Below are 55,556 nucleotides of genomic sequence, written 5' to 3'. Positions count from 1 at the left end.
GCCCTGGCCCTGGGTCGAACGGATTGCGGTGCACAGATTGGTCTTGCGGCTGAGACACGACGGGCATTCGCGGCATTCGGGGGTATAGAGCGGAATGACGTGATCGCCCTTCCTGACCGAGGTCACACCCGGTCCGACCTCGACGACAATGCCGGCGCCCTCATGGCCGAGGATGGCCGGGAACAGGCCTTCCGGATCGGCACCGGACAAGGTGAAATCATCGGTGTGGCAGATGCCGGTCGCCTTGACCTCGATCAGCACTTCGCCGGCTCTTGGCCCCTCCAGCTGAACCGTCATCACCTCAAGCGGCTTGCCTGCCGCAACCGCGACCGCTGCTCTTACGTCCATGGAAAATCCTCCAAAATCAATAGTCTATTGCCGATACTTTTCTTAACTCATTAGCCGATGGTTCTTGCCCATAAATCACGTATTTCCTGCTTCATAAGCAGGGATTCTTCCCAGCGGTCGGTGGTGTCTTCACCGTCCCTTCCGGTGATGGCATAGGGCTTCGGCCCTAGTTCGCAGGTGAAGGCAAGTGTGGCGTCTTTGTCGGCGCGCTTCCGCCAGCTTTTGAAGCCATATTCCCACCAGCCCAGGAACAGATCGACCCAGGGTCTGTGATGCGGGAAGGAAATTTCGATCTGAACCTGTTCGCGGGAGGCAATGCGGCCGTGGAAGGCCCAGGAGCTGTCCAATATCCGATGAATAAGGGCGTGATTTTCCTCGGATACCGGCCAGGCGAATTCCCGCCCGACAAGGAAATGAGAGATATCGCCGAGCAGACGCAGGTTTGGCAGGCGATCGAGCAGATCGAGCGTGAAGAAGAGATCCGTCGTCATGCGGTCGCGATGGGTCTCGATCCAGACATCAATGCCGGCCTCTTCCGCCAGGCGTTGCCATCCCTCCAGCAGAGGAATGCAATCCTCAAGCCGCCGCAGGCGCACGTCCGGCTGCAGACAGATATGATGGACATCATATTCGGCGGCGATCTCGAGCACTGGTTTCAGATCGTCGACGGTCTTCGGGAAGCATTGCCCCTCCGCCCGCAAGCCGTGCTGCTTGAGCAGGCCCGCGACACGGGAGACAAAATTGCGATCGGACCAGTGGGCGCTGACGCCATCGAAGCAGGCAGCTGCTATCTTATCGATGCTTTCCTCCAGGGAAAGCTCCGGATATCTCGCACTACGCCGCTCCATGGACCAGAGCGACTGGAATATAAGCAAGCTCTGCATAGGTCCTCCCGTATGGGTGGCTTGCTCAGATCACGAATCCCGGGGCTTGGCCAGTGAGCGCGATGATGGATTTTGATCATCGGCGTTTTTCACCGCAAAGCGGATATATTCGCCTGGTCGAGAGCCCTTGGCGTGATGGTTTTTCATCAAAATACTCCCGGACGCCGATCTGCCCCATCGGTAACTCTTTCCAGGCGGTCAAGGTGGGCCGCCGTTTCCTGGGAGGAGAACATGTTGAAATTTCTGAGTGCAAGCGCGCTCGCGCTGGTGCTGTCGTCGCAAGCCTACGCCGCCGATAGGATCGGCGTTTCGATGGGCTACCTGACGACCAATTTCCAGACCCTGATCGCCAATGGCATGCAGGATTATGCCAGGACCAAGGGCCTTGATCTGCAGGTGGTGGATGCCGCCAACGACGTCAACAAGCAGCTCGATCAGGTGCGCAATTTCGCAGCCGGCGGTGTCTCGGCCATCATCGTCGATCCGGTGGATTCGGACGGCACGCCGGCGATCAGCAAGATTGCCGAAGATGCCGGCATTCCCCTGATCTACGTCAATATCCAGCCGACAGATCTCTCCACGCTCGGCAAGAAGCAGGCATTCGTCGGCTCGAATGAAACCGAATCCGGCACGCTTCAGACGAAGGAAGTCTGTCGCATGCTCGGCGGCAAGGGTGAGGTCGTCATCATGGTCGGCGATCTCAGCAGCCAGGCGGCCCGCCAGCGGACGCAGGATGTGCATGACGTGCTCAAGACCGGTGATTGCGGCGGCATCAAGGTGGTGCGCGAGCAGGTCGGCAATTGGAGCCGCGTCGATGGCGCCGATCTCGTTTCGAACTGGCTGACCTCTGGCCTCGCGTTCGATGCCGTCATTGCCAACAACGACGAAATGGCGCTTGGCGCGATCTCAGCGATCAAGAACGCCGGCGGTTCGACCGATAAGACGATCGTTGCGGGCATCGATGCGACGCCGGATGCGCTGCAGGCGATGAAGTCGGGCGACCTCAAGGTCACCGTCTTCCAGGACGCCAAGGCGCAGGGCCGCGGCGCCGTCGATACGGCGATCAAGGCCATCAAGGGTGAGCAGATCGACCGCGAAGTCTGGATTCCTTTCAAGCTGGTGACGAAGGAGAACATGGTTCAATTCGAGAGCCTCAACTGAGTGGAAAAGCGCCGGCAACGTAGAGCATGACTGCCGGTGTACGGGAAGGCGGGGCCGTGGCCTCCCCTTCCCCGATTGCGGCCCGGCGAATTTCCCGCCGCCATGAGCAAATTTCATCAAATCAATGCTGTCGTTTCCAGCCGATGCCGCTGACACTGACCGCATCGTTTCATTCATCGGGAGGCACATCGTGGACGACACGTTCTATGGCACGCGCGACAAGCGCGGCGACTGGAAGCCCAATAAGCTCTTGCAATATCCGCCTGTTTTCATCTGGCCGGCAAAACCGGTCGCGTTCCTGAAATGGTTCTTCGGATATCCCGGCTACCTGATGCCCTGGAATGTCGTCTATGCCGTCGTCGCAACGTTGCTCTGGCTTTACGCGACGCCCTCCATGGAGACCATGAAGACGCTGGCGCCAGGCTGGATCGCCTATCTCTTCCTGCGCAATGCCGCGCTGGTCTTCCTGTTCTTCGGCGCCTTTCACTTGCGTCTCTACATGCAGAAGAAGCAGGGCACGAGCTTCAAATACAACAGCAAATGGCCGTCGAAGGATAATTCGGCCTTCCTCTTCAGCAACCAGACCGTCGACAATGTGATCTGGACCTTTGCAAGCGCCGTACCCCTCTGGACGGCCTTCGAAGTGCTGACGCTATGGGCCTTTGCGAACGGCATCATTCCCTATGTCGACTTCGCCGAACATCCGATCTATTGCGCCATCATCATGCTGTTGATCCCGGCGTTCCGCGATCTGCATTTCTATCTCGTGCATCGCCTGATCCACTGGCCGCCACTCTATCATGCGGTTCACAAGCTGCATCACAACAACGTCAATCCCGGCCCCTGGTCTGGCCTTGCCATGCATCCGGTCGAGCATTTCCTGTATTTCTCCGGCGTTCTCATTCATTGGATCGTACCGTCCAATCCGATCCACGCGCTGTTCCATCTGACGCATGCGGCACTTGCGCCGGCTCCGGGCCATGCCGGCTTCGACAAGATCGTGATCGGTGAGGAAGCCGGGATCGATACCCACGCCTATGACCATTACCTCCACCACAAGTTCTTCGAGTGCAATTATGCCGATGGTGTGATCCCGCTCGACCAGTGGTTCGGCACCTTCCACGACGGCTCAAAAGAGGCCGAGGACCGCATGAACAAGCGCTTCATGGAGCGCGCCAAGAAATACGCGGAGAAGCAAGCGCGTCGCTCCGGCACGCCGAGCTAGCAAAGAGCCGAAGCCCGCCCGGGTTTCTCCGGCCGGGGCAATGATCTCAAGGGCTTGCCAAAGGCGCTATATGCTCCATATGCGCGTATTGAGCTCCCCCCCCCCCCCGCCACCGGTTCAATCGGCCGTTGATGGCGGAAAATGCCGGAGCCTGCGGCCCTCCTTCCGCAGGCTCCGGCCTTGTCACTTACTGGTGACTGGATGCCGGGCTAATATTCTCCGTCGTATAGGTCAGGAACGGAACCGGCTCTTGGCTAACGGGCACGTCGATAATCCCCATTCGCGATAATATCGTATCCAGTGCGCGCCTCGCCTGGGTTTCGGGTGCCTGATCGAGAACGAGTGTCATCAACCCAGAGGTGATGAAGCGGCGTGTTTCGTCATTGAGTTCGTGCCCTATCCAGATGCAATCCCTTCCCTGTCGTTCCTGAAAGCGCTGAAGCACCGAGCCGACCCCGAGATTGGCACCGCCGGCATTGTAGATACCAACAATATCCGGACAACGACGCAGCGCCTGCGTCATCACTTCCGCGGATTTCACATCGTCATCCCAGCCGAATACAACCTCCGAAAACGGTAGCGCAGAATCACGCTGAGAACCGAGATAATCGGAGAAGCCACGAATGCGCTCCCGGTGAATCTGATAGGCCCAGCTATGACAGATGGCGACAATGCTTCCCGCCGTGTGCCGAAGCATCCGCGACATGTAGAAGCCGGCGGTTCGGCCCGCGGCATAGTTGTCGATCCCCACGAACACGTCGTCCCTTCCCGTGAGATATGAAACGATCTGGACGACTTCGATGCCGGCGGCACGCGCCTTTCGCAAGCTCTCGCGGATTGCCGGATGATCGACTGCCGCAACGATCAGGCCATGCCGGCGAATGCTGCTATTGGCCACATGCGCGGCAAACTTCTCCGGCTCGCTTTCTTCGACAAAGGTCCGGTGGACCGTGATCGAGCTATCCAGTGAGGCAGCGATCCGCTCGAAGGCATGGTTGAGCCTGCTGAAGAACGGCGACTCCGGCCTGACCAGGATGACTTCGATGCGGATCGTGCCACGATAGAGACTTGGGATGATCCCCTTGTAGCCTAACCGCTTTGCGGCCAGCACCACCTTCTCCGCCGTCTGTGGCCTGACGCTGCCGCGTTCGTTGAGAACGCGTTCAACGGTCGCAAGGCCGACACCAGCGACGGCCGCGATGTCCACGAGACGTGCCTTCTTCATTTCGCTCCTCCTGATGAAAAATGATCATAATCGGCGTGGAATGTGAAGGGTCATTTCGCGCATGCTTGAAACCAGCCGGGAGGAAAAACGATGCGCGATCAAAGCGCAACGGCAGCCTGCTCCCAGGATTGGGCGATGCCTTTCACGCCTGGCGGCGATTGCAATGAGGAGGAAGAAATGACGAACTGGGTTGATGCCTGCGCTGCTGATGAAATCGATCAGGAGGATGTTGTCCGCTTCGATCACGCCGGGCGAACCTTTGCGATCTATCGCAGCCCTGACGATGAGTATTTCGCCACGGATGGACTTTGCACCCATGAAAAAATCCATCTGGCAGACGGGCTCGTCATGGACGATACGATTGAGTGTCCGAAGCATAATGGCCGCTTCAGCTACAAGACGGGGGAAGCGCGCGGTGCTCCGGTCTGCATCAATCTGAAGACCTATCCGGTTAAAGTGGAAGGCGATCGCGTCATGATCGGGCTCAACGCATGAGTGGCGATGCGGGCATCATCATCGTCGGTGCCGGCGAATGCGGCGCGCGCGCCGCCTTGAGCCTCAGGGAAAACGGCTACCGGCACGCAATCACCCTTATCGGCGACGAGGTCCATCTCCCCTATGAGCGGCCTCCCCTTTCTAAACAGATTTTGCTCGATGCGACAGAGCCAAAGCTGCCCGCTGTCCTCAGCGATCTTGTGCTGGCGGAGCAGGCAATCCGTCATATCGGCGGCACCTCGGCCGATGCCATCGACACGTCCGCAAAGCAATTGTTCCTCTCCGATGGCCGGGCGCTGCGCTACGACAAACTGTTGCTGGCGACCGGTGCGGTACCAAGGCGACTGCCGAACGCGCCCCTCAGCCGCCGGATAGTCTATCTGCGGACAATCGACGATGCGCTTGCGCTCCGTTCCCTTGTCCGAGCCGATATGCATATTGCAGTGCTTGGAGGCGGTTTCATCGGCCTGGAGGTCGCCGCTTCGGCGCGCGGCCGCGGAGCGAAGGTTACGGTCATCGAGTCGCAGGAGCGTATTCTCAAGCGCGGTGTCCCCGAACGGATCGCCGAAACGATCACTGCCCTGCACCAAGGCAATGGTGTCGTCGTGAAATGTGGCGTGGCGGTTCTCGGGCTCGAAGCGGATGAGCAGCGTGTCGATATTTCTCTTTCTGATGGAGATACGATTTCAGCCGATGTGCTCGTCGTCGGGATCGGTGCGCAGCCACGCACCGAGCTTGCTGCTCGGGCCGGCATCGCGATTGATAACGGCATTGCGGTCAATGAGCGTCTGGAAACATCGGAGCGCGATATCTATGCCGCCGGCGACTGCTGCTCGTTTCCGCATCTCCTTTACGGCGGGTGCCGCCTGCGTCTCGAAGCCTGGCGCAATGCACAGGATCAGGGCATTCTCGCCGCCGCAAATTTGATGGGAGCGGCGCGCGGCTATCAGGCTGTTCCCTATTTTTGGTCCGACCAGTTCGATCACACATTGCAGATTGCCGGCCTTGTCGATGAGGGGCGCATGGTCGTGCGCAGAGACCTCGGGGACGGTGCCTTCATCCTGTTTCATCTCGACGACCAGCAGCGGCTGGTCGCCGCAAGTGGCGTCGGCCCCGGCAATAAGGTCGCCAAGGATATCAAGCTCAGCGAGATGCTGATTGCCGGACGCGTCACGCCCTCGACCGAAGCCCTGGCTGGCAACGCGAACCTGAAATCGATGCTGCCTCGAGCGGCCTGACAGGCTATCAAGATACGTTCGCCTTGCGTCTTCGATCACGACAGCCTGCCGGCATTACCGGCAGGCTGCAGCAATGCATTCATGAGCAGGCGCCATAAGTGCTTTCAGCATTCAGGTGCTAATCCGGCATCCGGATCGTCCTACATTCCTTTTGCAGTTCCCTAAGGTGTAGCAGCGACCGCCATTCGTCCGGATCGCTGCGAGATCCGATGCGGATATCTGCCTTGCTCCGCAAAGGCGTCGAGACGAGCCGAAAGCCCCATGAGCGACGTCGGAGGCAACGCCAGACCCAAGAAAGGATAGCCATGGAATTGCACCCTTCCGCAGCAAGCTTCATCCTCTCTTTGCTTTTCCTATGCGGACAAGCAAAGAGCATGGAGCCTGGTCCGGCGGAGACTTTTACGGCCCGACAATCTCCGACAAACACAGGAATGACCCGATGCCCCATATTATTTTGAAAATGGCAGCAGGAAGAACCGACGCAATGAAGCATGCCGTGGCTGAAAATCTGGCCAAGGCGGTCATCGAAGCACTCGGCGTTGACGAGAGTTCGGTTTCCGTCGCGATCGAAGATGTGGCGACGTCCGATTGGGCCGGGAAGGTCTATGTTCCCGATATCCAGGGCAAGTCAGACACGATCTATAAAAAGCCGGGCTACGATCCGTTTCGGTGAGGGGCCGGTCAATCGGGTCTGGCACAGAGACGCAGACGAGCATTTGCATCGATGCTCGCACTGACGCGATCATAGTCCTCAATAGTCGGATGCCGTGTGAATAACGGCTTCCGATGGGTTGCGCTGATCACGAGCACGGAAGCACCCGAGGCTTCCGCTGCCTCTATCCCCGCTGGTGCATCCTCAAAAATAAGACATTCTTCAATAGGTTGCGCCAACATCCTTGCAGCCAAGATGAAGCAATCCGGCGCCGGCTTGCCATGTTGCACATCCTCGCCCGCGATCAGAATCTCCGGCCAGGGAATACCGGCTGCCGCAATGCGGACCTTGGCGAGTTCGCGTGGGGCGGAGGTGACGATCGCCCAGCGATCGGACGGCAGGCTTTTCAGAAAGCCGATAGCGCCCGCGATCGGTTCGACGCCGGCAACATCATCGATTTCGGCCTGTGTGAGTACCCTCACCTCTTCGGCGGGATCGATCCCTGACAGGCCGAGGCTGGTGATCGTCTCGATCGCCTTGCGACCATGAACGGTCGCCAGCAGGGCGATAGCATCGACGCCGCGTTTTTCCGCCCACGCGGTCCAGACCCGTTCGGCGACCGCAATCGAATTCAGGACGGTTCCATCCATGTCGAACAGGAACGCGCCGAAGGAGCGGTTGTCAAAGGGCATCAGGATCGATCCTCGGCTTTCTGATGGGACGACATACGATCGAGGATAGCCTGCGCTGTATTGGCATCGGTGACCAAAGCGTTGATCATTCCCGATCGCGCCGCGCCGATAATGCCGCTTGCCTTGCCGGGGGTAGCGGCAACCGCGATGCAGAGCGGCACCTTGCGCAATTGCGCGGGAGAGGCTGCAATCATCCCCTCCTCTCCATCCCAGTGCAGGATCTCGCCTTCCTCGGTGACGTAGTGGCGCAGCACGTCGCCGGCTGCTTGGCTCAGCGCCTTTTCACCCGGCAACGCTGTTTCCGAAGGGTTGGCAGCATGCGTCAGTCCGACCCCGACGATTGCCGCGTCCAGCCTGTCCCAGAGAGACGTCACCTGCTGGACCGTGGGATCTCCGAGAAATGCATCCCGGAGTTCGGTCGAAGAAATATAAGGCGCATGCAGGAAATGCGGCACGCCACCCATCTGGACTGCCGCCTGGCGTACGAATTCGTTGATCTGAAAGTGAGGCGCCGCATGCTGCATGCCACCATTCAGCGCGACCGTGACGATGCCAGGCAATTGCGGCAGGCCTGCCATTGTCACCTCGCGCACCGCCCGCCCCCAACCAATGCCGAGCGTCGAACCCGAACGCAGGCCCGCCTGTTGCAGAAGCGAGCCGACAGGCGCGGCAAGCGCGCTCAAGACATTTGATGACGGCGTATCGATCACCGCAGCGGTGCGCAGCTTCAGGCCGTCGATCAGTGCGGCACTCAGGTCCTCGGCAGGTGAAAGATCGATCACTTCAATCCGGACGATCCCGACTGCCCGGGCTCGCTGCAGCAACCGCGAAACCGTCGCCGTCGACAGGCCGAGCTTCCTGGCAATATCCACCTGCGCCATATCGGATTGGTAGTGCAGTTTGGCGACCGTGTGCAGCAACGCGCGATTTGCCGCAGCCTCCTGCGATTGAGATGAATTCAGCTTGAAATTCCTTTCTGCAATGTGTTACACATACGCCACTTGAGGAGTTATCGCTTAAAAAGCCCGGTTTCGCAACGTTTATACCGCGCATGAGAGTCCTCAATTTCAGGAGCACTGCCCTCTTCGAGGAGTGGGGAAGGCGTGCCCGTATGGGTGCCGTTTCGCAACGGCTGGAGGAAGGACCACATGACGAAATTGACGACAGCGGAGATGCGCGGCTACCAGCAGATTTGCGGCAGCAACGGCGCCATGATGGTGATTGCCTGTGACCAGCGCGGCGGCATGCGCAGCCTTCTGGCGAGGGATCCGGCCGAGCAGGCAGCGATCTCCGACAAGGTGCTGGGGGACACGAAGGCCGATATCGCCCGGTTCCTGGCAAGCAAGGCGTCCTGCGTGTTGGTCGATCCCATCTGCGCCGTGCCGGCGCTGGTCGATGATCGTGTCCTTCAGCGCGATACCGCACTGCTGATCGGCCTCGATGCTTCCGGCTGGGATACGTCGCCGGAGGGCTATCGTCTGTCGAAGCTGGTTCCCGGCATCTCCGCGCGCCGCGTGCGTCAGTTGGGGGCAACGGGCGGCAAGATCATGGTCTATCTGCGCTCGGATCGGGATGCGGCGAATGCCCACAATATTCAGATCTTGAAGCAATGCATCGAAGATTTCGCGCATGAGGATCTTCTGCTGGTCGTTGAATTCCTGACCTACAAGTTCGAAGACGAGGATGAGGCCGAGTACAAGGCGAAACTACCCTCTCTGATCGTCGGCGGCAGCAAGATCTGCCTCGATCTCGGCGCGAAGGTCTTGAAAATCCCTTATCCGGGCTCGTCGGAAGCCTGTGCCGAAGTCACGCGCCTTTCGGGCGACGTGCCCTGGGCGGTGCTGTCGGCCGGCGTCGACCATGCAACCTTCCTCACCCAGGTCGAGGATGCCATGCGCAACGGAGCTTCCGGCGTCATCGCCGGTCGCTCGCTCTGGAAAGACTGCATCTCGCTCGACCGTTCGGTAACGAAGGATCGGCTGGAGACGGTCGCGGTGCCAAGGCTTCGCGAAATCCAGGCCGTCATTGCGACGCACTTCAAGGGCAGAGGCTCGCACGGCGCTGATCAAAGGCAGCGCGCCCATGGCTGATATCGCCATCGGCGTCGATATTGGCGGCACGAATATTCGCGCTGCCCTCGTCTCTGCCCAGGGCGAGATCCTTGCCAAGCTGTCGGAAAGAACTCCGACCGATCCCCTGTTGGCATTGGAGCGCGTGATCGCGATGGCGCGCACTCTCGACACTCCTGAAGTTTTAGGGATCGGTGTCGGCATACCAGGGCGGGTCGATGTCGACAGTCGCGAAATTCTGTCTGGCGGCATCCTCAACCTCTCGAGCCTCGACTTCGTAAAGCGGCTTGAGACAGCGCTGCAAAAACCTGTTGTCCTCGAGAATGATTGCAGCATGGCGCTGATCGCAGAAATGCGGATCGGTGGTGCCAAAGGCTATCAGAACGTCGCGATGCTGACGATCGGGACGGGCATTGGCGGTGCCGTCGCCCATGCCGGGCGCATCTATCATGGACACAAGGCGGCCGGACAACTCGGCCATATTTGTGTATCGCAGGATGGCCCGCCCTGCCCTTGCGGCAGACGCGGCTGTGTCGAAACCTTCAGTTCGGGAACCGCTTTGCGCCGACACATCGCTGAAGCGGGATTGTCGGTGACGACAATCCGCGAAATCTTCGACATGGCGGCAGAAGGAAACGATACGGCAGTCCGCGTGCTGCGCCAATGGGCAACACCCTTGCGTGCTGCGCTCGACAATATCGCAGCGACCATGGACCCGGAGATTATCCTGCTCGGTGGCGGGCTCGGCTGTGATGCTGCGCGGGCTCTAGCCGACTTGCCGGCACCCGCCCCCTGGTTTTGCCCCGCCATATTGCCGGCGAAGCTTGCAGACGATGCCGGCGTGATCGGCTCGGGGCTTTTGATTTTCGGCGCTGATGTCCTACCGCAAGGAAAGCGGGTTGTCCTCGTCAACGGCGTGCCGGCTTCCGGCAAAAGCAGGCTGGCCAAGGCTTTGTCGCTGCGGACCGGTTGGCCGGTCCTGTCCCTCGATGGCATCAAGAATCCGTTCCTGCAGCATATCGGACCAGTCGATCGCGACTTCAACCGGACTTTGGGAAAGGCGAGTTACCAGGCGATCTGGTCCGTCATCGCGAACGCACCGGCCGGCTCGACCTTCATCATCGATGCCTGGTTCGGCTTTCAGCCGAAGGCTCAACTGGAGAGTTATCTCAATGCTGCGCAGATAGACCGTGTCGCCGAGCTTTGGTGCAAGGTGCCTGGATCGGTCGCGGGCGAGCGCTATGCCAGCCGGCTCAAGGAGCGGCTGCCGGGACATCCGGGTGCCGAATATGTGCCCGAACTGATAGCGCTTGCCGATCGGGCTGAACCCATGGGCTGTGGTGCCGTGATGACGGTCGACCAGACGGAGGAACCGGATATGGAGGCTGTCATGGCCTGGCTTTCAAAGGTCTTCGAGCGCGAATGACAGGCGCCGCCGTCCGGGCAGACGGCATAAATGCGAAATAATCCTGAACCGTCGTGCGACGCTATGTCCCCTGCGGATGTGGGCATCGTGTGCATGGCAGAATTGTGCAGCTATATCAACAAGATAAAGGAAATTCCTTGCAGAAAAAAATTACTTGACGTGCCGCAGTAACCCACTGATTATCGCGTTGCCGGACAGGGGAGGTTCGGTTTCAAGAGGAGGAAAATTATGGAGCGCCGCTCATTTCTGAAGGCTTCGGCCGTGGCATCGCTCGCTACCGGTGTTGCCGCTATTGCCGGTACCACCAAAGCTGCAGACAAGAAATTTACGATTGCCCTTATACCGGGCCTGACGACCGATGCTTTTTACATCACCATGCGCAAGGGCGCCGAAGCCGCGGCCAAGGCCATCGGCGCGACGCTGGTGTTCCAGGGTGGCCCCGATTTCAACCCGGTGACACAAGTTCCGGTCCTTGATGCAGTGATTGCCAAGAAGCCCGATGCAATTCTCATCGCACCGACCGACAAGGACCAGCTGATCCAGCCGCTGAAAAAAGCCAATGATGCCGGCATCCCGGTCATCACCGTCGATACGTTCATCGGTACCGGTGTCTACCAGACCGGCAAAGGCGATGCCGATTTTCCGCTGGCCTACATCGCGTCCGACAATCTGCTCGGCGGCGCGATTGCCGCACGCGCGCTGGCGAAAGCCGTCGGCGAAAAGGGCAAGGTCTACGTTTCCAACGTCAAGCCCGGCATCTCGACCACGGATCAGCGCGAGCAGGGCTTTAAGGAGGAAATGAAAAAATATCCGAACATCACCGTTCTGGAGACGCAGTATAATGACGACGACGCCAACAAGGCGGCATCGCAGCTGCAGGCGGTCTTTGCCCGCAACTCCGATCTCGATGGTGTCTTCGGGGCCAATCTGTTCTCCGCTCTCGGTGCTGCCAACGGCGTGCAGCAGGCTGGCCAGACGGGCAAGATCCGCGTGGTCGCCTTCGATGCGCCGACGTCGATCGTCGACAACATCAACTCCGGCCTCGTCGATCTGGCGATCGCACAGCATCCGGCTGAAATCGGCTATTTCGGTGTGATGGCAGCCTATGCGCACCTGACCGGCAATTCGATCCCGACGGCGATCGGCACCGGCTTCACGGTCATCGACAAATCGAACGTCGCCGACAAGAATGTCGCGAAGTTCATCTACTCCGATTAATCCGGAGATAGTCTGTGCCTCGTCGAAAGGCGAGGCACATCATCCAACGATGATAGAGCGAACGGCGCCGTGATCTTTGCGCCTTCAACGCTTCAGTTTGGACCAGTCCATGACAATCGACAATGCAGAGGTCCGCAAGGCGGATCAGCACGTGGCGCCGCAGGCGGACCATGGCGACCAGGCAAAAACCATCCTAAACCGCATCGCGCAATTGCGTGCATGGCTCTTTCTTGCCGCACTCATCGTGACTTTCGAGATCTGGGCGCGGATCGATTTCGGCGGCACGTTCATCGGCTCAAGCTTCAACTGGCAGTCCGTTGCCATCTTCGCGGTGGCACCGCTGCTGCTGGCGATCGGACAGACCTTCGTCATCATCTCCGGCGGCATCGATCTATCGACCGGCTTCATCATGGGGCTTGCCGCAGTCGTCGCGGCGCATATCGCCAATATCGCCGGGCTCTACATGCCGCTGCCGGTCGCGATGGTGTTTGGCATTCTCGTTGCCATGCTGGCCGCCGCCGTACCTGGCTTCATCAACGGTCTCCTGATCTCCCGTCTCAAGGTTCCGCCATTCATCGGCACGCTTGGCATGTTCGGCGTCGCCCGCGGCACGGCCTTCCTGATTGCCGGCGGCACCACCGTGCCGGTCAAGAATTCCTATTTTGCCGAACTCGGTAACGGGCGGTTCTATGGTGTTCCCTATCTCGTCATCGTCACGCTCGTCTTCGTGGTCATCATGCACTACCTGCTGAGCCAGACGCGCTTCGGCCAGCACAACTACGCCATCGGTGCCAATGCGCAGGCCGCCCGCCGCGCCGGCATCGACATCAAGTCCCATCTCTTGCGGCTCTATATTCTCTCGGCCGTCTGCGCCGGCTTGGGCGGCGCACTTTATGCGGCCCGTTTCACAGCAGGCGCGGCCCAAGCCGGCGAGCCGCTGTTGCTTGATAGCGTGGCTGCCGTCGTCATCGGCGGCGCCAGCCTGTTCGGCGGCTCCGGCACGATTATCGGCACGGTCGCCGGCGCTCTCGTTATCGCCGTCATCCAATACGGTCTCGTTTTCATGAACGTGGAACCGTTCTGGCAATTCATCGCGGTCGGTATCGTCATCATCATTTCGGTGCTCATCGACCAGGCGCAGCGCCGGTTCAGCGGAGCAAAACAGGATGAATAGTGCAACTCCCCTCCTCGAGGTCCGCAATCTCTCGCGTTATTTCGGCGCGGTGCGTGCCCTCGACAATTGCTCCATGGTCGTCCGGCCCGGTGAAGTCGTAGCACTTGCGGGCGATAACGGTGCCGGCAAGACGACGATGATCAAGGCGATCTCCGGCGTCTATCCGCCGACCGCCGGCGAAATCCTGATCGAAGGCCAGCCTGTCACTTTCTCATCGCCGCAAGATGCGCGCGAGAAAGGCATCGAGACGATCTATCAGGATCTGGCGCTTGCCGACAATCTGACGATCGGCTCCAACATTTTCCTTGGGCGCGAACCGATGAAGAAGCTCTTCGGTTTCCTGCCGGTCCTCGACCGGAAGGCCATGGCGGAGGCTGCGCGCAAGACGATGGCGGAGCTCGATTTCCATGTGAAGCGGCTTGATGCGCCGGTTAGCAACTTCTCCGGTGGTCAGCGCCAGGCGGTTGCGATCGGACGTGCGGTTTACTGGAATGCCCGCATCCTCGTCATGGACGAGCCGACCGCTGCACTCGGTGTGCCCGAACAGCGCAAGGTCGTGGCCCTCATCAAGTCGCTGAAGGCGCAGGGGCGCGGCGTCATCTTCATCTCGCACAATCTGCAGGATATTTTCGCCGTCTCCGACCGCATCGTCGTCCTGCGTCGAGGGATTGTCGCCGGTGAGCGTAACATCGCCGACACCAATCATGAGGAAGTCGTGAGGCTCATGATCGGCGGTTAGCAAGCATCGGCAGCACATGATTTGTGCGAAGAGCGGCAATGGTGTTTCGTCGCCATTGCCGCTTCGGTATCGGCAATCAAAGGAGCTTATTTTGGAGTTACCAAAACAAGTAGCAAAGACTGGGTGCCGGCAGTTCATGCTGGAGCGCGGTAAAATGCGGCCAAATGCGATTCCACTTGCTTTGCTTGATTGCATTCTGATATATTGCTATCAATGCAATCAAATATGAGAATGTGAAGCAATGGCATCAATCACAATCCGTAATGTGCCGGATGAGGTGCATCGCGCGATCCGGGTGCGAGCTGCCATGCACGGTCGCAGCACTGAAGCCGAAATCCGCGACATTCTGGAAAAGGCAGCAAAACCAGAAGGCCGCCTGAAGCTGGGTTCGCTGTTGACATCCATCGCCCGTGAAGCGGGGGGGCTAACCGAAGCCGAAGCCGAGGGTTTCAACCAGCTTCGCGACAAGACCCCGGTCGAGCCGATTAGTTTCGAATGATCGTTCTCGACACCAACGTCATTTCCGAGCTGTGGAAGGTCACGCCCGATCCGAATGTGTTGTCGTGGATCGATGCGCAGATGATCGAAACACTTTACCTCTCGATCATCAGCGTTGCCGAAATTCGCTTCGGCTTGGCTACGATGCCCGAGGGCAAGCGGCGCTCGATTTATCAAGACCGATTGGAGAGAGAGGTTTTGCCGGCTTTTGCCAAGCGGGTTCTGCCTTTTGACTTGGACGCCTCGCAAGCCTATGTCGACTTGATGGCGTTAGCGAGGGCGGCAGGCAAATCCATTGGCACGGCGGACGGCTATATTGCCGCCACGGCTGCCTCACATGGCTTTGTGGTTGCCACGCGCGATACAGGCCCTTTTGAAGCTGCCGGTTTAAGCGGCATCAACCCATGGAACGTGAAATGACGGCGGTTAAGGCAGTCGCGTGACAAGTCCGCCGAACAATCCGAATATTCAAACGGCAACAGCTTGTTCATGCTGAGCATCGCCTGATGATCCGCGTTACCGCACCCGTTGATGTCTCCCTGCTCTCGCGGTCCCGAATGCATTCGATCGTTAATCGGGGAGCTGACAAGGAAATGTTCGTGATCTTCAAGCGAGAGGTGCGACTCCTTAGCCATCCGGCAACAAATGCAATCTGGGGGCTGGATCGAGAAAGAGCCACCGGCGTATAAGTGCTTTTCCTGGAGGCAAGCAGGCGTGACCGAAGCCATACCCATCGTGCGTTTCACCAGTACCGCACCGAAGATAAGCGACATTACTTCCATCGCGCGCCGTAGCGCACGGATCGAGATTTCGCCTGACGTCAAAAACAAAATTAACGCTGCGCGCGCTATCGTTGAACGCCATCTGGCGGCCGACCAGCCGGTTTATGGTTTAACCACAGCCTTGGGCGCCGGGGTCGATACCCGGCTCGCCACGGACGACTTGATTGCCTTTCAATTGCGCGTGCCACAGGCCCGTGCCGTCGGGGTTGGGCCGGCACTGCCACGCGAAATCGTCAGGGCGATGATGGCGGCTCGCATTGCCGGTATGGCGGCTGGCGGCTCCGGCGTATCGCTCCCGGTTTTCGCCGGTCTCGCCGCCGCACTGAATGCAAGCTTTCATCCGGTGGTTCCTTCGCTCGGTTCGATCGGTGCCGCCGATCTTGCGCCCTTGGCACATTTGGGACGCGCTTTGCTGGGGGATGGCGAGGCGGAACTCGATGGCGCGATCATGCCGGCGGGGGATGCCCTATCGAAGGCTGGCCTAGCACCTTTGCCGATTGCGCCGAAGGATGGTCATGTCCTCGTGGTCGCCAATAGCCTGTCGGTTGGCAAGGCCTGTCTCTGCGTCGAAGATATCGAACGGCTGTTCGATTGGTCGCTCGCAGCCGTCGCTCTGAATTTCGAGGCATTCCGCGCCAATGTCTCGGCTTTCGATGATCGGGCACTGGCGGCTAGACCAGCCTTCGGCCAGCGTGAAGCCGCGGCAAGATTTCGCGAGCTGCTTTCCGGGAGTTCTCTTTTTGTCGACGGCGCGGCACGGCGCTTGCAGGATCCGTTGAGCTATCGCTGCGCCCCGCAGGTCTGGGGCGCCCTGCTCCACGCAATCGGCGAAGCGCGCACCGCAACCGAGATCGAGCTTGCAAGCTCCGGGGACAATCCCGTCGTGCTGGCCGACGAGGGACTTATCCTGTCTCACGGCAACTTCGACATGACGGCCTTCGTTCTCGCATGGGAGCGGCTCGGTCAGGCCATCGCTCATTGTGCGGCGGCGACCGCCTATAGAACGATGAAAATCATGTCTCCGGGCATGTCGGAGCTGCCGCGCTTCCTGACCCCGCTCGGGCAGAGCAGAGCGGGTTTTGCCACGGTGCAGAAAACGATCTCAGCACTTGAAGCCGAGATACGACATCTGGCCAATCCGGTATCGCTCACACCGATCCCGGTCGCGGATGGTGTCGAAGATCAGGCGTCGATGGCGCCGAGCGTCCTGAGCAAGATCGAAGCAATGATCGAGCGAATGCGTTATCTCGTGGCGATCGAACTTGTCGCGTCGGCCCAGGCAGTCGAGCTGCGCGGCGTGGCGGGCGAGCTCGGCAGCGGGACGCTGGGCGCCTATCGACAGGTGCGCCAGCTGGTGGCACCGCTCGAGGAAGACCGTGCGCAAGGTCCTGATTTTCAGAGAGTTACGGAATTTATCGCAGAGACCGCCGCGAAGGCTGCTTCCTAATCGAAAAGGCGACAGGGTGGTTCGCCCCGCCGCCTCGCTTTCTCGCAGGCCGTCGGGCGGCCTGCATCATCCGATAGACCGGCACGGCCGGTGACATGCCTGGAGAACGGTAATGCAGGAAATCTGGATCGACTATCTCAACGCCATCGACGCCAAGGCGCTGGCACTTTCCAACGACGAAATACTCGACGCCGTGACCAAGGCGCTCGATGCGCAGGGGCGCGGCGAAACGGTCATCGAGCCTCGCGTTCATCTCGTGCCCGAGAGCTCCGACAAGGGTCATTTCAATGTGCTGCGTGGCTATGTGAAGCCGCTCGATTATGCCGGCGTCAAGGTCGTCGGCGATTTCGTCGACAACTACAAGCAGGGCCTGCCCTCGGAACTGGCGGTTCTCAATCTCTTCGATCCGCGCACCGGCGTACCGAAGGCGATCATCGATGCGACTGCCATCACCGACATGCGAACCGGTGCGGTCACCGCTATCGGCGCGCGCCATCTCGCCCGCAAGAACAGCAAGATCCTCGGCCATATCGGCGCGCGCGGCACTTCCTACTGGAACGTGCGGCTGCTCGATCATCTCTTCGACTTCGATGAAATCCGCGTGCATTCGCGCCGTTCGGAAAGCCGCGATGCCTTTGCCGCACGGTTGGAAAAGGATCTCGGCAAGAAAATCATCGTGACGGACAATTGGGAGGATTGCCTGAAGGGCGCCGATATCATGATCGAGGCGAGCCGGCTGCCGGAGCCGACGCCTCTGTTCAAGACCGCCTGGGTCAAGAAAGGCGCCTTCGTCGTGCCTTACGGCACGATGAGCGCGCTCGAATTCGACCTGACCGACATTATGGACAAGGTGGTTGTCGATGACTGGGGACAATGCGGACCGGGGCGTCCCTTCGGTGCCCTTCGCCGTCATGTCGATGAGGGTAAGGTGACGGCGGAGACGCTGCATGCCGAGATCGGCCAGATCGTGTGCGGCACGAAGCCGGGCCGCGAAAACGATGACTAGACCATCCTCTTCTGGCATCGCGGCCTGAGCACCACCGACGTCGCACTCGGTGCAGCCATGGTCGAAAAGGCAAAGCGCATGAATCTCGGCCAGCGCCTCCGGTTTGCGTGACGCGATGACGACTTCCAGTGCCATCGCCTGCTCGCGAATGTATAATCTCAGCCCCAGAATATCTGCTCTCTGGGATCGACTTTTTCATTGGCTTGCCGACCGATCGGGCGTCGAGCTCGAAGTCATTGCCCATGCGGCTCCGGCACCTCTGTCCGAACTATGGGGACGTCCGGACATGGGTGCCGTCTTCATGTGCGGTTTTCCGTTCTCCCAGCTATCGCCGGCGGAGCGCCCGCAGCCATTGGCAGCCCCAGTTTCTCTGGCGGACTGGGCAAACGGACAGCCAGTCTATGCGAGCTATATCGTCGCTGCTCAAGGCAAGTCGCTCACAGAAGCGGATCTTGCAACCGCACGCTGGGGCTGGACGGTGCGGGACTCTCAGTCCGGCTATAATGCGCCGAGGGAATTCTTTGCCACGCTTGCGGATAGGCCTACAGCGGCGCAAATCGTCGGCCCGCTCCTCAATCCACGCGGCGTGGTCGACGCCATTCGTTCAGGTGCCATAGATGTCGGCGCCATCGACGCCTATGCCTTTCAGCTCATGGCAATGCACGAGCCGGACATGATCGCGCCATTGCGGATTGTTGCTACCACAAAACCGGCACCCTTCCCCTTGCTGGTGGCCGCAAGGCAGCAATCGCCGGATATTGTCGACGCGCTGCGCGCCGTTCTTCTCAAGGCGCACCACGATCCGGAAGGGAGCGATATTCTCGCATCGCTCGGACTGGCGGCCTTTGCCGAGCCGGATGTTGCCGCTTATGACCAGCTTCCCGCAAGAGCACGGGCGATCGATGCCGCTCTCGGAACATGGTGAAGTTCGGACGCGCCAATCAATAGCCGGTACATTATGCGCTGGCAACGTGCTTCAATAATTTCTTTGCTGCAAGGCTCAGGCACTCCTCGAAGGCCGTCAGATCCAGAAAGAGCTGATCCCGAGCGACCTGGCGCGTGACGATGACGCCATCACGTGCCGCTATGCCGCCGTCGAGCATCAGATTGTCGGCCATATCGAAATTCTCCAGCGCCATGCCGTCGGGACCACGGTGGCGTCCGTCCTCGCCGAGCTGAACTTCGCCGCCATAAAGCCTGCTCACACGCTCGAAGTGGTTATCGACGCAATTGGAAAAGGCAAATGCCGGGCAGCCGCGAGCGCACATGAAGCCGAGTTCGAAGGCTGTGCCGATATCGGCCGCTATGCCACGAAACGGCGTCAGATTGGCGATGATGAGATCCGCGCTCGTCATGAGTTTTTCATTGATGGCGCTGATGGCAAGGCCGCGCTGCCGGCGCGTCTCCGTCTCAGGCACGGCAAGATCACCGGGCGAAACCGGCGTAAAGCCATAGCTGCGCGCCAGCGCGATCTTGCGATCGAGGATTTCCCTCGCGTTCGGGAGAAAGACTTCCGGGCCTGCCAGATATGCTCTCAATGCCTCTCTCCTCTTCAATGGAATCTTGCACCGCAGCAGTTGCGGAACCATATGAAGCCTATGGCTGATTCAAGGCGCAGCCGCCATAGCTGGGCGCATAAATTACGAAATCGCGAAATCACGGCGATTGCCGTTCCCGGTCAACGACGAGACGCGTATAGTTCCTTTCGGACCGAATGGCGCTCTCTGTCCATGACAGGTGACGGAATTTGTGGGGTATAGAAAATGCAATCTTCCATTGAGGCCGTTACCGCCTCGAACCAGGACGACCAGGGTAACTGGCCGACGAAACAAAGCAAGATCCTCGATTGGCTTATGAACGATGTCCGCGATCAGCGGTTCATCGACAATATCCTCGTGGAACTCTGCGAGAAAATGCGGGCAATCGGAGTTCCGGTCGCAAGAGCGACGATGCACTTCCGAACGCTGCATCCGCAATGGCTAGGGGCGAGAATTCTTTGGCGCACCGGCATGAAGGAGGCCGATATTGCGACCTTCAGCTACGGGGTCGAGAATACGCCCCAATTTCTGGCAAGCCCTATCAACGAGATCTTCAATGGCGCCACAGAAGTCCGGAAAAATCTCGAGGTCTGTGAAACGTCGGAGCTGAAATATCCGTTATATAAAGAAATGCAGGCGGAAGGACTGACCGACTATATCGCCTGGCCAATTTATCACACGCTCGGCAAGCGCCACATCGTGACCTTTGCCTCGGATGCTCCTGGCGGTTTTGCCGAACCGCACATCACCTTCTTGAAGGACCTGTTGCCGGCCCTGACAATGGTGACGGAGATCCGCTTGAAGAACATCATGGCTCGCACGCTGCTGCGGACCTATGTCGGGCCGCATGCCAGCGAGAAGATCCTGGCTGGCGCCACGACGCGGGGCAGCGGCACCACCGTCGGTGCAGCGATCCTCATTTGCGATTTGCGCGACTTCACCACCATCTCGGACATGTGGCCGCGCGACGATGTCATCGAGCTGCTAAATGGCTATTTCGACGCTATGGTCGACCCGATCGAAAAGCATGGCGGCGAGATCCTCAAATTCATGGGTGACGGCCTGTTGGCCATTTTCCCGTTGAGCGATCCGAATGCCTGTCACAATCTTCTTCTTGCCATCAGCGAGGCGCAGGCGAGCGTTGCCGTGCTCAATGAGGAAAACCGCAAGCATGGCCGTGAAGTGCTGCGCTACGGTGTCGGCGTGCATGTCGGCGATGTGATGTACGGCAATATCGGCTCGCGCACACGCCTTGATTTCACGGTCATCGGTCCAGCCGTCAATATCGCCTCACGGCTGGAGTCCTTGACTAAGGAGGTCAAGCGGCCGGTGCTTCTGTCCAAGGCCTTCGTCGACATGGCCGGCTGCCGGCGGGATATGGAAAGCCTCGGCGCCTTTCCTCTGAAAGGTCTCGGCGAACCCGTCGACGTCTTCGCTTTCGCTGCAAAAGACAAACTCCCGCAGAAAGCGGAGACGCAGGCCGGATGAACATTTGGTCCGAGAGGCCATCAATTCGGTACGGCGCGATTCAGTCGGTAGCAAAACGTGAAATGGCAAAGGGTGTCCCGGTATATAGATCCCCCTATATTATGAGGTGGATCATGACGATAGCCGCCTTAATTTTGGGATCGTTCTGCGCGTACGAACGTTAATTGAGGGTTGATTCTATCGGCTCGACCACGAGGGTGCCAGCCACCCATAATACTCTGACAAGGAGAAAACAGATGAGAAAAATCCTGACCCTGGCGTTTTCAGCGGCGTCGTTGATCGTTGCGGGCACCGCTGCGGTGCGCGCAGCCGACATGCCGGCGACCTATAGCGAGGAGCCGGATGATCGCAACGGCGTGAAGATCGGCTATCTCGAATGCGATATCGGAGGCGGCGTCGGCTATGTCCTTGGTTCCGCCAAGGAAATGGATTGCACCTTCCATTCGACGGTCGGGCATTCGCGTCGTGTCGATCATTACACCGGCGCGATCCGGAAGATGGGCGTCGATCTCGGCTTTACGACCCGCAGCCGGCTCGTTTGGCTCGTCTTCGCGCCGACAGCCGGCTATCATCGTGGTTCTTTGAGCGGCCTCTACCAGGGTGCGACCGTTGAAGCGACGGTAGGTGCCGGCGTGGGCACGAACATCCTTGTCGGTGGCACCGCCGGCTCCATCCACCTGCAGACGGTTAGCGTCACGGGTCAGCTCGGCTTGAACGTCGCAGCTACCGGTACGTCGGTGACCCTGACGTCGGTCGATTGAGTATTTCGCTCAAAGTTTTGACCATATGATATGGCCGCTCTCGCCTGGCGCTGGAGCGGCCTTTTCCGTAGAGGTGCGGCGCAGCCGCTTCGAATTATCAACGCCTTAGCGCGAATTGGTTTATCCATACACTCGCGCTGCGCTATAGCTGTGTAAACCCTGAGATTCTTTGGAGCCAGAGTCATGACCGATACCGTCACCGATCGCTTTCTTCGTTACGTTGTTGTCGATACGCAATCGGATCCGGCTTCGGCCACGCAGCCCTCCACCGCGAAGCAGAAGAATCTTGGCCGCATTCTTGCCGAGGAATTGCTGGCGATCGGCCTTGGCGATGCACACCTGGATGAACATGGCTACGTCTATGCCACCATTCCATCGAATGTCGACAAGCCGGTTCCCGTTATCTGCTTCTGCTCCCATATGGACACAGCGCCCGATTTTACCGGTACGAACGTCAAGCCGCAGATCGTGCGCGACTATTCCGGCGGTGATATCCGCCTCACCGGCGATTCACAGCAGGTCATTCGCGTTGACGAGCACCCTGCCCTAAAAGATCAGATCGGCAACGACATCATCACGTCGGACGGGACGACGCTGCTTGGAGCCGATGACAAGGCTGGCCTCGCCGAAATCGTCGCGGCCGCCAAATATCTCGTCGACCATCCCGATATCCGCCACGGTACCATCAAGCTTCTGTTCACGACGGACGAAGAGATCGGGCGTGGTGTCGACAAGGTGGATTTGAAGAAGCTGGGAGCGCAATTTGCCTATACGGTCGATGGCGAAACGGCGGGGCATATAGAAGACGAGACTTTCTCAGCCGACAGTGTCGAGGTTGTCATCCATGGCGTCGCCATCCATCCAGGCTTCGCCAAAGGAAAAATGGAAAATTCCATCAGGATTGCGGGCGCGATCGTCGACAGGCTGCCGAAGAACATAGCTCCCGAAACGACGGATGGCCGCGACGGCTTCATCCACCCTACCGGCATCAGCGGCTCGATGGAAAAGGCTTCGCTCGGCTTCATCATCCGCGATTTCGACGAGCAAGGCCTTGTCGACAAGGAGACCATGCTGGAGGCGATCGTCAAGGACGTCATGAAAGCTTATCCGGGGTCCTCGCACACTTTCACCGTTCGGCATCAGTATCGCAACATGAAGACGATCCTCGATCGCCATCCGGAAATCGTCGAAAATGCTGTCGAGGCCATCCGGCGTGCCGGCATGACGCCGGTGCGCGGCAGCATTCGCGGCGGCACGGACGGTTCCAGGCTCTCCTTCATGGGTTTGCCTTGCGCCAATCTCTTTGCCGGCGGGCATGCCTTTCATTCGCCGCTGGAATGGGTGAGCCGGCAGGATATGGAACGAGCCGTAAAGACGCTTGTAGAGTTGGCTAAGGTGTGGGCGGAACGCTCCTGAACCCTTTCGAGAAAAAGCCTCGTTCATCCTATAAAAGCCTAGTAACCCTGTCGCGAAATAGGTCATTTTGGTCTGTTCGGAACCAATCTCCTTGTCATTATGCAAGCCATCCGTGAATTTTTATATTGAAGCATTAGTAATTTAGATTATTCTATAATGTAGTCTTGGGAGGAAAGGAGAATAAGTAAGCCCCTTCATTCCAACTCTACGGTGCGCGCGCTCCGGCAATCAGAACCAGACTGTCATAAAGTCTAAGCTGAAACGGAGTTTAGTCATGAGAGTACAATATTCACGGATGGCAATCGCTGCATCCGCTCTTCTTCTATTGGCCTCGACCAGTTATGCGGAGCCCGGCGGCGGTACGGATCACGGCGGCAGCCGGTCCGGAAGCGGCGGATTGGGCGCGGGTGTTGGCGTGTCGGTGGGCGGTATCAACGCTGGTTTGGGCGCCGGGCTCGGCTCCAATGGGCTTAATGCCGGCGTCGGAGCTTCCGTCGGCGGCACGAATGGCGTCAATGCCGGAGCGGGCGCTTCCGTATCCGGAACGAGTGGCGTCAATGCTGGCGTCGGCGCATCGGTTGGTGGCTCCAGCGGAGTGAATGCCGGCGTGGGCGCATCGGCCAACAGCAATGGTGTCAACGCTGGTCTCGGCGCTTCGGTCGGAGGCTCAAGCGGCGTCAATGCCGGCGCTGGCGTCTCCGTCGGCGGATCCGGGGTGGGCGTTGGAGTGGGTGTCGGTGTCGGAGGAAGCGGTTCAGGCGGCGGAAGCGGCGGTGGAACCGGTAGTGGGACTGGTGGCACCGGCTCCACGGGTGGTACCGGTTCCAGCGGAACCGGTATGGTAACCGGAGGGACCGGCGGCGCGAGCGGCTTCGGGCTGGGTTCGGGCAATTCCGGCACGGGATCGAGCACGCGCACGCTTGCCGCCTTCCGCACCATGTCTAGCGCTGAGCAGAAGCGTATGCTGATTGCCTGTCGTCAGGTGACGGCTTCCGGCAATTTCGATGCTGGTCTTGTCAGCCTTTGCCGGCTGCTGCGCAGCACGGCAAGCGCTGGTGGCCTATAGGCGGCTTGCCGCCCCTTCGCTTTAGAGCAAAAGTCTGCGCCCGTTGCCTTGATATCGGCAATGGGCGCGGACATGTGTGCCATTACCAGTCTGCGCGGGCCACATTGTCGATCATCTGCCGGCTGCGGCGCAACATCACGCCTGGGGCATCCACTGCTCTGTTCAAAAGGTTGCGTGCGCCGGCAAGCGGATGAAATCCCACCCTTTCCTCCAGCGCGGGAGGCGGATCGTCGTTTGCAACAGGCGGAGTTGCCTCTGCATATTCCGAGCGACCTGTTATCAGCGGGTCTTGTGTTTCGCATTGCGGCAAGCAGCGGTCGAAATGTTCCACGTCACCGGATGACGCCATCTTGGTCTTCGCGGCATCGGAATGCGATGCAATGCGCTTTACGGGCGGGCTGGTCTTGGCCATGACAGCAAGCGGCGAAGGCTGCGGAATTGGCACTGACATCTGCGGCTTTGCCGGGCTCGCGTCAACCGCTAACTGCAATTGGTTCATGGCAAGCTGCGGTGCGAGTGCCGCGCGATTGATCGCGATGCTGCCGTTGTCGTCGATGAAATGTATGGTGCGGTCGACGGGACCGGTTTGAACAATGACATAGAGAGCACCGACAACGGTGCCGCAAACAGCAAGTCCGGAACCCAGCCTTCGGGTCGTCTCGCTTTGACCATTCCACCATCTCATAGGCTGCGTATCCATCGACCGCTCCTTTTGACAAAAGCCCGGATAGTCATTTTCATGCGAACTGTGGCGCGGCTTTTACCGAAACGTGGCCAATTGCGGACCTTTTGCAAAGAAATGTTGACGAATGCGTTTTGCGCATCCTGACGGTAAGGATGAACTGCCTTCGACGACCGCCATTCCTCTTCATAATACTAGCGGAAGAACTGCGATGAAAAACCCCGCCCGCTCGCCGGCCGACCTGAGTTCGCGGATAGCGAGTATAGGGAAGCTGTCGTGAACATACGGTAAGAATTGATGTTTCCGCCGCAGCCTTATGATCGAAACGCGAATCATTCGTGGCGGATGGCGCCTTCAAAATCGCTGATTCGCGTAAATTGAATCTCATATTCTCGCCGCGCTTATCATGGCGGCAGGTAAATTGTATGGAACATTATTAACCATGTTTTTTAAAACTATTAATTATCTGCCGGTATTCGCTGAGTAAAACAAAACTCTACTTTGAGGGTATTCTTTCGGTACTGTTGCAACTGCCCCGGCGGTTTCCTGCCTGATTGCCAGCGAAGCATATATGTGCTTATTTTATTATATTCTGATATGTTTGAAGCATATGCGAGGGGGAATGTGAATGCTGAGAGTGCTCTGCGGTACCGTCCTGACTGGTATCGCAACGACCATGGCAGCATCGTCCGCGATGGCTGCCACTGCAACCGCCAATATGACGGTCACCATCACCATCCAGGCGCAGTGCCTCGTCCAGAGTGCCAATAATCTCAACTTTGGCACCAACGGTGTCATCACCAGCAATATCGACCAGGCAACCACCATCGGTGTGCAATGCACATCCGGGCAGACCTACAATGTCGGCCTGAGTGCCGGCGCTGGGGCGGGAGCGACAACAGCTGTCCGTGTCATGACGGGCCCGGCAAGTGCGACGATCAATTATGCGATCTATAGCGATGCCAACCGAACGCAGACTTGGGGCACCACCATAGGCACCGATACCGTCTCGGGCACGGGTAATGGCGCAGTCCAGAACATAAATGTCTATGGCCGGGTACCCCCGCAGACCACCCCGGCCGCGGGCGTCTACACCGATACCGTGGCTGTTACCGTCACCTACTAAAAACTCACAGATCCAGGAGACCGTCATGCAACGCATGTTGCCATGCATTGCCGCGACTATGCTTTTGCTGCTCGGTACTTGTGGCCTGAACGCGGCATCTCTGCGAGTGGCACCCACAAGTCTTGAACTCACGGCGCCGGCCGCAGCCACTGTCTTGAACCTCGCCAATGATGGAGATCATCCGATCAACGTCCAGATACGCGTCTTCAAGTGGAGCCAGGCAGGTGGCATAGAAACCCTGGAACCGACTCGGGATGTCGTTGCCAGCCCGCCGGCGACGAGAATGAATCCCAACGCGCAATATGTGGTCAGAGTGGTTCGTACGAGCAAGACGCCTGTCAGGGCCGAAGAGACTTATCGTGTTATCGTCGATGAACTGCCAGACCCTGCCCGCGCGCGCGCCGGCACGGTCACCCTCATCATGCGCCAGTCCATTCCAGTCTTCTTCAAGCGGCCGGACGTAAAGCCCGCCGATATCGTCTGGAGCCTCAAACGACAGGGCAGCAACCTCTCTCTGACCGGCAAGAACAATGGCGGCAGCCGCTTCCGTCTATCGAACGTAACCCTGGCGCAGGGCGCAACGAAGGTCGGCAGCCGCAACGGGCTGGTTGGATACGTACTTGCTGGTGCGACGATGCAATGGCCGATGGGAACAGCAAAATCGCTCACCGGCGGCGTCGTAACACTCCATGGCCAGAGTGATCTTGGGCCGTTCGATGCTGAAGTCACCGTTAATCAACGGTAGTGCCGGCGCCGTTTTCATATGCATGCTTTTCTCGGTGCCGGCGCTGCGTGCTCAGGAAGTGCCCGTTCAGCCGGCAAACACAGCCATGGCAGACCAACCTGCGGCCACGCTCGACGTCTACCTCGAAGTATTCATCAACAATGCATCGATGAAGATGATAGGTAATTTCAAACAACGTCCGAACGGTTCTCTCGCGGCAACCGTAAAAGAGCTGCGCGAAGTCGGCATCAAGCCGCCAGCCGGCGCAGCCGACGACAAGCTGATCGAGCTCAGCACCTTGCCCGGTCTGTCCTATCAGGTCGACGATGAGACGCAGCGCCTCTATGTCCAGACGACGGATAAAGGGCGCGCGCCTCGCGTCATCAATGTCAGGCAGCAGCAGGAGAATGCAATCCCGGCACCCCAGGCCAGCTACGGCGCCGTCCTGAATTATTCCCTCTATGCAAGTTCCAACGGTCTCTTCCAAGGCAATTCGAACATGTTCCAGGGAATATCCGGATCGTTCGACGCACGTATCTTCAGCCCCTACGGCACGCTCAGCCAGTCCTTCCTCGCCGGATATTCAGAAGGCAGCCTTGACGGCATGACCCGACTCAACACGACCTGGAGCTATTCCGATCCGAAGAACCTCGTTACCTATCGCGCGGGTGATCTAACCACCGGCGGCCTGTCATGGACACGGCCAGTCTATTTCGGCGGCATTCAGTTTCAGCGCAATTTTGCACTACGTTCGGATCTGGTGACCGAACCGCTGCCCTCATTTACCGGGACGGCGGCCGTCCCTTCGACACTCGAAATCTATACCCAGAACGTTCGCACCTATTCCAGCGACGTGCCCGCCGGACCATTCGAGGTGACCAATCTCCCGGTCTTTTCCGGAGGTGGGCAAGCGACCGTCGTGCTGCGCGACAGCCTGGGGCGCGAAACCACGCAGACCTTGCCGTTCTATTCCTCCAATTGGCTTCTACGTCAGGGCCTTTTGGACTTTTCCGCCGAAATCGGCACTCCGCGTCTGAATTTCGGAACCGATTCCAACGACTATGACGGTCGTATCATGGGAGCCGCTACCGCAAGGTACGGCCTGACCGATTGGCTGACGCTGGAGGGTCACTTCGAGGGCGGCGCTGATCTTCTGAATGGCGGCGCGGGAGCCGCCTTTCCGGTCAGTTCATTCGGGGTAGCGTCAATAGCGGGCGCGGCAAGCAAAAGCGGGTCGCGTTCCGGCGCACTGATGAATGCCTCATTCGAGCTCAGTTACGACAGATGGGCTCTTTATGCCCGCGTGCAGCGAACCTTTGGCGATTATGACGATATAGCTTCGGTCTCCGCTCGGCCGACAACCAGTGTCGCCGGAGATGTGAGCATTCTCAGCGCCGGTGTGCCGCGCGCCATCGATCAGGTCACGCTGAGCGTGCCAACGCCGCTCGATCTTTCCAGTCTCAATCTCTCTTACACCAACCTCGAAAGTGCCGACGGCGCCAGGAGCAAGATCGCCGGTCTTTCCTACAGTCAGACCTTCAAGCGGGCGACAGTCTATGCGAGCGCCTTCACGGATCTCGACGACAGAAGCAATTTCGGATTCTTTGCCGGCCTCTCAATTCCCTTCGGCGGCAACGTCACGGCCAATACGGGCGTACAAGGCGGACCTAACGGCCTCGGCGTCGTTGCCGACGTTTCCAAGTCGATGCAGCAGGAGGACGGCAGCTTCGGCTGGCGCCTGCGCACCTCCGAAGGCGAAGACACCTATCGCGAGGCGGCAGTCAGCTATCGGGCTCCCTTCGCGCAGGTCGAGGCAGGCCTGCAACAGCAGGATCATCAGACCAATGCTGTGGCTCGCGTCGATGGTGCCATTGCTGTTGCAGGCAGTGGTGTCTTTGCCACAAACCGGATCGACGATGCGTTCGCCGTCGTCGATGTCGGTGCTCCCGATGTCGAGGTCCAGCAGCAGAACAGACCTGCCGGCAAGACCAATTCGAGCGGCCGCATCCTGGTGCCCAATCTGAATTCCTATGAACCGAATACCGTATCCATCGATCCCAAGAACCTACCCGTCGATGCCGATGTGCCGGCGACGAAGGAAATCGTCGTGCCAGCGGACCGCAGCGGCGTCGTCGTCAAGTTCGGCGTGTCGGAAGCACCGCAAGCCGCCCTCATTACGATCAGGGACAAGAACGGGGTGCCGCTGCGTGCCGGGCTCGGCGGTGCCTTGAAAGGATCGAGCGAGGAATTCGTCATCGGCTATGACGGACAGGCCTACATTCGCGGACTGCATGCAAGGAACACGATCGACATATCACTTGAAGATGGAACGAAGTGCCATGCCGAATTCGCCTACAAGCCGCAGCGGGGCGAACAGGTTGTCATCGATGACGTCAAGTGCCTTTGAAAGGGAGTTGAAAAGATGCTGCGTTCGCTCACTCTTTTGCTCGCACTGCTGTTGCCTTCGCTATGCGCGGCGCAAAGCTGCAGCTTCTCAGCAACCAATATGAACTTTGGCGCGGTCGATACCCTATCAGGCACCCCGGTCAATTCGACATCGACCATAAGTGTAACCTGTTCCGGCGGCGTCCTGGACCTAGGCAAGCGGCTCTTGATTTGCCCCGATATCGGTGCAGGCAGTGGCGGAGCTTCGTCGGCCGCGGCGCGCCAGATGTTGAACGGCAGCAGTTCTTTGAACTATCAGCTCTATTCCGACAATGGCCGAAGCGTGGTGTGGGGATCAAGCAGCTGGTCCTATCCGTCACGCGCACCGGTCTATGCGCTGACGATGGCCTTGCTGAATGGTTCGTTGATCGGCGCAACCGGCAGTATGACGGTCTATGGGGCTGCGCTCGGGTCTCCACCGACGGCAGTGCCGGGGGCGTTTACCTCCAGCTTCACATCGACCTACACCTCCTTCTATTACAGCTACAGTAGTGCGACTACCTGTTCTGCTCCTTCTGGAACGATTGGAACCGCATCGTTCAGCGTCAATGCAACCGTCGCCGCCAATTGCCTTGTCAGCGTCCAGAACATTGATTTCGGGACACAGGGCGTATTGAGCACGAATGTCGATGCCACCGGTTCCGTCACGGCAACCTGTACGCCGGGCACGACTTATACGATCTCCTTGGGTGGCGGCGGCGCGAATGCTCTGCCGACGGCGCGAAAGATGGCGAAAGGATCGGAGACGGTGACCTACGGCCTCTACAAGGACACCAGCCGGTCGCAGCCCTGGGGCGATGCCAATACGCCGGGTAGCACCGTCGCCGGAACGGGAACCGGCAGTGCTCAACTGTTGACGGTCTACGGCCGAGTGCCACCGCAGACCACGCCATCCTCAGGCATTTACACCGATACGGTCGTGGTGACGCTCACCTACTGACTGCGAGTTTCCAACAAGCAGGTTGTTCGGATAATCTCGGTCATAGCGAAGCGTGTCAGGCCGCGCTTGCGCCGCTCTGGCCGCGTCTCGAGGCGGAGATTGCCGTTTGTCCAGTCGTCTTCTCGGACGAGCAGACCAAATTGCGCCCGTTGCGTTTGGCATGATAGAGCCGGTTGTCCGCAACGACGACCAGCTTTTCCCAGTTTTCGAACAGGCATTGCGCCTGCCAATCGACGCCGAAGCTGGCGGTCACCTTCAAGCCATGTTCATCGCTGACGACGGCTTGCGCCAATGTTTCCCGCAATCGCTCGGCCGTTGAACGCGCTGACACCTCGGTGACGTCACCCATTACGACGATGAATTCCTCACCGCCGTAGCGGGCGAATAGATCGGCGGGGCGCAGGCACGGGCCTAGAATCTGCGCCATTCTTTGTAGCACCATGTCGCCGACGGCGTGACCGTACCGATCATTGATCGATTTGAAATGGTCGATATCGAACATGATGATTGCGAAGCCTCGGGAGCCAGCTTCCGGAGTCGCGAGCAATTCCTCCACCGCATCCTCTAGCGCGCGCCGATTGAGAAGACCAGTGAGCGCATCCGTCTGGGAGAGACGTCTTAACTCCTCCGTCATCGATTTGCGCTCCATTTCCAGGTGCCGCTTGAAGCGTTGCTGCTCACGCAAAAGGTCAAGACGCAGGAACAGTTCCCGCATCTCACGTCCGGCATGGGGTATCGGCGGTGGCGTCGTAAGATTGCCAACGGCAATCTCGTCGATCTGTCGCATGACAGCCAGCATCGGCCGGAAGAGCGAACGTCTGAGCACGTAGGCTAACCAAATCACAACCGATACCGCCATGACGGCAAGCAGTGCGGAGATCAGCATGGCTCTCAGGGATTTCTGCTGTACTTCGTCGAGAGAGTTCAATGCCGCGGTTTCGATGAGTTCACGCAGGTTCTCGGTCGATTTCATTCCAGGCACGTATTTCGCTGTGAACTCTCCGGGTGTGAGCGCATCGCTCGCATTCGCATCAAAGGCGACGCGCTGAGCGTAAGGCAGCGCTCCGGCAAAGTAACTGACCGTCACCTGATCCAACAGCCTTGCGAGAGCCTGGGATTGCAATGTAACGGGCGCATAGGTTTTCAGCAGCGCATTCACTTCGAAAAGCCTGTTCAATTCGTTGTCGAACGCAGCTCTATAGTGGGAACGGGCCTGCCCCTGTGAGGCCAGCATTATGACGACATAGGAGCCCAGCCTTCCGGCACGCTCTCTGAGCGTTCCGGCCATCGAGGTCAGCATGACTTCGGCGCCTGTCTCGGGCGCCAGTGCAATGACCGATCGGCCGGCGACATCCCGGTAATCCTGGGCGCGATCCGCTGCACGGAACATTGCCTGTATGGCGTCTGCGATCCTTGCGCCGCTGCGCTCGCCGCGTGGCAAGGCGGCCACTGCATCGACCGCCAGGCGGCCGCTCTCCAGCTGAGCCTTAAGCGCCATGAATGCGCTGCGCATTTCCGCGGACTGGTCTATTTCCGTTTTAAAGAGTGCTTCGAGCTCGGCGATATCTTTATCGGTTGCTTCGCGGCTTGCTTTCAGATCGGCAGCAAATTGTGCTTGCTCACGCTCCGAAGCGCCCATGAGACTGTTTGCAGGACCGCGTTCTCTCGATATCGTCGCCGCCGCGTGCAGCGCCTTATGGAAACGGCCGAATTCGATTACGCCGTGCTTGTAGTTGAGATAATCCGACAGGCTGAAGGCAATCGTCGAGCCGGCCATCATCAAGCAAACCATGATAACAGCTACCGCGCCGATCCATTGTAGCTGTTGAATTTTAAGCCGCGACAATAAATGCTCTCCAAAATCACCGTCTATTGCGGATTACATCAGGTTTGATGGAATCTTCACTTAACGAACAGGCTTAAATCTTTCTCATGTTCTTTAAGTCCCATATCCGAAACAGCCGGCCTGGACATAACAGTCTTCAGCCCGCGGGATGACAGTTTTGTCGATCTTGCCTGCTGAATTATATTGCGGCTGGTTGCCGGCGGCATGCTCCGCGCGTGCGATAGGAAGAATAGTGCCGAAAATGAGTTCGCGGCCCGTATCGCAATTGCTTGATAGCGGACCCGCTTCATCACGCGATTCTTGCCGGGAAAATCTAGTTTTGCAAAAAAATCGAAGGCATCAGGTTGGCGCGAGCCGAATAATGTGGCTGGCCGACGACATGGGATATCACCAGCGCATAGACCAGGATAGAGCCGACGACGATGACGATGCCGCTGATGGGAAGTCCAATTTTTGATTTGGGAGCGGTCGACGTATCCGGCGGATTCGCGCGGGTGGCCTTTCGGGTGGGTTGATCCGCCGCAAGGGGAAGCTGCAGCTCCCTTTCCATGCGAGCCTGCGCATCAAGGAGCTTGCCGTATTTCGTTGCGGGCCGAAACTGGATGACTTCGCCCATTTCTCACGCGGTCCCTTTCACCGCTTGCGGTTATTGGCCATTTTCCTGGCTGTTGTCATTGTTGCTATAGTCGACACGAACCACGACCTTTTCCGGCCGTTGCTCGCCATGCGGAATGATCACAGTTACGATACAACGATTCTCGCGTGGCTTTACGGATAGGAGGCGTCCCTTGGTCGTCGACAGAACCTGATCGACCGCACTCGAACAATCCTGAACATTATAGGTACTTTGAGCGACTTGACCTGCCATTGCGGAGCCTGCAATCGAAATTCCCGCAAGTATCGTTAGAACCCTGATCATGCTTCCACTATACCTCAACGAAGGCAAGGAAGCGACAGCAGTTCGCAATAAACCAAGTCTATTTGCGCCATCTTTTCTTCTGTGCGGCAGAAATCACAGAGGTCAATATCGGCCGGGCAGCCGTGGACTTTTATGGCGAATTCATGGATGGAGATGCGGCGCATTCGGTCGATAGTTGTGTGACCTCCCCGCGACGAAGCCAACGCGCAGTTAGCCAATAGAGGTTTCGGCTTCCTGGCCGTTGAGCGGAAAGCTGATGGCGCGCTGATGGGCGGTGCTGGCCTTTCGCGACCCGGGCCGGAAGTTCCAGGCAATTTCCGGCTGAAGATCGGTTGGATTCTGGCGACTTCCTATTGGCGGCAGGGCTACGCAGTGGAATTTAGCCGGCGTTGTCTGGAATTCGCCTGGCAGGAGCTGCAGGCTGATTGCGTGATCGGCTACACCTCGGCGATCAATACCCCTTCCCGCCGCGCGATGGAGAAGATCGGCATGATCCAACTCGAAAGTGGCGATTTCGATGATATCACCATGCCGCCAGGCAATATTCTCCGGCCGCACGTGCTCTATCGCGTCGATCGCCCCAAGCAAGAAATTCATGAATGAACAGGGAGTAAGCCGCGACGAAAGCCTGCGGATCGGCAATCTTGCTTCTTGCCTTAGCCGTGCTTTCACGCGAAAAATTTGCCATGAGCATACCGACATCCCACCCCTTCGACTTCGATCCGACCTATGGCATGCAGCTTGCACAGTTGCAGGCGATAGAGACGCCGGAAGCCCCGACGGGCTTCGACAACTTCTGGCGGCAGCGCTACAGGGCGGCCCTAGCCATCGATCCGCAACCCAAGCTTCGCCACAGCAAGCAACGTCATGACAATTGGCACGTCTTCGATATCAGCTACATGTCGACAGGGTCGTTTCAGATCAATGGCTGGCTGCTCATTCCCCGCAGCGGAGAGGTGCGGCGCGGCCTGGTCGTCGGACACGGATATGGCGGAAGAGACCAGCCGGAATTCGAATGGCCGGTAGAAGAGACGGCTATCCTTTTTCCCTGTTGCCGCGGGCTCTCCCTCAGCGCCAGCCCGAAAATCCCCTCGGATGCTTCTGGTCATGTTCTTTGCGGTATCGAAAACCGCGATACCTATGTCATCGGCGGCTGCGTGGAAGACATCTGGCTCGCCGTCTCGACATTGGAGACCCTCTATCCGTGGCTTGCCGGCCATATCGGCTATAGCGGCATCAGTTTCGGGGGCGGCATCGGCGCCCTGGCAATTCCTTTCGATGCGCGGATCAGGCGCGGCCACCTCATCGTTCCGACTTTCGGCCACCGGCGGTTATGGCTGGCATTGCCAACCGTCGGCAGCGCACAATCGGTTCAGGTCTATCAGGAAAAGCACGGCAGCGTTTTGGAGACGCTGCGCTTCTTCGATGCTGCGATCGCGGCAAGTCGTATCGCTGTGCCGATGCTTGTGGCACCCGCACTTTTCGATCCGGCCGTCGCACCACCCTGCCAGTTCTCTGTCGCAAATGCGCTGCAGAAATTTAATGAAATCTTCATTCTGGATGCCGGTCACTTCGATTATGCTGGCAGCGAGCAGCAGAACGCAATTCTGCGAGACAAGGTCGAGCAATTCTTCAAGGTGCTATGAACCGCGAATATCTATGCTGGTACAGCCCTCGGCTGCATCGCGACATGGAGTTGCTGGTGTTCGGCCATGCCGGCGCCAAGGTATTGGTATTTCCCACCCGCGACGGTCGTTTCTGGGAATATGAGCAGGTAGGCATCGTGGCCTCTCTCGCGGACAAGCTGAATGCCGGACAGCTTCAGCTCTACTGCATCGAAGGGCTGGCGGCAGAAACCTTCTATGGCTTTCATCGCCACCCATCCGAGCGCATTCGCAGACACAACGCTTTTGAGGAATACATCCTCAACGAAGTCCTGCCTCTGATGACGCAGAAGAACGGGCATGAGTGCACTATCGTTCACGGCTGCAGCCTCGGCGCCTTCCAGGCCGCAAGCCTGGTTTTCCGCCACCCTCACCTCTTCCGCAAGCTGGTCGCCTTTTCCGGCCGCTACGATCTGACGATGAAGGTCGAATCCTTCACGGATCTGTTCGACGGCTATTACGACGATGATATCTATTTTCACACTCCGACGCATTTTCTGCCGGGACTTGCCTGCGAGTGGCGTTTGGACAGGTTGCGCCAGATCGATATCGTCATGACGATCGGAGACGCCGATCCCTTCTTCGACAATAATCGTCATCTGAGCCAGCTGCTCGCCGATAAGCGGATCGATCATCGGCTGCATGTATGGGACGGACGCGCGCATCGCGCAGATGCTTGGCGCCGAATGGCGCCACTCTATATCTGACGAAGAAAACGAGTTCCCAGGCCTTCAGGCCAGCCCGGCCGGTATCGGTCGAAGCGCCTTATGTGCGCCGTAATCGCGCTCGTGGGATTTGCGGTGTTGCCGCTCGGAGCTTGCGGAAAACTCGACCAGAATACGCTCCATCATGCCATCCGGATAGGTTCCGGTGTCGTTCGTTTCAACTTCCGACTGGGCGGTAACAATCTTCATATTCATCTCTAGTCCTCCGGCTCTGCACGGAAACCCTTGATTCCAATATCTGTTCCATTAGTATTCCTGAAAATTGTTAAAAAATTAACTACGTCCGTTAATCAAATCGGGCGCCACGGCATCGAACTTGAATGGCTGGCCGGATTGGAACATTCTCGCAATCCTGGCGTTCAATCTCTGATTTGATGGGGGGCTTGATGTATCGATCCAAATCGCCCTGGGCGCAGTTCTTCTCGTTGCCGGCGAAGCAGCTGATATTGATTTAGACTTTAACCTCGAGGTTGAGATCCAAAAGGACCTCGCGGGAGTTCGCATGCCTTCGATCAATCACTGTCCAATCGGCGGATAGACTGGAGCAGATCATGGCCATCGTCATCACATCGATCATCCTCGCACTCATCGGTCTGGCGCTCGGTGGCGGCGGCCTCTGGCTTGTGCTGCTTGGCGGAAGTCCCTTTTATCTTCTGGCCGGCATCGCCTTCCTCCTGACGGCGATCCTGCTTTATATGCGCAAGGCAGCCGCGCTTTGGCTCTATGCGATCTTCGTACTGGCAGCGCTTGGATGGGCGATCTGGGAGGTCGGTTTCGACTGGTGGCAGCTCGGTCCGCGCGGCGGCCTGATCATTCTGATCGGTCTCTGGTTATTGACGCCATGGGTCCGGCGCCCCATGGGCTTTCGCAGCCTGGACGGCGTTCACTACGGGGCCAATCCCTGGCCGCTTGCAATCCCCTTGATCATCGCCATCCTCATTGCAGTCTATTCGATGACGACCGATCCGCACGATCTCTCTGGCGATCTGCCAACGACAACAGCCGCGAATGCCCCGATGGGCGGTGATGTGCCCGATGGTGAATGGCATCAATATGGTCGAACCTCGTTTGGTCAGCGTTACTCGCCTCTCGATCAGATCAATGCGCAGAATGTTGCGAACCTCAAGGAAGTCTGGCGATATCAGACAGGTGATGTAAAGCGCCCCGACGACATCGGCGAAACGACCTATCAGGTTACGCCACTCAAGATCGGCGATACGCTTTATATCTGCACACCCCATAGTCTGGCGATCGCAATCGGCGCGACGAATGGTAAGGAAAAATGGCGCTACGATGCCAATGCCGGCATGAACCCCAATCGGCAGCATCAGACCTGCCGCGGCGTCTCTTATTATCACGACGTAACTGCTGCAGCCGGGGCGCCATGTGCCGATCGCGTCTATCTGCCGACCTCGGATGCCAGGCTGATCGCACTCGATGCCGCCAACGGCAAAGTGTGCCCGAGCTTTGCCGATCAGGGCACCCTGCATCTTGAAACTGGCATGAAATACAATCCGGCCGGTTATTATTATTCGACATCGCCGCCCGTGATAGTCGCCGACAAGATCATCATCGGCGGCGCGGTGAATGACAATTACTCCACCCAGGAACAGTCAGGCGTCATCCGCGCCTTCGATGCCCGGACCGGCGCACTGCTCTGGAACTGGGATTCGGGCAATCCGGATCAGACAGCGCCGTTGCCCGCAGGGCAGACCTACACGACCAATTCGCCGAACAGTTGGTCGGTTTCCAGCGCCGACGAGACGCTCGGCATGGTCTATGTTCCGCTTGGCAATCAGACGCCGGACCAGCTCGGCATGGGCCGCAGCGCCAATGTCGAACGCTTCTCATCCTCTGTGGTCGCGCTCGACATCAATACCGGCCAGCTCAAATGGGTGCAGCAATTCGTCCATCACGATCTCTGGGATATGGATGTGCCCGCCCAGCCCGTACTTGTCGATCTGACGAAGCCCGACGGCAGCACGGTTCCCGCGCTGGTCGCTTCGACCAAGCAGGGCGACATATACGTGCTCGATCGCCGCACCGGCACGCCCATCATTCCTTTCAGGGAAATACCGGCGCCGGGCGGCACCATTCCCGAGGATCATGCCTCGCCGACACAACCGATCTCCGATTTGACTTTCTCGCCGCCACCCTTGCAGGAAAAGGACATGTGGGGCGTCTCGCTGTTCGATCAGCTCGCCTGCCGCATCGCCTTCCATCGGCATCAATATGAAGGCCGCTACACGCCACCATCGCTGCGCGGTTCCATCATCTTCCCCGGCAATTTCGGCACCTTCAACTGGGGCAGCGTTGCCGTCGACCCCGAACGGCAGATCATGTTCGGCATGCCGACCTATCTTGCCTTCACTTCCCGGCTGGTGCCCCGCGCCGAGATCCCGCCAAAGGGCGCTGGCGACAAGGGCAGCGAACAGGGGCTCAACCGAAATGAAGGCTCACCCTATGGCGTCTATATGGGGCCGTTCGTCAGCCCGCTCGGCATTCCCTGCCAGGCACCGCCTTGGGGCTATGTCGCCGGTGTCGATCTGAAGACCGGCAAGATCGCCTACAAGCACAAGAACGGCACCGTCCATGACATGACGCCCCTGCCCCTTCCCTTCAAGGTCGGCGTTCCCGGCATTGGCGGCCCGATCGTCACCAAGGGCGGAGTAGCGTTCCTGGGGGCAGCGGTGGACAATTATCTTAGGGCCTATGATGTCACGACCGGGAGGCAGCTTTGGCAGGCACGCCTTCCGGCGGGCGGCCAGGCAACGCCGATGACCTATACCGCCAGCGACAACAAGCAATATGTCGTCATGGTGGCGGGAGGCCACGGCTCGGTCGGAACGAAGCCGGGCGACTATGTGATTGGTTATACCCTGCCATGAATTGGCGACGGAGCTGCCAGACAAGCCGCTCCCTTCTGCCGCGGCCCTGGCTTAACTCTTCGAAGAGCGGAGATCCCCCTCGGCGCCGTGATCCCCGGAGTCTGGTGGAGGCTCCCAGCCGAAGACGCTGCGGCCGCCATAGGAAAAGGAGCGGTCGAATTCGCCGGCAACGATCTCCTTGAGATCGGGGCCGGTGACATAACGCTCCAGCATCCGCGATTGGTCATCCAGCCGCTTCAGCGCCGACAATTCCTCGTCACGACCGAGGCGTCCCTTCCTGACGGCGGATTTCATCACGCTGATCGTCTCATCATAGACCTTCAGCGGCACCGGAAACGGATGCCGGTCCTTGCCGCCATGGGCGAGCGAGAAGCGCGCTGGGTCGGAGAAGCGGCAGGGTGCGCCATGGACGACTTCGGCGACCATCGCTAAAGCCCTGACCGTTCTGGCGCCGACGCCGGGCGTCAGAAGCAGATCCTCGAAATCCACCGGACCGCGATCGGCGGCCGCAGCGAGATTTCCGTGCAGGCGCCTCATGTTCACATCTTCCTGGCGCACATCATGATGTGCCGGCATGACGAGGTACGGCAGCATCGGCTGCGCTTCCTGCTTGCCAATTACTGGAGATTTCCCTTCCAGGACATTGAATTCGCGAATGATTTTATCTGGCCCCAACGAGGAGAGCAAATCCAGCTGACCGTCGCGGGAACGCTCGGCGCGCCGATCGGCAAGATTGACGATCTCGCCCTGCTCGCGCCCTTCGATAGCCGCGTGCGGCGAATCCAGGAAGCTCGTCAAACCCTCCGATAGCCAGTGATATCGACGCGCCTGCCGCCGTTCCTCGTTCATACCCTGCTGGATGACGACCCACTTGCCGTCATCGGCGACGATGAAGCCATGCAGATAGAGGTCGAAGCCATCCTGCACGGCCGCGCTGTCCACCTTCGCGATCAGCCGGCTCTTCATGGCAAGGGACGCGCCGTCGATACCGACGCGATCGCCGATATCAAGCAGTTCGCCCGGCGTCTTGCGCGATTGCGCGCCGCGGCCGCCGCAGACGTGGATGCCAAGTTCGCCGGATAGCGGCGTCAGGCCGCGCTTCAGAGCACCCAGGACGCTCGTCGTGATCCCCGAGGAATGCCAATCCATGCCCATGACGGCGCCGAAAGACTGGAACCAGAAGGGATTGGCGAGGCGGCGAAAGAGCTCGTCGCGACCATAATGCTGCACGATCGCCTCGGTGATGACGGCGCCCAGGCGCGTCATGCGGTCTCCAAGCCACCGCGGTACGCGGCCGCCATGCAGGGGAAGATCAGCTTTGCCGGCTCTCTGTGCCAAATCCACGACTCTCGTTCTTTACCGTGGCATTGTAGCCCCGGAAGCCGAGATATGCCATTCGCAAGGTGTAGCGATCAGCTAGGGGCACTAAATATCAATGGTGACGAGGTTAAGCCAACGCAGCCGGCGCAAAATCCTGCATCGCGCCCGAAAAAGGCTTTGGCAATGGGGAGGCATAGGAACTGCGCTTGCTGGTGGAAAGGCCCAGAGACACCAAAGCTTCGGCCTGCTTGACCGCTGCGGCGACACCATCCACGACGGGAACGCCGTAGATCGATTGGAGCGTTCTTGCGAGGTCGGTCATGCCGGCGCAACCGAGTACGATGGCTTCCGCTCCATCTTCGGCAAGCGCTCGCTCGATTTCCGTCCGCAGCTTTCCGATTGCACCCGAAGAGACATCTTCAAGCTCGAGAACAGGGATATCGGACGCACGAACCTTCGCCCGCGCGCCCATGCCATAACGCTGGACGAGGTTGTCGATGAGGATGCGCGAGCGTTCGAGCGTCGTCACTACGCTAAAGCGCTGTGCCAGGAAGCCGGCCGTCGCTACGGCTGCTTCACACAGACCGACGATAGGTACGTCGCAGAACATGCGTGCGGCTTCCAGACCGGTGTCGTCGAAACAGCAGATGATCGCGGCGTCATAGCCGCCAAGTTGCCTCTCCCTTAGTTCGCGCAGCATGCCCGGTACGGCTATCGCTCCGTCGTAATAGCCCTCGATCGAGGCCGGCCCCATCTGAGATGTGGCAGCGATGATCTCCGTGCCGGGGGCTGCTACGGCACGCGCGGCGATCGCCGCCTTTTCCGTCATGGAAGCGGTCGTATTCGGATTGATGAGCAGCAGGCGCATGATCTCAACTTTTCTTGGCTTGGCGGCGGCCGAGCATGGTCATGACTGCAAGCGCCAGCAGGATGATGGTGAAGGAGAAGAGCGTCGTCACGGTTCCGAGCGCATAGAGCACCGGCGTCGTGACATTCGTCGTCATGCCGTAGATCTCGAGCGGCAGGGTATTGTAGGTGCCTGACGTCATCAGGGTGCGGGCGAACTCGTCATAGGACAGCGTGAAGCCGAACAGACCGACGCCGATCAGGCTCGGAGCAATCATCGGCAGCACGACATGACGGAAGGTTTGCCAGGAGCTGGCGCCGAGATCGCGGGCTGCCTCCTCATAGGCCGGCGAAAACCGGTTGAAGACAGCAAACATGATCAGCACGCCGAAAGGCAATGTCCAGGTCAGATGCGCGCCGAAAGCCGATGAATACCAGGCCGGCGCGATGCCGCCTTGCTGAAAGACGACACCGATCCCGAGGGAAATGATGATCGATGGGACGACGAGGCTGGCGACCGTCGCATAGAACAGGAATGTCGATCCGCGAAAGCGACGGCGAAAGGCAAGGCCCGCCAACAGCGAGACGACGACGGTCACAATCATGACCATCACCCCGAGGATCAGGGAGCGCTGGAAGGAGGCGCCGAAATCGCCGACCGCCTGCTTTTCGAAGAGATTGGCGAACCAATGCAGCGAGACGCCATTCAACGGGAATGTCAGGCCGCCATCCGGCCCCTGGAAAGACAGGATGATGACCGCCGAGAGCGGACCATAGAGAAACAGCACGAAAATAGTGAAGAAGATCGCGAGAACATAAAATTCCAGGCTGCGCTTTTCGCGGTTCATCCTAGAGCTCCTTGCGGATATCGACGATGCGCAGGATGGCAGCGACCATCAGCAGCACGACGATCAGAAGCACGACCGCATTGGCGGCGGCTGCTGGATATTGCAGCAGCGACATCTGGTTCTTCATCATCAGCGCGATGGATGCGCTCTGACCGCCAGACATCACCTGCACGGTGGAAAAATCCGCCATGACGAGCGTGACGACGAAGATGCTGCCGATCGCCATGCCGGGCTTGGCAAGCGGAATGACCACATTCCACAGCACCTGCCATCCACTGGCGCCGGCATCCCGCGCGGCTTCGAAGAGAGAACGGTCGATGCGCATCAGCGTGTTGAAGATCGGCGTCACCATGAAGAGCGTGTAGAGGTGCACCATGGCGAGCACGACGGCGAAATCGGAATAAAGCAGCCATTCGATAGGCTTTGGGATCAGGCCTATCTCGATCAGTGTCGAATTGACCAGTCCGTTGCGCCCGAGAACGGGTATCCACGAGATCATGCGGATGATGTTGGAGGTCATGAAGGGCACGGTGCAGACGAGGAAAAGGATCATCTGCGTCGAGGTGCGGCGAATATGGAAAGCCAGAAAATAGGCGACCCAGAAGCCGATGAAGAGCGTCAGCGCCCAGACAATTACCGTAAATTTCAATGTATTGAGGTAGGTTTTCCATGTAACCCACGAACCGAGCGTATCGGTATAATTCGTGGTGAGGAATGCCGGATAGAGGCCGGCGAAATCATAATCCCAGAAACTGACGATGCCGATCATGGCGATCGGCAATAGGAAGAAGAAGCCGAGAATGAGAAAGAGCGGCGTTGCCTGCAGATAGGCCACCGCCCAACCGGGTACGGCAAATCTGCGTCCGGTTTTCTGAGTTTCCTGCTCCGCATCCGAGGAAGCGATTGTCGCCATGGTCCGGCCTCTCCATTGGTAGGATCCTCTCCCCGTTTTGAAGGGGAGAGGAGATGACGGATATGCAGCTTAGGCAGCGATGAATTCGTTCCAGCGACGGACCATGTAGCGGTCCTCATCCATGACCGAATTCCAGCAGGCGACTGCGCCCATGCGGGTTTCGAAGGAACCGCCGTCGCGAACGGCGCCGGCCTTCTCCATCACCTTGCCTTCGGGAGACAGGATATCGCCCTGCGCCGGCTTGCCTTCGATCCAGTAACCCCATTCGTCGGCCGACATGAAGTTCTTGGCCGTTTCCATGCAGGCGGAGTAATAGCCCTGGCGGTTGAGGTAGCCGCCGACCCAGCCGGAGGTGTACCAGTTGATATATTCATAAGCCGCGTCGAGCTCGGCGCCCTTGAGATGCGAGGCAAGGCCAAGGCCGCCGCCCCAGGCGCGATAGCCTTCCTTGAGCGGCTGGAAGGTGCAGGCAATGCCCTTGGAGCGGACGGCGGCAACCGCCGGCGACCACATGGACTGGATGACCACTTCGCCCGACGCCATCAGGTTGACGCTTTCGTCGAAGGACTTCCAGAAGGCACGGAACTGGCCGTCGCCCTTGGTCTTGATCAGGAACTCGATGGTCTTGTCGATTTCCGCCTTCGTCATGTTGCCCTTGTCGGCATATTTGATCTTGCCGGCGGCTTCCATGATCATCGCGGCATCCATGATGCCGATCGACGGGATATTGAGGATCGCGGTCTTGCCCTTGAAGGCCGGATCGAGAATGTCGGCCCAGCTGGTGATCGGACGACCCGTAAGATCGGGGCGAATGCCGAGCGTATCGGCATTGTAGATGGTCGGAACCATCGTCATCCATTGCGTCGGCTCCTTGGCGAATTTCTTCGAGCCCTGCCCTTCGACGAAGCCCACCGTGTGCGGCGCCGTGCCCTGTGCGATGACGCTGTCGGGCTTCAGCTTGCCGTTGATGAAGAGCGGCACGATCTTGTCGTAATATTTGAGCTTCTTCACGTCCATCGGCTGCAGTACGCCGGCCGGGAATACCTTCTTGGCGATCCAGTATTCGATGTCGGCGATATCGTAGCTGTTGGGTTGGGTGACGGCGCGCTGGGCGGCAGCGTCTGAATCGGTTGCCGTCATCTCCAGTGTGATACCGAGATCGGCCTTGCACTTCTCGGCAATGGCATTGATGTTCGAAACACCGGTGCCGAACTGGCGCAGCGTGATGTTGGTTTTGGCCCAGATGGTCGGAAAGCCGGTGATGACACCGGAGCCGGCCATGGCGCCGAAAGCGGCGGCGCCGGTCTTCAGCAGTGAGCGGCGGGAAATGCCTTTCGCGGTCTTGGTAGTCTTGGTTTCAGTGGTCATTGTCAGTTCCCCTTTTTTAATGCTTGAGATTTTCATGCGGACATACGGCCAAAAAGGATTGCATCCTCCTGAGCCCAACTCAGCGAGACGGTGTCGCCGACTGCCATGGATCTGGCGGCAGCATCGTCGTTGCTGGCGATCACGGTGAAATCATCGCTACCGGCACCAATGACGGTGATCTTCAGCGTTGCGCCGCGATATTCGACATTGGAGACCACGCCGTTGAAGCCCAGCCCTTTGTCCGATGGCTGCGAAAGCCGAACGCGGTCGGTGCGCACGGCGATGTCGACGGTTTCGCCGACGGCGCGACCTGCCCCTTTCACCGAGAAGCCCTGCCCTTCCGGCGCGGTCATGGTGATCATGCCATCTTCGCTCGACGTTATCCGACCGGACAAGACGTTATGGTCACCCATGAAGCGGGCAACGAAGGCCGTCGCGGGATGTTCGAAAACCTCCCGCGGCGAGCCCGCCTGCTCGATCCGGCCGTCATTCATGATGACCATGATATCGGCGAGCGCCATCGCCTCTTCCTGGCTGTGCGTGACATGGACGAAAGTGATGCCAAGCGACTTCTGTAGCTTCTTCAGCTCGGCGCGCATGCGGATTTTCAGGAAGGGATCGAGCGCCGATAGCGGCTCGTCGAGCAGCAGCGCTTCCGGATCGGTGATCAACGCACGGGCAAGCGCCACGCGCTGCTGCTGTCCGCCCGAAAGCTGAGCCGGACGGCGGGTGGCGTAGGCTTCCATCTGCATCAGCTTCAGCATGTCGAGCGCCTTGGCGCGGCGTTCGTCCTTGTCGACACCTTTCATCTTCAGACTGAAGGCGACATTGTCGATAAGGTCGAGATGAGGAAACAGCGCATAGGATTGGAACATCATCGCCGTGCCGCGTCGGGCGGGCGGAAAATCCGTAACGACAGTATTTCCGAGCCTGATGTCGCCCGAGGAAATGCCTTCATGGCCGGCGATCATGCGCAGCGTCGAGGTCTTGCCGCAACCGGAAGGCCCGAGGAAGCAGCAATAGGAGCCTGCCGGTATTTTCAGGCTGATCGCATGGACAGCCGTGGTCGTGCCGTAGACCTTCGAAACGGACACTATATCGATCTCTGCCGCTTTCGACATCATCTTCCCCTTTGGTTTGGGAAAGACATTGCATCAATCGTGCCAGTTCTGCTGCGTCCTACTAACCAGCTGTAATTTCTATATTTTTTATCGGCCGAGAAATTTTGCCCCTGGAGGGGCAACTGTGAATATGCACAGGAAATAGGCTATTGTGCGCGATTTATGCAAAATATTGTATACACTTTCGGCCATAATCTGCATCAGATTTCGTTTAACTTCCGCGCGAAACCTGTCTATCATTGCAGCCAGTTATTCAGGCTGCCGATCATGAATTCTTCAACAGATGCGCTTTTGACGCCCGGCGATGCTACCGACAGCGGTGCGCAACAGATTCGCGAGGCCATTCGCGACGCAATCGTCGAGCGCCGGCTAGCACCGGGCACGAAATTATCCGAGAGCGATGTCGGCGCTCTCTTTAACGTTAGCCGGACATTGGCACGTGCCGCCCTACAGGCTCTTTCCTATGAGGGACTCGTCAGCGTGGAGAAGAATCGGGGCGCTTTCGTCGCCTATCCTTCGCCCGAGGAGGCGCGGCAGATATTCGCTGCGCGTCGTCTGGTCGAGCCGGGCATAGTGCGATCGGCAGCCGAGCATATCACCGCGCCTCAGCTCGCACAGCTCCGGCAACTCCTCGTGGAAGAAGGCCGCTTGATGGGAGAGCGCGGTCAACCCGCGCGCCGCGCCGAGATCAAGGCTTCGGGCGACTTCCATCTGATGCTGGCATCGATATCGGGCAATCTCATCATGCAGCGCTTCATGGAGGAGCTTGTCGCGCGCTCGTCGCTGGTAATTGCACTCTACGGACAATCAAGCGCCTCCAGTTGCGGCCATGCCGAGCATGGCGATATCATCACCGCTCTGGAGCGCAAGGATGTCGACACAGCCTGTGACCTGATGCTTCATCATATCGCGCATATCGAAGCCGATCTCGACCTACGCGAGCGCAAGAGTTTCGGTCTGAAAGAGGCGTTCGAGCGGTAAGACATCCGTCACCCAGGCGGTTCGCGCGAGACCGGTAGCCATGGATTCAAGGAGAAAAAATTGAGCACGATCGAAACGCTCTTTACCCGGGCCAAGCTTGCCGACGGCTCCATCAAGGATATCGGCGTCACGGGCGGGCGGATCGTGTCGATCACGGAGACTGGAGCGCCGACTTCTGCCTCCGAGCTTATCGACCTCGAAGGCATCCTCGTGGTGCCGGGCTTTGTCGAAGGGCACATTCATCTCGACACCAGCTTTTACGGTGACGCCTGGATTCCGCACAAGCCCTGCACCAACGGCTTCGATGTCCATGAGCGCGTCGCCTTCCAGGCGCAAAACATGGCGCAGGCCGCACCGATGGACGAAAGGGCCAGAAACCAGCTCGACCTCTGCATCGCCAATGGCAGCACATATATGCGCAGCCACGTTATGGTGGACGGTTCCGTTGGATTGAAGTCGCTAGAGACTGTGCTTGCCGTACGCGAAGAATACCGCGGATTGATCGACATCCAGCTCGTTGCCTTTCCGCAAAGCGGCATTCTGAAAAGCCCCGGCACGCCTGAGCTTCTGGATCAGGCAATCGCCATGGGTGCCGATCTCGTCGGCGGGCTCGATCCGGCAAGCTTCGATCGCGATGTCGAAAAACATCTCGATGTGGTTTTCGGTGTCGCCGAGAAGCATGGCGTCGATGTCGATATCCATCTTCATGACGGCGGCACGCTCGGCCTCTTCACCATCGAGCAGATCTGCGCCCGCGCGCGCAGTCTTTCCATGGGTGGGCACGTCACGATCAGCCACGCCTATGGACTTGGCGATCTCTCGTTCGAGGCGGCCAAGCGCGCCGCGGACCTCATCGCCGAGAGCGGTGTCTCCATTATGACGAATGCACCGGGTGCCCACTCTTTCCCGCCAGTCGCCTTGCTTCGTACCGCTGGCGTTACCGTCTTCAGCGGCAGCGACAATATTCGCGATTCCTGGTGGCCCTATGGTGATGGCGACATGCTGGGCCGCGCAATGATGATCGGCTATCGGTCGGGCTTCTATACGGACGACGAATTGAAGGTCGCCTTCGATGTCGTGACCGAGAGCGGCGCCAAAGCTCTGCGGCTGGAGGGCTACGGCTTGCAGATCGGGGCAAAAGCCGATTTCGTTACCTTGATGGCGGAGCATGTTCCCGAGGCGGTCGTTGCAGTGCCGAAAGGACGCGCAGTCTACAAGGCGGGCAAACTCGTCGCCAAGGATGGGGCCGTCCTGCGGCGCTGATCAAGCACCGGGACTTACGAACTGGCAGGCCTGCTAGCGCTTCAACTCCCGCTCGAATTTTTCGATCTGCTGCAGAACCCATGGGTCATCGGCGGAGTGTTGGATCGTTTCCTGTTCTGGCCGCCGCTTGCGGCGAATCCAATCGATGAAGGCGCGAAGCAACCGCATGTGGGGTATCCGATTTTTTCAGTATCTGCGAGGCCCGGCGACTAGGCTCGAAAACCAATGGAAGCCGGGCCTCGACGACCGCAAGGCGTTGCGGTGATTGCCCTTTTGCCCGCGCGAAAATGAACGCTGGCTGAACATATTGCACGGCACGATGGTTTCCTCGCATCTTTGCAGCCACTGAGAGAAAGCCTGCAAACCAATCTCATTTCACGAATGAAGAGCTTTTTTACTTGAGCGTACCGCTATCGGCAAAACTGACCTAGCCGGAAGAGAAGACGACCGTTAGACAATGCCGCGTCGCTTCCGATTTCCCCGGAGCGGCACAAGCTTAGCCTCGCCTGTGCGGGGCTTTTTTCTTTTCGGCCTATGCTTTTCTGCGCCGCGGCTCGCCGCCTGGTGCGTAGATCATGTCCTGCTCGAAAGGAAACACCGAACCGCACCTGCAGCGCACCATATGCTTGCGCGGATCGGTCGACGGCCGTTCCGTGGAAAAGCCGCGCGGCATCTCGTCTATCTTGAAATCGCGGCTCATCGCCCGACGATCGTCAGTTTCGGAAACTTCGGCAAAGCCGGTGTGGTCGCATTTCGCGCATTCCAGCTTCCGTGAATATCGATCTCTAGCGGCCATTCTCTTCCAGCCCGGGACTCACAACACGTTCCTTCTATCAGCGCTGTCGGCACTCTTGAAGGCCGCAAACAACCTTCATTGCTGCTCGCTTTGTGCCCTTAAAAATTTAAGGGCCACAAAAAATGTCCGAGCCAAGAAAAAGAGATTGACCTGATGGCAGATGTCAGACCAATTTACCATCCATGACAAAACCCATGCTTACCCCTCTTCCTTCCATCGACCGGACGCAGCAAGTCATCGAGGCGCTGTCGATCTTCATCGAATCGTCGAAGCTGCGGGCGGGCGACCGGCTTCCGACCGAACGTGAGCTGATGGCAGCGCTTTCGGTGGGACGCTCCACCATTCGCGAGGTGATCACCTACTTCCAGGCGCTCGGCGTCATGGAGACGCGCAAAGGCAGCGGCACCTACCTGCTGAAGCCGGTTTCGAAGGCGACGATTCATATGCCGCTTTCCTTCAACCCGTCACACCTGCGCGATGCGCTGCTGCAGACGCTGGAGGTCCGCCGCGGCATCGAATGCGAGGCCGGCATGGTGGCTGCGAGAAAGCGAACCAACGAAGATATCGTCATCATCGAAGAGAAGCTCAACGAGATGGAGCGCGTGCACATGGCCAAGGGCACATCCGGGCCTGAGGATCTTGCCTTCCATCTTGCCGTCTATGACGCCACGCATAACCCGCTGTTCCGGCAGCTTCTCGAACAGATGCGCGAAACCTTCGAGCGCTTCTGGGAGCATCCTTTCGATCGGCAGGATTTTGCTCGCCGCTCCTTCCCCTATCACCGCACGCTGTTCAACGCGATCGTCGATCAGGATCCCGAGGCTGCGCGCGCCGAAACACTGAAAATTCTCGACGTCGTCGAGGAAGACATCAAGGAAATGTCCCAATGACCGACGGGCTAGAGCCGTTCGAACTCGCATCCCTTATTACAGCTCACGACGACGGCAATTTTGCCGAAGCCGTCGTGCCGCCGATCTTCCAGACCTCTCTGTTCACTTTCTCGAACTACGACGAGATGATCGCCTCCTATCGCGGCGAAAAGGTGCGGCCGATCTATACGCGCGGCCTTAACCCGACGGTGCGCATGTTCGAAGAGATGCTGGCGAAGCTGGAGGGCGGCGAGGATGCGCTCGGTTTTGCGAGCGGCATGGCGGCGATCTCATCTGCAGTGCTGAGTTTTGTCGAGCCAGGCGACAGGATCGTTGCGGTCAAACATGTCTATCCCGACGCCTTCCGCCTCTTCGGCACGGTTCTAAAGCGCATGAAGGTGGACGTGACCTATGTCGATGGTCGCGACGAAGAAGCCGTTGCGAGGGCGCTTCCCGGCGCCAAGGTTTTCTACATGGAAAGTCCGACGAGTTGGGTTATGGAAGCGCACGATGTCGGCGCACTGGCCGCCCTTGCGAAGCAGCATGGCGTCGTTTCGATGATCGATAACAGCTGGGCCACTCCCTACTTCCAGCAGCCTTTGAAACTCGGCGTCGATCTCGTCATCCATTCCGCCTCCAAGTATCTAGGCGGCCACAGCGACGTCGTCGCCGGCGTCGTTGCCGGCTCAAAGGAGATGATCGCGCGCATCAAGGCCGAAGCCTACCCTTATCTCGGCGGCAAGCTTTCGCCCTTCGACGCATGGCTCCTGATCCGCGGCCTGCGCACCCTGCCGATCCGAATGAAGGCGCATGAGGCGGCTGCAATGACGATCGCCAAGCGCCTGCAGGAGCTCGATGTCGTCGAACAGGTCTGCCATCCGGGCCTGGCCAACCGGCTACCATCCGGCCTGAATGGCACCTCGGGCCTGTTTTCTTTCATCTTCCGCGAGGGCGTCGATATCCGCGCCTTTGCCGATCGCCTCACGCTCTTCAAGCTGGGTGTGAGCTGGGGCGGACATGAGAGCCTGATCGTGCCGGGCGAAGTCGTGCTGCAGCAGAAGGCACAGCCGAATTCAGCGCATACCTTCGGCATCAATCCGCGCTCCGTACGTCTCCATATCGGCCTCGAAGGAACCGAGGCCCTGTGGAAGGAACTCGAGGAGGCAATCGCCGCCGCCTCGTGACATCGTCAATCTGAGAGGAAAATCCAAAAAGGGGAACCAACATGAAAAGACTGATAACAGCAGCACTCTTTACCGCTTTGATGGTCGGCACCGCCTTTGCCGATACAACGCTGAAGCTCGTGGAAGTCATCACGAGCCCGGAGCGCACCGAGACGCTCAAGTCGATCGTCGCGAAGTTCGAAGCCGCCAACCCGGGCACCAAGGTCGATATTATCTCCCTGCCCTGGAACGAGGCCTTCCAGAAATTCGCCACCATGGTCTCGGCCGGCGATACGCCCGACGTAATGGAAATGCCTGATACCTGGCTGTCGCTCTACGGCAATAACGGCATGCTCGAAAGCCTCGAGCCCTACCTCGCGAAGTGGGAACATACGAGTGAACTGACGCCGCGCGCGCTTCAGCTCGGCCGCGATGTCAAGAACACCGCCTATATGCTGCCCTACGGCTTCTATCTGCGTGCCATGTTCTACAACAAGAAGATCCTGAAGGACGCCGGCATCGCCGAGCCGCCGAAGACGATGGACGAATTCGTCAAGGCATCCGAGGCCATCTCGAAGCTACCGGGCAAATACGGTTACTGCATGCGCGGCGGTCCGGGCGGTCTCAACGGCTGGATGATCTTTGCCGCCTCCATGGCCGGCGACAACAAATACTTCAAGGATGACGGCACCTCGACGATGAACAGCCCCGGCTGGGCGAAGGGCATCGAGTGGATGGTCGATCTCTACAAGAAGGGCTATGCGCCAAAGGATAGCGTCAACTGGGGCTTCAACGAAGTCGTCGCCGGCTTCTATTCCGGCACCTGTGCGTTCCTCGATCAGGATCCGGATGCGCTGATCGCCGTTGCCGAACGCATGAAGAAGGATGATTTCGGCGTCGCACCGCTGCCGAAAGGCCCGGATGGCAAATCCTTCCCGACCATTGGCTATGCCGGCTGGTCGATGTTCTCGACGAGCCAGAACAAGGATCTGTCCTGGAAGCTGATCGCAACCCTTGAAGGCAAGGAAGGCAATCTCGAGTGGAACAAGAAGATCGGCGCGCTTCCGGCCTATACGGCCGCGGAAAAGGACCCCTTCTACGCCGGTGATCAATTCAAAGGCTGGTTCCAGGAACTAGCCGATAAGGACACCGTTCCCACAGTGATGCCGACCTATCTTGAGGAATTCGCCTTCTTCAAGGATTCGCTCGCGATCAAGACGTCGCAGCAGGCGCTGCTCGGCGATATCTCGGCCAAGGATCTGGCCGATCAATGGGCCGATTATCTGACCAAGGCCCAGCAGAACTTCCTAGCCAAGAAATAGAACTTACATGCGGCGGCGGAGCGATCCGCCGCCATCTCTGTGCAATTGAAACAGACGGCGTTCGAACGCCGCGAATGGGAACTCTTGCAGATGACTTCGATCACCGACACGCTCGACAGGCGTCACGACCGCAGGCCGTGGCTGAAGCGCCTCGCCGACGCCTCGGAACCCTATCTCTACAGCGCCCCTGCCCTGATCCTCATCATCGCCGTGATGCTGGTGCCGCTGGCGATCGGCATATCCTATGCGTTTCGCGATATTCAGCTGCTCAATCCATTTTCCGGCGGCTTCATCGGCCTGGAGCACTTTCGCAATCTCTCCAAGGATAAGGCCTTCTACTGGGCGCTGAAGAATACGCTTTGGTGGACCGGTGCTTCCGTGGTGCTGCAGTTCATCTTTGGGCTAATCCTGGCACTTCTGCTGGACAAACCCTTCTTCGGCAGATCGATCGTCCAGGCACTGGTATTCCTGCCCTGGGCCGTTCCCTCCTTCCTCGCCGGCCTCAACTGGTCCTGGCTGTTCAACCCGGTCATCGGCCCGATCCCGCATTGGCTCTATGGCATGGGCCTGATGAGCGAGCCGGGCAATATCCTCTCCGATCCGAACTATGCGATGTGGGGGCCGATCATCGCCAATGTCTGGTGGGGCATCCCTTTTTTCGCGATCACGCTTCTGGCCGCGCTTCAGGCGATCCCGCGCGATCTCTATGAGGCGGCTTCGATCGACGGCGCCGGCTGGTTCGAGCGCTTCCGCTCGATCACGCTTCCCTTCCTGGCGCCGACCATCGCCATCACCGTCCTGTTGCGTACGGTCTGGATCTCCAATTTCGCCGATCTGATAGTCGTCATGACGGGCGGCGGCCCCGCTGACCGCACACAGATTGTCGCCAGCTACATCTTCACGCAAGCCTTCAAACGGCTGGATTTCGGCTATGCCTCGGCCATCGCTCTGGTGCTGCTGGTTCTCCTTCTCACCTATTCCATGCTGATCATCCTGCTGCGGCAGACCCTGCTGAACAAGGATTGAACCATGAGACGATCCGTCCTTCCCACCATCGCGCATCGGCTGGCAATTCTCTGCTACGTCGCCTTCGCGCTCTTCCCGCTCTTCTGGTTGCTGAAAGTGTCGGTGACGCCGAATGATCTGCTCTATACCGAAGGTGTGCGCATGTGGCCGTCGCGCACGACCTGGGAACACTATGCCTTCGTGTTGCAGCACAGCGATTTCCCGACCTTCTTCAAGAACAGCCTGATCGTCTCCGCCTCAACGGCGATCGCGGTCACCATTTGCGCGTCACTCTCCGGCTATGCGCTCTCGCGCTTCAATTTCCGCGCCAAATACTGGATCGTGGCGCTGATGCTGCTGACGCAGATGTTTCCCCTGGTCATGCTGGTCGCGCCGATCTTTAAGATCCTGACGCCGCTGCACCTGACCAACAGCCTGACCGGGCTCGTTATCGTCTACACGGCTTTCAACGTGCCTTTCGCCACCTTTCTGATGCAGTCTTTCTTCGACGGGATTCCGAAGGATCTCGAGGAGGCGGCCATGATCGACGGCGCAACGCAGTTTACCGCCTTCCGGCAGATCATCTTGCCACTCACCTTGCCCGGCATTGCGGCAACGCTCGGCTTCGTCTTCACGGCGGCATGGAGCGAACTGCTTTTCGCGCTGATGCTCATCAACGGCAATCAGGCCGCGACCTTCCCGGTCGGGCTTCTTACCTTCGTCTCGAAATTCTCCGTGGATTTCGGGCAGATGATGGCAGCGGGCGTCATGGCGCTCATTCCGGCCGCGCTCTTCTTCCTGCTCATCCAACGCTATCTCGTGCAGGGCCTGACGGCCGGCGCGGTCAAGGGTTAGTCACATGGCATCGATCGATATTCACAACGTCAAGAAAGCCTACGGCCATGTGCAGGTTCTGCACGATATCGACCTTCGGATAAAGGATGGCGAGTTTGTCGTCCTCGTCGGCCCTTCGGGATGTGGCAAGTCCACCTTGCTTCGGATGATTGCCGGCCTCGAGGATATCAGCGGCGGCGAAATCCGCATTGCCGACAATCGTGTCAACGAGCTGCATCCGAAGGACCGCGACATCGCCATGGTCTTCCAGTCCTATGCGCTTTATCCGCATATGAACGTTGCCGGCAACATGAGCTACAGCCTACGGCTGCGGAAGGTGGCCAAGGATGGCATTGCCAAGGCTGTCGCCGGTGCGGCATCCAAGCTCGGCCTCGATCCGCTGCTGGAGCGTCGGCCGAAGGCTCTCTCGGGTGGCCAGCGCCAGCGCGTCGCCATGGGCCGCGCCATCGTGCGGCAGCCGAAAGCCTTCCTGTTCGATGAGCCCCTATCGAATCTCGACGCCCGCTTGCGCGAGCAGATGCGAGCGGAAATCAAGAAGTTACATGGCGATCTTAAAGCGACGTCGATCTATGTCACTCACGACCAGATCGAGGCCATGACCCTGGCGGACCGCATCGTTGCAATGCATGGCGGGGTGGTTCAGCAGGTCGGCAGCCCGCTCGAACTCTACGACCGCCCCGCCAATCTTTTCGTGGCCGGCTTCATTGGTTCACCCGGCATGAACTTCCTTGATGCCACTTACGAGGGCAATGCCGTCAAGCTCAAGGACGGCACGCTCGTGCCGCTTTCCAAGCCGCTGCAACTGGCCGCCGACACCAAAGTGACGCTCGGCATTCGCCCGGAGCATGTCGTGCTGTCGTCCAATCCGTCCGACATGACGGCCAATGTCGAACTGATCGAACCCACAGGCTTCGGCATCATCCTGCATCTTTCTCTGCACGGCCTGCCGTTCAAGGTGTTCACCTTGGATCGCACCGCTCTGAGCGCGGGGACACAGGTCAACGTCTCCTTCCCGGCACAGCATCTGCATGTCTTCGATGAGGATGGAAAAAGGGCGGCTTGACGGCCGCCCCGACTAAAACTCTCAACTCGCAAACGGTTTCGTCGGTCCGCTGGATGGTTGCGTAAACCAACACGGACCATCCGTCGTCATATAGATGTGATCCTCGAGCCGAATGCCGAATTTCTGGGGAAAGACGATCATCGGCTCGTTTGAGAAGCACATGCCGGGCGCGAGTTCCGTCGTGTTGCCGCGCACGATGTAAGGCTCCTCGTGAATTTCGAGGCCAAGGCCGTGACCGGCACGATGCGGCAATCCCGGCAGCTTATAGTTCGGCCCGAGCGAATGTCTCGCCAGCACGGCGCGCGCGGCATCATCGAGGCTGGAACAAGCGGCGCCCAGCTTTGCCGCGTCGAAAACGGCCTGCTGCGCCTCGCGTTCGATCGCCCAGGCATCCTCGAAAGCACTATCGCCGCTCTTCAGCTTGTATGTCCGCGTCAGGTCGGAATGATAGCCGTCAATGCGGGCGCCCGTATCCACTAGAATGACATCGTCTTCGCCAAGCGTCTGATCGCCGTCTGCGCCGTGCGGCAGGGACGTCGCTTCACCGAAGGACACGATGCAGAAGGTCGAGCCGCCATCGGCACCGGCCTCGCGATGACGCCGGTCGATAAATTCGACCACTTCCGACGCGAGAATCCCCGGCTTGAGCAAGGCATGGGCCTGCTTGTGCACATCCAGTGTCAGGTTCATGGCATATTGAATGAGCGCGATTTCGGCTGGGGACTTGATCCGGCGCAGGCCATTGATGATCGGCCCGCCATTCACAAGCCTTTCAGCTCCAAGCTCGACGGCCAGAGCGTTGTAGAAGTAAAGCGGCATGCTGTCGTCGAGCGCCAAGATGCCCTTATCTCCCAGCACGCGGGCGATGAGTGCCACGCTGCTTTCTTCCTCCTGCCACTCCAGGATTTCGGCCGGCAGATGCGGCAGGGTCTCAACCCTGCTGCGCTCGAAGCCCGGAACGATATAGTAGAGGTCTGTCGGCGACACCAATGCGCCGAGAAACCGCTCGCTTGCATGCCAGACGAGTCCGGTGAAGTAGCGCAGGCTCTCGGTCGGCCCGAGCAGCATGCCGGCCCATCCCTTTGCATCGAGCAGCTTTCGAAGCCTTGAAAGGCGCTCTTGTCTCTCCTCCTCGGTGATCCGGGGTACTGGGTGTTGCCACGACATTCCTACTCTCCTCAATAATGCTCGTCCTGCATACCCTTATCATCGCGGCATGCGGAGCGGCGCCGACACTATCGCTCCTGCAAGACATATGTCGACAAGGAAAATACAATTACTGCCTTTCCGAAGGTCGCCGCCCCATTCGATAGCTA

53 protein-coding genes and 2 pseudogenes are annotated in these 55,556 nt (G+C 58.9%); 35 read left to right on the top strand and 20 right to left on the bottom strand.

Going from position 1 to position 55,556, the window contains the following annotated elements; genetic code table 11:
• A partial coding sequence (locus PH562_RS06775; protein WP_285172154.1) for an alcohol dehydrogenase catalytic domain-containing protein occupies positions 1 to 348 on the bottom strand: 348 nt, incomplete at its 3' end.
• A 50-nt stretch (positions 349 to 398) separates the two neighbouring features.
• Positions 399 to 1,232, bottom strand: a complete 834-nt coding sequence (locus PH562_RS06770) for a sugar phosphate isomerase/epimerase family protein (protein WP_285172153.1) — start codon at positions 1,230 to 1,232, stop codon at positions 399 to 401.
• Positions 1,233 to 1,463: 231 nt separating this feature from the next.
• Here PH562_RS06770 and PH562_RS06765 point away from each other — a divergent pair, with 231 nt between their 5' ends.
• Both PH562_RS06765 and PH562_RS06760 read left to right on the top strand, forming a co-directional pair.
• Complete coding sequence (locus PH562_RS06765) at positions 1,464 to 2,393, top strand: sugar ABC transporter substrate-binding protein (RefSeq protein ID WP_285172152.1); 930 nt, start codon at positions 1,464 to 1,466, stop codon at positions 2,391 to 2,393.
• A 190-nt stretch (positions 2,394 to 2,583) separates the two neighbouring features.
• On the top strand, positions 2,584 to 3,618 hold the full coding sequence (locus PH562_RS06760) for a sterol desaturase family protein (RefSeq protein ID WP_285172151.1): 1,035 nt from the start codon (positions 2,584 to 2,586) through the stop codon (positions 3,616 to 3,618).
• Between the two features lie 187 nt (positions 3,619 to 3,805).
• Here the strand turns inward: PH562_RS06760 and PH562_RS06755 are convergent, their stop codons facing one another.
• Positions 3,806 to 4,843 carry a LacI family DNA-binding transcriptional regulator gene (locus tag PH562_RS06755; protein WP_285172150.1) on the bottom strand — a complete coding sequence of 346 codons (1,038 nt, stop codon included), beginning with the start codon at positions 4,841 to 4,843 and terminating at the stop codon, positions 3,806 to 3,808.
• Positions 4,844 to 5,020: 177 nt separating this feature from the next.
• On the opposite strand from PH562_RS06755, the gene PH562_RS06750 reads away from it, so the two are divergent.
• From PH562_RS06750 to PH562_RS06740, 3 genes are all read left to right on the top strand, one after another.
• A complete protein-coding gene (locus PH562_RS06750) occupies positions 5,021 to 5,338 on the top strand; it encodes a MocE family 2Fe-2S type ferredoxin (protein WP_285172171.1) in 318 nt (105 codons plus the stop codon).
• Positions 5,335 to 6,576, top strand: a complete 1,242-nt coding sequence (locus tag PH562_RS06745) for an NAD(P)/FAD-dependent oxidoreductase (RefSeq protein WP_285172149.1) — start codon at positions 5,335 to 5,337, stop codon at positions 6,574 to 6,576. Before PH562_RS06750 ends, PH562_RS06745 begins: the two co-directional genes overlap by 4 nt.
• A gap of 439 nt (positions 6,577 to 7,015) precedes the next feature.
• Entirely contained in the window at positions 7,016 to 7,249 is a 234-nt protein-coding gene (locus tag PH562_RS06740) for a tautomerase family protein (protein ID WP_285172148.1), read from the top strand.
• Positions 7,250 to 7,257: 8 nt separating this feature from the next.
• Here PH562_RS06740 and PH562_RS06735 read toward each other — a convergent pair whose 3' ends face one another.
• The gene (locus PH562_RS06735; protein WP_285172147.1) at positions 7,258 to 7,920 is read right to left on the bottom strand and encodes an HAD-IA family hydrolase; all 663 of its coding nucleotides are present in this window, start codon (positions 7,918 to 7,920) and stop codon (positions 7,258 to 7,260) included.
• Positions 7,920 to 8,840, bottom strand: a complete 921-nt coding sequence (locus PH562_RS06730) for a sugar-binding transcriptional regulator (RefSeq protein ID WP_285172146.1) — start codon at positions 8,838 to 8,840, stop codon at positions 7,920 to 7,922. The genes PH562_RS06735 and PH562_RS06730 overlap by 1 nt, the downstream gene beginning before the upstream one ends.
• Positions 8,841 to 9,068: 228 nt before the next feature.
• Between PH562_RS06730 and PH562_RS06725 the strand changes: the two genes are divergently transcribed.
• From PH562_RS06725 to PH562_RS06680, 10 genes and pseudogenes are all read left to right on the top strand, one after another.
• Complete coding sequence (locus PH562_RS06725; RefSeq protein ID WP_285172145.1) at positions 9,069 to 10,010, top strand: tagatose-bisphosphate aldolase; 942 nt, start codon at positions 9,069 to 9,071, stop codon at positions 10,008 to 10,010.
• Positions 10,003 to 11,415 (top strand): ROK family protein, encoded by a 1,413-nt coding sequence (locus PH562_RS06720; protein ID WP_285172144.1) that lies wholly within the window; start codon positions 10,003 to 10,005, stop codon positions 11,413 to 11,415. Before PH562_RS06725 ends, PH562_RS06720 begins: the two co-directional genes overlap by 8 nt.
• Positions 11,416 to 11,643: 228 nt before the next feature.
• A complete protein-coding gene (locus PH562_RS06715; protein WP_113233287.1) occupies positions 11,644 to 12,633 on the top strand; it encodes a substrate-binding domain-containing protein in 990 nt (329 codons plus the stop codon).
• Between the two features lie 109 nt (positions 12,634 to 12,742).
• Positions 12,743 to 13,807: an ABC transporter permease subunit gene (locus PH562_RS06710; protein ID WP_285172143.1), complete on the top strand. Its 1,065-nt coding sequence runs from the start codon at positions 12,743 to 12,745 to the stop codon at positions 13,805 to 13,807.
• The gene (locus PH562_RS06705; protein WP_285172142.1) at positions 13,800 to 14,546 is read left to right on the top strand and encodes an ATP-binding cassette domain-containing protein; all 747 of its coding nucleotides are present in this window, start codon (positions 13,800 to 13,802) and stop codon (positions 14,544 to 14,546) included. The genes PH562_RS06710 and PH562_RS06705 overlap by 8 nt, the downstream gene beginning before the upstream one ends.
• A 241-nt stretch (positions 14,547 to 14,787) precedes the next feature.
• Complete coding sequence (locus PH562_RS06700; RefSeq protein ID WP_113233289.1) at positions 14,788 to 15,045, top strand: FitA-like ribbon-helix-helix domain-containing protein; 258 nt, start codon at positions 14,788 to 14,790, stop codon at positions 15,043 to 15,045.
• A complete protein-coding gene (locus PH562_RS06695) occupies positions 15,042 to 15,464 on the top strand; it encodes a type II toxin-antitoxin system VapC family toxin (RefSeq protein WP_285172141.1) in 423 nt (140 codons plus the stop codon). The genes PH562_RS06700 and PH562_RS06695 overlap by 4 nt, the downstream gene beginning before the upstream one ends.
• Before the next feature lie 294 nt (positions 15,465 to 15,758).
• On the top strand, positions 15,759 to 17,273 hold the full coding sequence (locus tag PH562_RS06690) for an HAL/PAL/TAL family ammonia-lyase (RefSeq protein WP_285172140.1): 1,515 nt from the start codon (positions 15,759 to 15,761) through the stop codon (positions 17,271 to 17,273).
• 112 nt (positions 17,274 to 17,385) lie between these two features.
• Positions 17,386 to 18,390, top strand: a pseudogene (locus PH562_RS06685) (ornithine cyclodeaminase family protein).
• Between the two features lie 4 nt (positions 18,391 to 18,394).
• Positions 18,395 to 19,204 (top strand): phosphate/phosphite/phosphonate ABC transporter substrate-binding protein, encoded by an 810-nt coding sequence (locus tag PH562_RS06680; protein ID WP_285172139.1) that lies wholly within the window; start codon positions 18,395 to 18,397, stop codon positions 19,202 to 19,204.
• Between the two features lie 31 nt (positions 19,205 to 19,235).
• Here PH562_RS06680 and PH562_RS06675 read toward each other — a convergent pair whose 3' ends face one another.
• A complete protein-coding gene (locus tag PH562_RS06675) occupies positions 19,236 to 19,817 on the bottom strand; it encodes a nucleoside 2-deoxyribosyltransferase (RefSeq protein WP_285172138.1) in 582 nt (193 codons plus the stop codon).
• 225 nt (positions 19,818 to 20,042) lie between these two features.
• Between PH562_RS06675 and PH562_RS06670 the strand changes: the two genes are divergently transcribed.
• The 4 genes from PH562_RS06670 (at position 20,043) to PH562_RS06655 (ending at position 24,548) form a co-directional block, all read left to right on the top strand.
• Complete coding sequence (locus tag PH562_RS06670; RefSeq protein WP_285172137.1) at positions 20,043 to 21,305, top strand: adenylate/guanylate cyclase domain-containing protein; 1,263 nt, start codon at positions 20,043 to 20,045, stop codon at positions 21,303 to 21,305.
• A gap of 236 nt (positions 21,306 to 21,541) precedes the next feature.
• Positions 21,542 to 22,066, top strand: coding sequence for a DUF992 domain-containing protein (locus PH562_RS06665; protein WP_113233295.1), 525 nt, complete (start codon positions 21,542 to 21,544; stop codon positions 22,064 to 22,066).
• A 183-nt stretch (positions 22,067 to 22,249) separates the two neighbouring features.
• On the top strand, positions 22,250 to 23,482 hold the full coding sequence (pepT, locus tag PH562_RS06660) for a peptidase T (RefSeq protein ID WP_285172136.1): 1,233 nt from the start codon (positions 22,250 to 22,252) through the stop codon (positions 23,480 to 23,482).
• Between the two features lie 274 nt (positions 23,483 to 23,756).
• Positions 23,757 to 24,548 (top strand): hypothetical protein, encoded by a 792-nt coding sequence (locus PH562_RS06655; protein ID WP_285172135.1) that lies wholly within the window; start codon positions 23,757 to 23,759, stop codon positions 24,546 to 24,548.
• 82 nt (positions 24,549 to 24,630) lie between these two features.
• Here the strand turns inward: PH562_RS06655 and PH562_RS06650 are convergent, their stop codons facing one another.
• A complete protein-coding gene (locus tag PH562_RS06650; protein ID WP_285172134.1) occupies positions 24,631 to 25,248 on the bottom strand; it encodes a hypothetical protein in 618 nt (205 codons plus the stop codon).
• A gap of 610 nt (positions 25,249 to 25,858) precedes the next feature.
• Here PH562_RS06650 and PH562_RS06645 point away from each other — a divergent pair.
• From PH562_RS06645 to PH562_RS06630, 4 genes are read left to right on the top strand one after another with little or no spacing between them, the layout of a single operon-like run.
• Positions 25,859 to 26,356, top strand: a complete 498-nt coding sequence (locus tag PH562_RS06645) for a Csu type fimbrial protein (protein WP_285172133.1) — start codon at positions 25,859 to 25,861, stop codon at positions 26,354 to 26,356.
• A 25-nt stretch (positions 26,357 to 26,381) separates the two neighbouring features.
• Positions 26,382 to 27,101 (top strand): fimbrial biogenesis chaperone, encoded by a 720-nt coding sequence (locus PH562_RS06640; protein ID WP_285172132.1) that lies wholly within the window; start codon positions 26,382 to 26,384, stop codon positions 27,099 to 27,101.
• 22 nt (positions 27,102 to 27,123) lie between these two features.
• A complete protein-coding gene (locus tag PH562_RS06635) occupies positions 27,124 to 29,487 on the top strand; it encodes a fimbria/pilus outer membrane usher protein (RefSeq protein WP_285172170.1) in 2,364 nt (787 codons plus the stop codon).
• Between the two features lie 15 nt (positions 29,488 to 29,502).
• The gene (locus PH562_RS06630; protein ID WP_285172131.1) at positions 29,503 to 30,465 is read left to right on the top strand and encodes a Csu type fimbrial protein; all 963 of its coding nucleotides are present in this window, start codon (positions 29,503 to 29,505) and stop codon (positions 30,463 to 30,465) included.
• 55 nt (positions 30,466 to 30,520) lie between these two features.
• On the opposite strand, the gene PH562_RS06625 is transcribed toward PH562_RS06630, so the two are convergent.
• The 3 genes from PH562_RS06625 to PH562_RS06615 form a co-directional block, all read right to left on the bottom strand.
• Positions 30,521 to 32,257, bottom strand: coding sequence for a GGDEF domain-containing protein (locus PH562_RS06625; RefSeq protein ID WP_285172130.1), 1,737 nt, complete (start codon positions 32,255 to 32,257; stop codon positions 30,521 to 30,523).
• A 367-nt stretch (positions 32,258 to 32,624) separates the two neighbouring features.
• Complete coding sequence (locus PH562_RS06620) at positions 32,625 to 32,927, bottom strand: hypothetical protein (protein WP_285172129.1); 303 nt, start codon at positions 32,925 to 32,927, stop codon at positions 32,625 to 32,627.
• A 30-nt stretch (positions 32,928 to 32,957) separates the two neighbouring features.
• The gene (locus tag PH562_RS06615) at positions 32,958 to 33,179 is read right to left on the bottom strand and encodes a hypothetical protein (protein ID WP_285172128.1); all 222 of its coding nucleotides are present in this window, start codon (positions 33,177 to 33,179) and stop codon (positions 32,958 to 32,960) included.
• A 270-nt stretch (positions 33,180 to 33,449) separates the two neighbouring features.
• Between PH562_RS06615 and PH562_RS06610 the strand changes: the two are divergent.
• The 3 genes and pseudogenes from PH562_RS06610 to PH562_RS06600 form a co-directional block, all read left to right on the top strand.
• A pseudogene (locus PH562_RS06610) lies at positions 33,450 to 33,833 on the top strand (GNAT family N-acetyltransferase); the annotation flags it as partial.
• An 83-nt stretch (positions 33,834 to 33,916) separates the two neighbouring features.
• The gene (locus PH562_RS06605; protein WP_285172127.1) at positions 33,917 to 34,876 is read left to right on the top strand and encodes an acetylxylan esterase; all 960 of its coding nucleotides are present in this window, start codon (positions 33,917 to 33,919) and stop codon (positions 34,874 to 34,876) included.
• Positions 34,873 to 35,601 carry an esterase family protein gene (locus tag PH562_RS06600; RefSeq protein WP_285172126.1) on the top strand — a complete coding sequence of 243 codons (729 nt, stop codon included), beginning with the start codon at positions 34,873 to 34,875 and terminating at the stop codon, positions 35,599 to 35,601. Before PH562_RS06605 ends, PH562_RS06600 begins: the two co-directional genes overlap by 4 nt.
• Before the next feature lie 24 nt (positions 35,602 to 35,625).
• Here PH562_RS06600 and PH562_RS06595 read toward each other — a convergent pair whose 3' ends face one another.
• Positions 35,626 to 35,814 (bottom strand): hypothetical protein, encoded by a 189-nt coding sequence (locus PH562_RS06595; RefSeq protein ID WP_095436481.1) that lies wholly within the window; start codon positions 35,812 to 35,814, stop codon positions 35,626 to 35,628.
• Between the two features lie 356 nt (positions 35,815 to 36,170).
• On the opposite strand from PH562_RS06595, the gene PH562_RS06590 reads away from it, so the two are divergent.
• Positions 36,171 to 38,507, top strand: a complete 2,337-nt coding sequence (locus tag PH562_RS06590; protein WP_285172125.1) for a glucose/quinate/shikimate family membrane-bound PQQ-dependent dehydrogenase — start codon at positions 36,171 to 36,173, stop codon at positions 38,505 to 38,507.
• Positions 38,508 to 38,558: 51 nt separating this feature from the next.
• Here PH562_RS06590 and PH562_RS06585 read toward each other — a convergent pair whose 3' ends face one another.
• From PH562_RS06585 to PH562_RS06560, 6 genes are all read right to left on the bottom strand, one after another.
• Positions 38,559 to 39,845, bottom strand: a complete 1,287-nt coding sequence (locus PH562_RS06585; RefSeq protein WP_285172124.1) for a DUF763 domain-containing protein — start codon at positions 39,843 to 39,845, stop codon at positions 38,559 to 38,561.
• Between the two features lie 109 nt (positions 39,846 to 39,954).
• Positions 39,955 to 40,695 (bottom strand): aspartate/glutamate racemase family protein, encoded by a 741-nt coding sequence (locus PH562_RS06580; protein WP_285172123.1) that lies wholly within the window; start codon positions 40,693 to 40,695, stop codon positions 39,955 to 39,957.
• A 4-nt stretch (positions 40,696 to 40,699) separates the two neighbouring features.
• Positions 40,700 to 41,521: an ABC transporter permease gene (locus PH562_RS06575; protein WP_069615545.1), complete on the bottom strand. Its 822-nt coding sequence runs from the start codon at positions 41,519 to 41,521 to the stop codon at positions 40,700 to 40,702.
• 1 nt (position 41,522) lies between these two features.
• Positions 41,523 to 42,434, bottom strand: coding sequence for an ABC transporter permease (locus tag PH562_RS06570; RefSeq protein ID WP_285172122.1), 912 nt, complete (start codon positions 42,432 to 42,434; stop codon positions 41,523 to 41,525).
• Between the two features lie 69 nt (positions 42,435 to 42,503).
• A complete protein-coding gene (locus PH562_RS06565) occupies positions 42,504 to 43,802 on the bottom strand; it encodes an ABC transporter substrate-binding protein (protein WP_113231242.1) in 1,299 nt (432 codons plus the stop codon).
• Between the two features lie 32 nt (positions 43,803 to 43,834).
• Positions 43,835 to 44,923, bottom strand: coding sequence for an ABC transporter ATP-binding protein (locus PH562_RS06560; RefSeq protein WP_285172120.1), 1,089 nt, complete (start codon positions 44,921 to 44,923; stop codon positions 43,835 to 43,837).
• Between the two features lie 267 nt (positions 44,924 to 45,190).
• Between PH562_RS06560 and PH562_RS06555 the strand changes: the two genes are divergently transcribed.
• Positions 45,191 to 45,904 (top strand): GntR family transcriptional regulator, encoded by a 714-nt coding sequence (locus PH562_RS06555; RefSeq protein WP_113231281.1) that lies wholly within the window; start codon positions 45,191 to 45,193, stop codon positions 45,902 to 45,904.
• Between the two features lie 60 nt (positions 45,905 to 45,964).
• Positions 45,965 to 47,167 (top strand): amidohydrolase family protein, encoded by a 1,203-nt coding sequence (locus tag PH562_RS06550; RefSeq protein ID WP_285172119.1) that lies wholly within the window; start codon positions 45,965 to 45,967, stop codon positions 47,165 to 47,167.
• A gap of 33 nt (positions 47,168 to 47,200) precedes the next feature.
• On the opposite strand, the gene PH562_RS06545 is transcribed toward PH562_RS06550, so the two are convergent.
• Positions 47,201 to 47,335 (bottom strand): hypothetical protein, encoded by a 135-nt coding sequence (locus PH562_RS06545; protein WP_274538728.1) that lies wholly within the window; start codon positions 47,333 to 47,335, stop codon positions 47,201 to 47,203.
• 364 nt (positions 47,336 to 47,699) lie between these two features.
• On the bottom strand, positions 47,700 to 47,963 hold the full coding sequence (locus PH562_RS06540) for a hypothetical protein (RefSeq protein WP_285172118.1): 264 nt from the start codon (positions 47,961 to 47,963) through the stop codon (positions 47,700 to 47,702).
• Between the two features lie 194 nt (positions 47,964 to 48,157).
• Between PH562_RS06540 and PH562_RS06535 the strand changes: the two genes are divergently transcribed.
• The 6 genes from PH562_RS06535 to PH562_RS06510 all read left to right on the top strand — a co-directional run bounded on the left by PH562_RS06535 (position 48,158) and on the right by PH562_RS06510 (position 54,240).
• Positions 48,158 to 48,853, top strand: a complete 696-nt coding sequence (locus PH562_RS06535) for a FadR/GntR family transcriptional regulator (RefSeq protein WP_285172117.1) — start codon at positions 48,158 to 48,160, stop codon at positions 48,851 to 48,853.
• A complete protein-coding gene (locus PH562_RS06530; protein ID WP_113231239.1) occupies positions 48,850 to 50,016 on the top strand; it encodes a PLP-dependent transferase in 1,167 nt (388 codons plus the stop codon). Before PH562_RS06535 ends, PH562_RS06530 begins: the two co-directional genes overlap by 4 nt.
• A 41-nt stretch (positions 50,017 to 50,057) precedes the next feature.
• Positions 50,058 to 51,317 (top strand): ABC transporter substrate-binding protein, encoded by a 1,260-nt coding sequence (locus tag PH562_RS06525; RefSeq protein WP_285172116.1) that lies wholly within the window; start codon positions 50,058 to 50,060, stop codon positions 51,315 to 51,317.
• A gap of 90 nt (positions 51,318 to 51,407) precedes the next feature.
• A complete protein-coding gene (locus tag PH562_RS06520) occupies positions 51,408 to 52,343 on the top strand; it encodes a carbohydrate ABC transporter permease (RefSeq protein WP_285172115.1) in 936 nt (311 codons plus the stop codon).
• Between the two features lie 3 nt (positions 52,344 to 52,346).
• Positions 52,347 to 53,177, top strand: a complete 831-nt coding sequence (locus tag PH562_RS06515; protein WP_113407750.1) for a carbohydrate ABC transporter permease — start codon at positions 52,347 to 52,349, stop codon at positions 53,175 to 53,177.
• A gap of 4 nt (positions 53,178 to 53,181) precedes the next feature.
• Positions 53,182 to 54,240, top strand: coding sequence for an ABC transporter ATP-binding protein (locus PH562_RS06510; protein ID WP_285172114.1), 1,059 nt, complete (start codon positions 53,182 to 53,184; stop codon positions 54,238 to 54,240).
• 21 nt (positions 54,241 to 54,261) lie between these two features.
• Here PH562_RS06510 and PH562_RS06505 read toward each other — a convergent pair whose 3' ends face one another.
• A complete protein-coding gene (locus PH562_RS06505) occupies positions 54,262 to 55,407 on the bottom strand; it encodes a M24 family metallopeptidase (protein ID WP_285172113.1) in 1,146 nt (381 codons plus the stop codon).
• Between the last annotated feature and the right edge of the window lie 149 nt (positions 55,408 to 55,556).

Source organism: Rhizobium centroccidentale, from assembly GCF_030182565.1.
Taxonomy (GTDB): Bacteria; Pseudomonadota; Alphaproteobacteria; order Rhizobiales; family Rhizobiaceae; genus Rhizobium.
This window is presented reverse-complemented; position numbering and strand designations above follow the sequence as displayed.

Coding starts and splice junctions, on each gene's coding strand:
- PH562_RS06770 (WP_285172153.1), bottom strand. CDS start 1,232: ATGCAGAGCTTGCTTATATTCCAGTCGCTCTGGTCCATGGAGCGGCGT.
- PH562_RS06765 (WP_285172152.1), top strand. CDS start 1,464: ATGTTGAAATTTCTGAGTGCAAGCGCGCTCGCGCTGGTGCTGTCGTCG.
- PH562_RS06755 (WP_285172150.1), bottom strand. CDS start 4,843: ATGAAGAAGGCACGTCTCGTGGACATCGCGGCCGTCGCTGGTGTCGGC.
- PH562_RS06750 (WP_285172171.1), top strand. CDS start 5,021: ATGACGAACTGGGTTGATGCCTGCGCTGCTGATGAAATCGATCAGGAG.
- PH562_RS06745 (WP_285172149.1), top strand. CDS start 5,335: ATGAGTGGCGATGCGGGCATCATCATCGTCGGTGCCGGCGAATGCGGC.
- PH562_RS06740 (WP_285172148.1), top strand. CDS start 7,016: ATGCCCCATATTATTTTGAAAATGGCAGCAGGAAGAACCGACGCAATG.
- PH562_RS06735 (WP_285172147.1), bottom strand. CDS start 7,920: ATGCCCTTTGACAACCGCTCCTTCGGCGCGTTCCTGTTCGACATGGAT.
- PH562_RS06725 (WP_285172145.1), top strand. CDS start 9,069: ATGACGAAATTGACGACAGCGGAGATGCGCGGCTACCAGCAGATTTGC.
- PH562_RS06720 (WP_285172144.1), top strand. CDS start 10,003: ATGGCTGATATCGCCATCGGCGTCGATATTGGCGGCACGAATATTCGC.
- PH562_RS06715 (WP_113233287.1), top strand. CDS start 11,644: ATGGAGCGCCGCTCATTTCTGAAGGCTTCGGCCGTGGCATCGCTCGCT.
- PH562_RS06710 (WP_285172143.1), top strand. CDS start 12,743: ATGACAATCGACAATGCAGAGGTCCGCAAGGCGGATCAGCACGTGGCG.
- PH562_RS06705 (WP_285172142.1), top strand. CDS start 13,800: ATGAATAGTGCAACTCCCCTCCTCGAGGTCCGCAATCTCTCGCGTTAT.
- PH562_RS06700 (WP_113233289.1), top strand. CDS start 14,788: ATGGCATCAATCACAATCCGTAATGTGCCGGATGAGGTGCATCGCGCG.
- PH562_RS06695 (WP_285172141.1), top strand. CDS start 15,042: ATGATCGTTCTCGACACCAACGTCATTTCCGAGCTGTGGAAGGTCACG.
- PH562_RS06680 (WP_285172139.1), top strand. CDS start 18,395: ATGACGACTTCCAGTGCCATCGCCTGCTCGCGAATGTATAATCTCAGC.
- PH562_RS06670 (WP_285172137.1), top strand. CDS start 20,043: ATGCAATCTTCCATTGAGGCCGTTACCGCCTCGAACCAGGACGACCAG.
- PH562_RS06665 (WP_113233295.1), top strand. CDS start 21,542: ATGAGAAAAATCCTGACCCTGGCGTTTTCAGCGGCGTCGTTGATCGTT.
- pepT (WP_285172136.1), top strand. CDS start 22,250: ATGACCGATACCGTCACCGATCGCTTTCTTCGTTACGTTGTTGTCGAT.
- PH562_RS06655 (WP_285172135.1), top strand. CDS start 23,757: ATGAGAGTACAATATTCACGGATGGCAATCGCTGCATCCGCTCTTCTT.
- PH562_RS06650 (WP_285172134.1), bottom strand. CDS start 25,248: ATGGATACGCAGCCTATGAGATGGTGGAATGGTCAAAGCGAGACGACC.
- PH562_RS06645 (WP_285172133.1), top strand. CDS start 25,859: ATGCTGAGAGTGCTCTGCGGTACCGTCCTGACTGGTATCGCAACGACC.
- PH562_RS06640 (WP_285172132.1), top strand. CDS start 26,382: ATGCAACGCATGTTGCCATGCATTGCCGCGACTATGCTTTTGCTGCTC.
- PH562_RS06635 (WP_285172170.1), top strand. CDS start 27,124: ATGCTTTTCTCGGTGCCGGCGCTGCGTGCTCAGGAAGTGCCCGTTCAG.
- PH562_RS06630 (WP_285172131.1), top strand. CDS start 29,503: ATGCTGCGTTCGCTCACTCTTTTGCTCGCACTGCTGTTGCCTTCGCTA.
- PH562_RS06625 (WP_285172130.1), bottom strand. CDS start 32,257: ATGGTTTGCTTGATGATGGCCGGCTCGACGATTGCCTTCAGCCTGTCG.
- PH562_RS06620 (WP_285172129.1), bottom strand. CDS start 32,927: ATGGGCGAAGTCATCCAGTTTCGGCCCGCAACGAAATACGGCAAGCTC.
- PH562_RS06615 (WP_285172128.1), bottom strand. CDS start 33,179: ATGGCAGGTCAAGTCGCTCAAAGTACCTATAATGTTCAGGATTGTTCG.
- PH562_RS06605 (WP_285172127.1), top strand. CDS start 33,917: ATGAGCATACCGACATCCCACCCCTTCGACTTCGATCCGACCTATGGC.
- PH562_RS06600 (WP_285172126.1), top strand. CDS start 34,873: ATGAACCGCGAATATCTATGCTGGTACAGCCCTCGGCTGCATCGCGAC.
- PH562_RS06595 (WP_095436481.1), bottom strand. CDS start 35,814: ATGAATATGAAGATTGTTACCGCCCAGTCGGAAGTTGAAACGAACGAC.
- PH562_RS06590 (WP_285172125.1), top strand. CDS start 36,171: ATGGCCATCGTCATCACATCGATCATCCTCGCACTCATCGGTCTGGCG.
- PH562_RS06580 (WP_285172123.1), bottom strand. CDS start 40,695: ATGCGCCTGCTGCTCATCAATCCGAATACGACCGCTTCCATGACGGAA.
- PH562_RS06575 (WP_069615545.1), bottom strand. CDS start 41,521: ATGAACCGCGAAAAGCGCAGCCTGGAATTTTATGTTCTCGCGATCTTC.
- PH562_RS06570 (WP_285172122.1), bottom strand. CDS start 42,434: ATGGCGACAATCGCTTCCTCGGATGCGGAGCAGGAAACTCAGAAAACC.
- PH562_RS06565 (WP_113231242.1), bottom strand. CDS start 43,802: ATGACCACTGAAACCAAGACTACCAAGACCGCGAAAGGCATTTCCCGC.
- PH562_RS06560 (WP_285172120.1), bottom strand. CDS start 44,923: ATGTCGAAAGCGGCAGAGATCGATATAGTGTCCGTTTCGAAGGTCTAC.
- PH562_RS06555 (WP_113231281.1), top strand. CDS start 45,191: ATGAATTCTTCAACAGATGCGCTTTTGACGCCCGGCGATGCTACCGAC.
- PH562_RS06545 (WP_274538728.1), bottom strand. CDS start 47,335: ATGCGGTTGCTTCGCGCCTTCATCGATTGGATTCGCCGCAAGCGGCGG.
- PH562_RS06540 (WP_285172118.1), bottom strand. CDS start 47,963: ATGGCCGCTAGAGATCGATATTCACGGAAGCTGGAATGCGCGAAATGC.
- PH562_RS06535 (WP_285172117.1), top strand. CDS start 48,158: ATGCTTACCCCTCTTCCTTCCATCGACCGGACGCAGCAAGTCATCGAG.
- PH562_RS06530 (WP_113231239.1), top strand. CDS start 48,850: ATGACCGACGGGCTAGAGCCGTTCGAACTCGCATCCCTTATTACAGCT.
- PH562_RS06525 (WP_285172116.1), top strand. CDS start 50,058: ATGAAAAGACTGATAACAGCAGCACTCTTTACCGCTTTGATGGTCGGC.
- PH562_RS06520 (WP_285172115.1), top strand. CDS start 51,408: ATGACTTCGATCACCGACACGCTCGACAGGCGTCACGACCGCAGGCCG.
- PH562_RS06515 (WP_113407750.1), top strand. CDS start 52,347: ATGAGACGATCCGTCCTTCCCACCATCGCGCATCGGCTGGCAATTCTC.
- PH562_RS06510 (WP_285172114.1), top strand. CDS start 53,182: ATGGCATCGATCGATATTCACAACGTCAAGAAAGCCTACGGCCATGTG.
- PH562_RS06505 (WP_285172113.1), bottom strand. CDS start 55,407: ATGTCGTGGCAACACCCAGTACCCCGGATCACCGAGGAGGAGAGACAA.